Here is a 55,673-nt window from a genome sequence, read left to right on the forward strand (position 1 = left end):
CCGCCACAAAGTGTTCGGAATTACGAGGCATCAGCAAGGATTCACTGGTATTCACCCCATACCCAGCCTTCCCATCGCCTGTGGCCCCCGGGCGGAACGGAGACTCTTGGGCTTTCCCCGGAGCTTCACACCCGACTGAGCAGGACTCAGCCACGCATGTCGGGGTAGGGACAGGCCACGGATACTGGCCCGGACTACGCCTTCGACCTCAGTCGAACCTCCTTCGACGTCTTCACTCAACACAAGCGACCTCATGTCGCGGATGCGCACCGGTGACGCTCGGCTGCCGGTCGCCGCCTTGCGCCTGCTCGTCGAGCTGGAGCGCGCTGGCGCCGATGGCGTCGTGGTGCCCGGCTGTGCGGACTGCGGCGAGCGCCGCCCGCTCAACCGCCGTCGCCCGGACGGGGCGCGGATCTGCGCCAGCTGCACCAGGGTTCGCACCGCCGAACCCTGCGCTCGCTGCCAGCGCGTGCGCCCGATCGGCTCCCGCCAACCGGACGGAACAGCCCTGTGCGGGGACTGCTACGAGCGGCCACAGAAGGTCTGCACCGGCTGCGGGATGCTCCGCCCGGTCAAGAGCCTTACCACCAACGGGCCCGTATGCCAGCGCTGTTACTCCCGTGCGCCGCGCACCTGCGGCGGATGCGGGCAGGAGCGGCAGATCGTCGCCCGCGCCAAGGACGACCGACCCGACCTGTGTGCCAGCTGCTACAACGGCCCCTGCGTCCCCTGCTCGAAGTGCGGCAAGACCAGGGCATGCCGGGGCGTACGCACAGGCAACTACCTGTGCCTGTCCTGCACGCCCCGCCCGCAGGCGGAATGCGCCCGCTGCCAGCGGATGCGCGACGTGAAGACCCGCTGGCCCATCGGCCCGGTGTGCCCGACGTGCTACACGTACATCCGCGCCAACCCGACGGCTTGCCCCCGCTGCGGCCACCGCCAACCGGTGATCGCCATGGACGCGAGCGGCCAGCCGTGCTGCGGACCGTGCGCGGGAGCGGACCGCCGATACGTCTGCCCTCGCTGCGGTGGAGGGGACGCCTCTGGACGCGACGGGGCCTGTGCGCGCTGCGAACTCGGTGCCGAACTGCGCAGGCACTTCGGGACCACACCTCTGCTGGCGCCCCTGGTCGCGGACCTCGAACGATCCGAGCGCCCGGTCGCTGTCCTCCACTGGCTGCGGCAGCCGGACAGCTCCGCCGCCCTGCTCAGACAGCTACTCGCCAGCGGCCACGATCCCAGCCACGAACTACTGGACACCTTCCCCGGCCGCACCGCCGCTGTCCACCTGCGCCAACTCCTGGTCGGCAACGGGATCCTGCCAGAGCGAGACGAACGAGCCGCGGGCCGAAAGCTGGATGCTCCGCCTCTTGGCCGAGATCGAACCGCACCACCGGCAGCTCCTTCAGCCGTACACCACCTGGCTCGTCCTGCGACGCCTTCGCCAACGGTCCCGTACCCGGGGCGTGACCGACTCCAGCGTCTCTTACGCCCGCGACCAGGCCCGCTCGGCGCTCAACTTCCTGCGCTGGCTTGAAGAGCGGGGCACCACCCTCGGCCAGGCAGGCCAGCACGACGTCGACCAGTGGCTCACCCAGGGCAGTACCACCCGCCGACGCCTTCGAGATTTCCTGCGATGGACCTGGCGCTGCGGCCTCAGCCAGCAGCTGATCGTGCCGCTGCTGCCCAACGGGCAGGCCGAGCACTTCATCGACGAGGACCACCACGTCGAACTCCTCCACGTCTGCGTTCAGGACGACACCCTGCCCTCCGACGTCCGGGCCGCCGGCGCGCTGCTGCTGCTCTTCGGCGTCAAGGTGACCCGCATCGCCCGCCTCGCTCGGCAGGACCTCACCCGCACCGGCGACCAGGCATTCATCACTTTCGGAGACCACCCGACACCGCTCCCACCCGCCGTTGAGCGCCTATTGGCGGCCCAAGCCGCACGCCGGCCCCGAACTCTGTCTCACCACGGTGATCCCTCATCCGTGCCGTGGCTGTTCCCAGGAGCCCTCCCTGGCCGGCCCATCGCCGCCCACCGGCTGGGCGAGCGGCTCGCCGCACACGGCATCGATGTCCGACCGACCCGCAACACGGCGCTCCTTGCTCTCGCCGAGGACCTGCCCGCCCCGGTGATCAGCGACCTGCTGGACCTCCACATCAACACGGCTGTCTACTGGAGCAAGCGCGGCGTTCGGGACTGGAGCGACTATGTGGCAGGGCGTGGAACTGCTCCCCGTAGCGGCGGTGACGTCTGAGTGTCCTGGTGACTTCCGTCCGAAGCCTCTTCGGTCAGAACACCGTTGGACCGCGATCCTCAACGAGGACGACATCACGCCATTGCCCCAGGCGTTCGTGGGTGCCGACTACGTGGAAGGCCCGCGTGATCTCATAGAGTGGCTACAGGGGCGCATCTGGTGATGACCTGAACCAGTTGATCGATGCCTGGGTGGAGGAGCAGCTGGCTCTGTCGCCCGTATGGTCTGTGGAGAAGCGGGAGACGATCTTGGCCCTGCTGGGAGAACCGACATGCGGACCAGGAGGAGTCGGCGACGCAACCTCACGCCATCTCCCGCAGAGTGTTGAGAACCGAGTCGATCGGCGGCCGTGAGGTTCCAGGCCGTCGCCAAAAAGGCTGAGCGCCAGAGGTACGCGTCACCCGGTCGGCTACGCAGCGTGTTACTGGTGCTAATGGTTGGCGTCGAGGAAGTTGGAAGCTGCTTCCCGCTTCGGCAAGTCCAGTCAATCTCAGGGCTGCTCCAGGAATCATCCCGGTCCCCCGCCTGATCCGGTCGTACGGCCTGGCCGCGCAAGGCCCCCTGAGTCTCCGTTACTGGAAGTCGGTTCGGCCCGAGGCTGCCGGCTCGATTGACCGGGCCTGCCGACGCGCCTTTGAACTGGGTCCACCGGTACTGGTGCTACCGGCTGTTCCGTTGATCTGCGCTGCCCGGCATGAGGCGGGATTCCCAGGCCCAGGCGGTGATCTCGCTGCGGTTGCGGGCTCCAAGTTTGTTCTGGATCGCGGCGAGGTGGCCCTTCACGGTGCTGACGGAGATGAAGAGGGCGGCCGCGATCTCCTGGTTGGTGCGGCCCCGGGCGACGGCGCGGACGACGTCGGTCTCCCGGTCGGTGAGCGCGGGGTCGGGCTGGTGGGCTGGGGAGGGTTTGACGGAGGCGAGGTCGCGGAGCAGGCGCCGGGTGATCGACGGGGAGATCAGCGCGTCCCCGGTGCTGGCGGCCCGCACGGCGGCGGTGAAGAGGGTAGGGTCGCCGTCTTTGAGGACGAAGCCGAGGGCTCCGGCCTGGAGGGCGCCGTAGACGTACTCGTCGAGTCCGAATGTGGTGACGATGACCACCCGGAGCGGGTCGGCGACGCCCGGGCCGGCGAGTGCGCGCGTGACGTCGATGCCGTCGAGGCGGGGCATCCGGATGTCGATGAGGCAGACGTCGGGCCGCAGTTGGCGGGCGAGGACGACGGCCTCGGCGCCGTCGCGCGCTTCCGCGACGACGGTGATGTCGGGCTCGTCCTCCAGGATGAGGCACAGGCTGGTGCGGATCATGGCCTGGTCGTCGGCGACCAGCACCCTGATGCTCACGGGCGGTCTCCAGCTTGCAGGGGCAGGGTGGCCCGTACCGACCAGCCGGCGCCGGGCTGCGGACCGGCGCTGAGCGTACCGCCCAGTGCCTCGACGCGTTCGCGCATGCCGACCAGGCCGTAGCCGCCGCGCGGGGAGGCGCGGATCGGGGGGTGCGGCGGAGCATCGTTGCCGATCTCGACGCTGATGTCAGTGCTGTCCTGGGAGATGGTGACGGTGGCCGCGCGGGTGCCGCGGGCATGGCGGGCGATGTTGGTCAGGGATTCCTGGACGACTCGGTACACGGTGGTGGTGACGATGGGTGGCCAGGTCGGCGCTGCGGTGGGCAGCCGGAGGTCGACGGCCGGTCCGTGCGATTCGAAGCGGCGGACCAGGTCGACGAGTTGCTCCTGTCCCGCGGTGACGGCGGCGCCGTCCTCCGCGTCGCGGAGCAGGGCGACCACCCGTCGCATCGCGTCCATGGCGTCGGTGCCCGAGCGTTTGATGTCCGCCAGGGCGTCGCCGAGCTGGTCCGGCTGCTTGCGGAGCATGATCTGGGCGGCGTGGGTGTGCATCACGATGCCGGACACGTGGTGGGCGACGACGTCGTGCAACTCCCATGCCAAAGCCAGGCGTTCGTCACGTCGCACGGCCTCGACGTCGGCCCGGCGGCGCTGCTCCAGCAGCCGCAGCACGAGCCCCATGCCGAGGCCGGCCAACCAGCCCTGGACGCCCATGTGGAAGTGGGTGGCGGCCTGCGAAATGGTCACCAGCCAGCCGAGTCCGGTGACCGCGAGCCCGGCCGCGGCGACGGCGGCCGCTCGCCGGGGCGGCAGTGCCCGGACGGCGGAGCCAGCCAGCACGGTGAGCGCCAGCGACGCGGCGAGACCGGGCTGGCCCGTCAGGTACCCCGTGGCGGCGGCGAGGACGGCGGCAGCCGCGACGGACAGGCCGACCGCCGCGGCGACCAGCCGGTCGCGCTCCCGGAGCAGCGCCACGACGCACACCACCGCACCGATACCGCAGTCGAGCAACCAGCCCCGGCCACCCGGGTGGACGGCATGCCAGTAGGCCGTCGCCGCCAGCACCGCCGCGAAGGCCAGCCCGAGCAGCACGTCGATTCGCCTGGCGGCCAGTGCGGCCAGCCGTTCCATCACCCTCACGGTGCTCAGGCTACGGAACCGGCCGCGACCGCGGCACCGGCCAAAAGCACTGCTTCGATCCGCCTGATCAGTACTTTCGGCCGGTACGAGACCCGGTCGGCGCGAGCAGGCTTGGTGGCATGCAACGAGACCTCGACACACCCCGCGGCGCCGCGGGAACCGCACCAGCCGGCAGGTGGACGTGAACCGGTCCATCTGGGCCCGCCTCCGATTGGAGCTGCGGGTCATCGGCATCGCCCCGCCGGTGACGGCACTGGCGGCAACGCTGGGCGGCGCGATCCTGGTGATCGTCATGCATGCCACCGGGGCCGGCGCGGAACAGCTCAACCTCGCCGCCGGCGCGGTCCTGGCGGGCTTCGCCCCGTTCGGCACCGCCGTCGCGGCCTCCTCGATCGTGGGGCGTGATTCCGGCGCCGAGCTGGTCATGACCAGCACGGTCTACCGCCGGGTGCTGTTCCTGCGTGTCGGCCTGGTGGTGGTCCCAGCGGCCCTGGTCACGCTGTTGGACGCCGTCGTGTTCCGCGCCTTGAACGCCTGGCCCGTGGGACAGGGCACGGGCGGTTACGTCCTGGTGTGGGCCCCGCCGATGCTCTGGCTGGTCGCACTGGCGATGCTCATCGCGATCGGCCTGCGCAGCCCGGCCGCCGCAAGCGGCCTGATCGGGGGCCTGTGGCTGGCCCAGTACCTGATGACGCCCGCCATCCGGGACAACACGGTGCTGCGGGCGCAGTACATGTTCATGGGCGTCGTCGCCAAGGTCCCGGCGCACGAATGGACCGTCAACCGAATCGCCCTGCCCGCCGTCGGCGTCGTCGCCGTGATCGCGGCCGGCCTGCTACTGGGGCGTCCCGAACGATTTGTGGGGAGCGATACCGCATGACCACCGTCCTTCAGCGAACCGCCCCGCCGACGGCAGCTCGCACCTGGTGGGCGAAGACCGTCGCGGCCGCCCGCTACGAGTACCTGATGCAGGTGCGCCGCCCGGCGGTCTGGCTGGTCGTGATCGGGCTGATCGCGCTGCGCTGCGCATCGCCCTTCCCGCCGGGTTTCACCAGCACCACGGACCACAGCACGCTGGTCGCGGACTGGGCGTTCAACTTCATCATGCTGTGCCCGATCGGCGTCGGCGCCGTCCTCGCCGACCGCGTCCGGCGGGAGTCCCGGCTGGAGCTGAACGACCTCCTGACCTCGACGCCCACCGGCATCGGCCCACGCTTGTGGGGCAAGGCCATCGGCGCCGGCGCGGCGACCATCACACCGGTCGTCCTCGCCTGGGTGGGCCTGCTCGGCTACCTGACCGCCCAGCACGGGGCCGGGGTGATCCCGGTCGGCCTCGCGGCGTTCGCCGCCATCATCCTGCCCGGGTTGGTCTTCATCTCGGCCTGCTCGGTCACCATCCCGTACCTGACCGGGCCCGTGCTGTACCGGCTCGGTGTGTTCGGCTACTGGATCTAGGGCAACATGGTCGGCCCGCGCTTCGGGATCCCCACCCCCGCCGGCACGCCCTTCGAAGCCATCGGCGAGTACCCGTCCGGTGCCTGGTTCCACGGCGTCATGTTCATCGCCACGCAGCGGAAAGTGCATCCGACCGACGGCGAGACCATCCTCAGCATCGCCTTCCCGCTGCTCATGGCGCTCGCCGCCCTCGTGATTACCCAGCTCGTGCTCACCAGGAGGAGCCCGTCATGACCGCGCCCAACGTGACCATCACCGATCTGACCGTCACCTTCCGGCGCGGACAGGTCCGCGCCCTCGACGGCATCAGTCTCCGCCTGCCCACGGGCATGGTCGGTCTGCTCGGTCCCAACGGAGCCGGCAAGACCACCTTCATGCGGGTCCTGACCGGGGTGCTGCTGCCGACCTCGGGCAGCGTCGCGGTGGACGGCACCGAGCTCACGTCGCGCAGCCAGCGCCGAGAGGTCAAGGCCACCACCGGCTACCTCCCCCAGGAGCTCGGCCTGTACCCGGACTTGACGGCCAGGCAGTTCCTCGACTACATGGCGCTGCTCAAGGGCATCACCGACCGGCGCGCCCGCCGCGCCCGCGTCAAGGAGGTCCTCGAACTGGTCTCGCTCAGCGATGTCGCCAACCGGAAGGTGAAGGGCTACTCGGGCGGCATGAAGCGCCGCGTGGGCATCGCCCAGGCCATCCTGAACGACCCCCGGCTGCTGATCGTCGACGAGCCCACCGTGGGACTGGACCCCGAGGAGCGGCTGCGGTTCCGCAGCCTGCTCGCCAGGCTGGCCGGCGACCGGACGGTGCTGCTCTCCACCCACATCGTCGACGACATCGTGCAGACCTGCCCGAACGTCGTGGTGATCGAACACGGGCACGTCGCCTTCCAGGGCGCCATCGGTGCCCTCGCCACCCGTGCCGAGGGCAAGGTGTGGCACGTCACCCAGCCGGCCACCGCCCCGCCGCCCGGCCTGCCCACCGTCAACGTCACCCCCAGCATGACCGGCACCACGTACCGAGTCATCAGTTCCGGCACCCCCGCCCCGGACGCGGAGCGCGTCAGCGCCACCGTCGAGGACGGCTACATCGCTCTGATGCACGGCACCGCCCCGGAGCGGGCCCAGCACGGCCCCGGCCTCCGCGTCATCTGACCCTAGCCCGCCGATACCGAAGGACCAGAAGATGTCCCAGCAGCCACTCACCGCCGTCCTGGCCGCCGCCGACACCACCACCGGCTTCCACCCCGGCCCCGCCTACTTCGTGCTCTGGGCCCTCATCATCGGCGCCGTCATCGGCGCTCCCATCTACCTCGTCCGCCTGCTGCGCAACCGCCGCCACCGTCGTTGAACACTGCCTGAGTACACAACGATTGGCGCCACCCGTGGCGCTCGGGTGGACGGCGATCACGCACTCCGCGCTGGGAAGGCACTCCCAGGAGCACGTCAGGCGCCCAACGCCCGGTACGCGGCTCGGATGACCTCCCCAGCGATGAGGGCATGGCGACGAGAGCTGTCGGGATCCTCCTCGACCTGCATGAGGTACTCGGCTTGGCGCAGCCGCCCCGCCGGAGTCCGCCCGGAGTCCCGTCGGGCCCGTTCTGGCAGACCCTGGCCAACTCTGGTCTCTGCCAGTCGCGGGACAGCAGGGAGCGCGAGGTGCACCCGCGGAGCGGGCAGACACGCCGCTGACGCCTAAGTGCATCGATGAGCTGTCGCAGTGTGCTTCCTTGACGGGAGATCACGGAGTTGCGGATGCCGTAGGTCGGAGGGTCCGGGGCGTGCGACGATGCCGGTATGAACTGACTCGCGAACGCGACGTCGCCGTACCTGCTCCAGCACGCCTCCAATCCGGTGGATTGGTGGCCATGGGGAGAGGAGGCGATGAATGAAGCCAAGCGGCGGGACGTGCCCATCCTCTTGAGTGTGGGCTATGCGTCCTGCCACTTATGCTTCCAGTAATTCATTGGTGCCACGTGACGGCACACAAGTAGCGTCGCAGGGGTTCCCGTCCCGGACCATCCACCCGGGGCACACCTCGATGGCTTCCCGTAAGGCCGGGGCAGCGGAGATGGGCAGAGGGTCGACCTCGCGGGTTAAGGTCGGGTCAACCAAAGCCTGTTCGTATGTAGCGCAGCTGCAGCAGGGCCCGGTGCGGGTCCTCGGCCATGGTCCGATAAGTGAGGAGCCGTGCGAGGTGACTGCGGTGCCGGCCGACCCGCGCGAGGTACTCACGGTCCCCTGCGGACACAGCACCTACCGGCCTATCCAAGCGTTGGCCGTGGCGGAAGACGTCATGGCTGGCGGCTTGGTGCTGTAGGGCCACCAGTCGCGTGGCGGCGGAGGCACACCTCCATGGCGCCTTTCAAATCGTCGCCCACCAGCGGCCCGTCGGGCCGATAGCTCACAGAGTCCCGCCCGCCGCTGGCATCCCACCGGGGATGTCCTGTTCCTGGCGGGTTGGGGCGGGCCACCGGCTTAGCCCCGTTGCCTGAGAATACGACACGTCAGGAATAAGTGCTCTCCGCCGGTATAGCGCACCGAATTGCATTATGTGGAGCGTTCGACACTGGCCACGCATGGCGACGACCTGCGGCTTCCGTGGGGATCGGCTTCAGCTTGATCCCCACGGGCGCCTTCAGCCTGCTGGGGTCACCTAACGGATTCAACGATGTCGCGTTAAAAGTGATGTGAGCCGAGTGATCGGCCTGCCCAGTGCCGCGCATTTGGTACTGCAGTCGCCGTGACCGAGACCGAGCGGCAGGTCGACCCGACCGAAGAGCCCCGCTGCCTGATCCTGGCCGCGCTTGACTGCGCCCAGTCGGTGACTCCGCACCGCCACAGCAGATTGTGATCGCCCTGGCAACATCGCTCTCCAGAACGGCATCCCCCAGAAGCGCTGGCCAGGCCTCCGTCGTGAGCGGTGCTGTTGGTGTGCACGGCGCCGTGGGTTGCATCGCGCTAATAGTCGGTCAGGGTGAGCGCTGCTTCCCATGTGGTCTCGACCAGAGTGCCGTCGTTGACGTTTACACGGTCGTCAAATTCGGCCAGGACCTGTTCTTGGGTGTGTTGGAGGATCTCCTTGACGGCTCCGTGCAGTCCCGTGACCTGGCCGTCAAGTGCCTGGCGGACACGGTCGGCGATGGAGCGGAGAAGTCCGACCCGGATACCGAAATGCTCAAACCGGGCCGCGAGGACGGGTCCGCTGCCGCTGTCGGTGTCGCCCATGTCGACGGCTGCCAGGTATGGCTCGTAGTAGGCGAGGAGGAACCGGTCGAGGTTGACGGCGAGCGCCGTTGCGGTGATCTCGTCTTCCACAGGGTCGAAGGCGTCGAGGCGCAGGGATGGTGCCCTGTCGGCGGGATCCCGGGGGAAGGAGGAGACGCATCCGAACGCCACCTCCGGGGCCTCCCCGTCGATCTCCTTGATGGAGCGCTTCTGCGCGGCCAATTTTCCCGGAAGGTCCGTAGACATAGCCTGCTAACGGCCTTTGGCTTCGGCCACGACCCATCCGGTGTCCCGTCGCCCGAACAGGTCTGCCCGTTGGCGCGTGGCGGTGAAAAGCACACCGTGGCGACGCGCATACCGGTCGACGTGCATTAGGTAGCGTACTGAGAGGATGTTCTGGCTGAACACTCCCGTCAGCGCCTGGCCAAGTGTGTAGGACAGGGACACCTTCTCCGACCGGTCCATCGACCGCGCCAACTGCGTACGTACGAGACGGTTGTCGGAAGCCCGGCGAATGTAGGCCGGGATCACCGACATACGGTGTAGCCATTCCCACACTGATGCGTGACCGTACTTCGCCTGATCGCCTGGTGTGCGGCCGGTGGCGAACAGGGCGTGCGCCAGCTCACTGGCCGAGAACGTCAAGACACCAGTGCGCGCAACCTCCGATCCAAAGGCCTCCGCTTGGTATGGCACCTCGAAGTCCAGCGCTGCCGCCATGTTCATCCCCTCCGCCGCGCCTGCGGGCGGCTCGTCAGCATGATCCTGCCACGCTCCGCGACCGGCCCGCAGCGGGAAATCACCATAGATTGGCGGTAGTTGTTGGACCTGACTGATTCCTGCTGCGTTGTACGGGATGTCACACAACTGGGTCTTGGCGACATGGCGCGGGCTGAGTGACCCGCAGCGACACATCACCACCTCGTCCTGACGAGCCCGAGCGTCCGGCCAGGCAGGTCGGAGAACGTCGCCAAGGCTAGAGTCTCGGCGTTGGGTGAAATCTGGTTCTGGACTGCGGTTCAACCGATGCCGACATATAGCCCGGCGGCCAAGAGGCGGGCAGTCGCAACGCATACGCCACCCTGATCGAGGCAGCGACCCGCCCGCATGCCCGGGAACTCGACCGCCATCTGGGCATCGGAGGCAGCTGCCCGCTCAACCGGCAGCTTGGTCTCGCGCTGACTTCCTACCTTCTCGAAGGATGGGACCCACCCCAAGATCTCTGCCTGGCCGTCGAGTAGTCAGCCCTAGAAATGACAAAGATCCCATCCGATCGCGACGATCGGCGGGATCTCGTCAACCGCTCCCGCTAACTCAAGAACGGCTTTGGGCGGTCGGGGCGGGATTTAGTCGGCGAGCAACTCCAGGACGACGGTGGCGAGGGTGAGGGCGGAGTGCAGGCCGGTTACCTCGTGCACGGTGGGGGTGGACGACGGTGCTCCAGTCGCCGGTCAGGCCGGGCCAGATGGCCAGCACGACCTCCGCGCCAGGAAGTCCGAGGTGCGCAGTGACGTCTATGTGCCCGTCGGCGGTGGGTATCCAGCTCAGCAGGATCCGGCCGGGCGGTACACGGTCAGGATGGTCAGCGGCCATCCAGCGGACCCGGAAGGTCCCGGCAGGGATAGCGGACACGTCATGGACGAGAGCTCCTCGTACGTCGGCTGGCATCGGTCGGGAGGTCAGTGACGGGAGGTCGACAAGTGACGAGCGAGCGGGTGCGGCAGCAGTGATGGGGATCCTCCAGCTGATGATCGGCAGGGAACGAAGGAGACGCCCCGCGCAGGGCGGTGCGCTTGCGCGGGGCGGAGCCGGAAAGGACGAGGTTCAGGTTTTCGCGGGCTCGGTGTTGAGGAGCGCCTTGGTGAAGGCCGCGATGGCGGCGGGCGGCACGGTTGGGTCGAAGTCGGCGTGCCAGATCTCCTCGCCGTCCAAGGTGCGGCGGGCTTCGAAAGACCAGCCGCTGTCGTGGCAGCGGACCGTCAAGTGGCCTCCGGGCGCGGTGTAGACGGCAGGGAGATCGTTGTCGTCGATGGTCCAGTCGGGGCGGTGGAACAGCTCGGTGGCGATGTAGCCCGTGTCCTGGCCGTCGAGGTACCAGGGATCGCCGGTGGTGTCCGAATCAGGGGCCGGGGCCTCCGGGGCGAGACCGGTTGTCCAGTTCTCCGGGCCCCATCCGAGTTGGCGGCAGACGTCGGGGAGGAGGTGGTCCTCCTGGCCGTCGTCGGTGATGTACGCGACCGGGCCGCTGATGCCGCCGGCCTCGTGGACGCCGCCGGCGAAGTGGCTGAATGGCCAGTCGGGGTTGACGGCGAGGCGCGCCAGCAACTCGGGGTCGAGTGCTTGGAGCTGGTGAACGAGCTGGCCGACGGTGAGGGACCGGGGCATGGATGACCTCCTACGGGAAGCGGAAGCGGAGAAAAGGGAAGGCGCGGGCGCCAGGGGCAGTCAGTCCGCGAAGCGCAGCAGCTCGCGCAGGACTGCTGGGCCGGAGTCGGTCTGGGCTTCTCGGTGAGAGGCGAGGTGCCGTTTGCGCTCGGCATCGATGTAGCCCTTGGTTCGCCCGGACAGCTCCCAAGCACCGCAGTCACACGTCGACTCGAAGCGGTAGCGACCGGGGCACTCGGGGTGGAGTGGCTTGCCGGACCTCGTGTGCTTGTGGGACTCCGGGCATTCGGTGCCGTCCTGGTGAAGGGTGACCAGGGCGGCGCGAGGGCGCGGCATGGCAGTGCTCCGTTCTTGGTACGGGCATGGGTGGGGAAGCGGTCGGCCCGGGGGAGTCCGGGCCGACCGGGCGAAGAGCGGGGTGGGTCAGGCGGAGAGCCGGAAGGACTGGAGGGCAAGGGCCTCGTTCTCGGTTGCCCGGACGATCAGTCCCGCCTTGGTCCGGCGCGCGAGGTTTCTGGCGGCGACGGCATCACGGATGCCGAGGGCATTGCCGATGTGCCGCGTGCGGGCGCCAGGATTCTTGGCGAGGTGGGCGACGACGGCGGCGTCGCGTTGCAGGGACGCCTCGTAGAGGTCGGCGCTGGCGAGCAGGACGCCGCACATGGCGAGGGCGACGGCGAGAACGCGCACGATGGCAGGTTCGCCGGTGGAGGAGGCGAGGGTGGCGCTCGCCATGCCGAGGGCCGTGATACCGGCGGGGAGGAACTGGTGGAGGGGGCGCGTCATGGTGTCTTTCACGCAGTGGGCGAGCCGGGCGGTTACGGGTGCGGGCGTGGTGGTTGGAGCGGGGGCGGGTGTTAGTCGTCGTACCGGTGGGGGGTGGCGATGAGGGCGGCGAGGAAACCGGCGATGGCTTCGGAGGGGGTGTCATCGCCGAAGGTCTGGGTCCAGCCGATCCCACCGCCGGGGGCGCGCTGACGGAGACGCGCCACAAGATCCGGGGCTTGCCGTTGTCCGGGGTCTCGGGCAGAAAGCCGACGTAGACGCGGCGGTCGGGGCTGGAGCAGTGCACGTTGGCGAAGTCGTCGGAGACGACCGGCCAGCCCTGGCCGCGCAGGAAGTCGGTGACCGGGTTCCCGACTCCGCCGCCGACCAGCCAGTCGCGCTCCTTGGCGGGCACGGATTCGGGTTCGCCAAAAGTGCGGAGCACGGCGGTGGAGGGGGTGGGGAGCGGAGCGGTCGAGGTGATCGTCACGGGCGAGCGTCCCTTCGTTGACCTGCGGGTTTTCCCGACGCCCGTACGTTGACATGGTTCTAGGCAAGGTCTCCAGTCCGTTGCCGCCCGGTCGCGTCTGCCGTGGGCGAACTTGGGCGGGCCCGGGCGGGACCCGTTGGCCGGAGACCGGCTGAAGGCGTTGCCGGTGTGGCCTGCGTGGCGCGAGGGACACGGCTGGCGGAATTCTTGCGGCTTGGCCGACCCGGACCCTCGATCGTCAAGGTCGCGCAGCTGGCGCAGATCGGATCGCGCGGGGTGCGCTTCCTGCGGGCCTGACGCGGGGGGTTGCGTGCGGTCGGACCACTGTTAAGGCCAACTCCCTGCTGTCCCAGGGATATTCACTTTGCACAGCCGACAACCCGGTGTAGAACTGATGTTCTATCTGCTACGGGGCAAGGGGCTCAGCAGCAGAGGACACCGGGGGTACACACGTGATATCCAGCAGGTCCCCACGTCACCTCATAAGACGTGCACGCGTGATCGCGCTCATCACCGCAGCAACGCTTCTTCCCACGGCGGCGCTCGCCACAGCCGCCGGCAATCCCCGTCTTACGGCTCAAGGGTCGAAAGCCACCGCCTCGGAGATTCAAGGTCAAGCACCGCAGTCTCTGAACGTGGCGCACGGCGTCGCCGCCCAGGAGGCCGACTGCCAAGCAAGGGTGGACAAAGCGCGCGAGGCAGGGTCGACGCGACCCGTGGCGTGCATGACGTGGCAGGCAGCCAGTGCGCTGGCCATCCGGCCTCAGGCCGCGTTGCCGCTCCCCTCCTGGTGCGACGACCATGGAGCCGACTCGAAGTGGTGGATGATCCGCACCCAAGCGTGCATGATCACCCCGGCCAGCCTCACGGTAACCAATCCGCAGACCGGCGAGGCGGTGGGCGGCATCAACTACCTCGTCTACGCCTACACCTACACCGACACGAGCCTGCTGGACTGGGGATACCAGATCCAGCTGGGCATGGTCAGCAGCTGGGGCGCGGTCGCCGGAACCCAGGCGTCCGGCACGGGAGCCTGCAACGGGAAGTGCAAGGTGACGGACGCCAGTTTCCCGGCCCAGTCCTTCACCATGACCCATGACGCCGTCGGCAACTGGATCATGACGAGCACCATCGCGACCAGACCGAAGGGCCAGCGCGGCACCGGCACCGGACAAGCCACCTGGAACTTCACCAACCCGCAGTGGGACGGCCCGTCCACCGACATGACACTCGGAACACTCGACGTGCGCTGCGACCGCGCGCTCCCGGGGAACACCAAGCCGGGCTGCGTCATGCCGCAGTACATTCCCCAGATGGTCTACTCCAAGTCCGGCGCGTACCCGGAGCTGGCCAAACACATCGAGTACGCGCAGAACACCAAGAAGCTGCCGGGGAAGCACGGCACCACCAAATACCTGACGCGCCTCACCGACGCCGCGAAGATCAAGAAGAACCGCAACAAGGCATGCCCGTCCAGCCTGCACCGACCGGCGGGAAAGAGCTGCGACGAGTACCCGTTCGCCTCCACCTGGCAGGGAGCCTCGACCGGCAACGGCACGTACAGCAGACGCATGATCAACGCCACGCAGAACAAGAACGGCGGGGTCGCCCTGGCCAACTTCTACATCTACAACCGGATCCTGGAGAAGGATAAGTTCCTCGTGTGGATCAAGTCCTGATCCGCCGACCGCCCTCCTCATACTGGACACCTACCATGACTGACCAGGAAACCACGGCCCACGGGCCCGTCCCCGTCCACTACCACCAGTTCCACATCAGCGACCTGGAGGGCCCCGCCGGCCCCGATCTTCCCGCCGCCGGCAACGGACTGGTGGAGGTCGAGGATGGCGTGGTTCACGTCCTCACCGGCATCCACACCGGAGACGTCGAGGTGGACATCACCCTGCACGACGCCGCCCCCGCGCCGCAGCTCGACGCGTGGGACGAGGCCGTGGAGATCTCCTTGAACTCCGCGTCGGGGGAGCTCGTGCTGCACGCCATGATGGCCGACCTGGAGGAGGAGTTCCCCGCGTTGTCGTTCAACGGCCCCGGCGACTACCGGATACGGGTCCACGCACGGGGGCGGGACACAGCCGTCGACCTCGCCCCGGACGAGATAACCGAGTGGTACCTGCTCCAGGTATGGCCCGACAAGCCGTCGGCAGTGGATGTCTTGAAGGCCACGGACCAGTACGGGGCGGACCAGCGGGCATCGTGACCGGGCCGGTGAGAAACTCGGCATGACGTGTGTTCGGTGGCGGGATCTGACGCCCCGGGCCGACGGAAACCGGCCGAGCTCCTTTCATTTCCCTTGGTGTGTTCCGCCGGATCCGGCGGAACACACCAAGGGACGTTGGCTTCACCGGCATGACGTTGCCGCCGCCTGGGTGGCGCCGGAGCCCCTCCGCGCCAGTGATGATCCGCCACGACCGAGCCTCGTTTTCGTCAGGCAGCAGGCACGTCGCGCGGGTAGGGGCTGACCCCTTCTCTGGAGCGGCCGGCGCGGCCTCTCCCGACCGCTGAACACACCCAGCCACAGGGGAAACACCCCGGTGAACGTCATCGCCCAGGACCAGCGGTGGACCATGGTGCGCCACCTCGTCCACGGCACCGACCTCGACGTCGTCGACCGCGCGGCAGGACTGATCCTGCTGCTGTTCGCCCAGCCCCCAGCCGCATCATCCAGCTCACCACCGACCACGTCAGCGACGACGGCAGCAAGGTCACACTCCGCCTCGGCCGAGTCCCCGCAGAGCTGCCGCCGCCCCTGGACGACCTCGTCCGCCAACTCGTGCAACGCCGCCACGGCCACGCGGTGGCCAGGCCCGTTCACGAGCCGAAGTGGCTGTTCCCGGGCGGGCTCGTCGGTCGACCGCTCGCACCCGCACACCTGAGCCACCGGCTCAAAGCCGCTGGCCCCTGAGCAGGAGCGATGGCTCACCCCCGGTGTCCGGAGCATCGGCACGGCGAGTTTCCTCGCCGACGTGGGCCACGAGATCCCGACGGCCCTGCTGCCCTCGCTGCTGACCTCCACCCTCGGCGCCCCTGGCGCCGCCCTCGGCGCGATCGAGGGCGTCTCCGACGCGCTGGTCGGTGCCGCCCGGTTCGGTGGCGGCGTCCTGGCCGACGACCCGGCCCGCCGTCGCAAGGTCGCCGTCGGCGGTTACGCGACCACCGCCGTGCTCGGCGCGGCCACGGCCGGAGCGACCGCGGTCTGGCAGGTCGGCGTCCTGCAGGCCGCCGCCTGGACCGCCCGGGGTCTCCGCGTTCCCGCTCGCAACGCACTGCTCGCGGATATCGTCCCCGCCGCGGCCTACGGACGGGCTTACGGCTTCGAGCGGATGATGGACAACCTCGGCGCGATCTTCGGCCCGCTCCTCGCCCTGGGCCTGGTGGCCTGGCTGGGCGTGACCTGGGCGATCGGCCTGTCGGTCATCCCCGGTCTGCTGGCCGCGGTCGCGATCGTCTACGCGATCCGCCACACCCCGAAGCCGACCAGCCGCGACAAGGTCCCGCTCAAGATCCGCATCCGTCCCGTCCTGCAGGGCGACCTCGGCAAGCTCATGGCCGCCGTCGCCGCCTTCGAGATCGGTAACGTCGCCGCTACCCTGCTGATCCTGCGCGCCACCGACCTGCTCGCACCCGGGCACGGCACGAAGACCGCGACCACGATCGCCCTCGGCCTCTACACCGCCTACAACCTCGCCGCCACCCTCGCGTCGATCCTCGCCGGACGCCTCGCCGACCGGCTCGGCACCCGCGGCCCCATCCAGGTCCTGGCCGGCGGCGTCGCCGCCTTCGCCCTGGCTACGGCCTGTTCACGATCAACACCGCCGCCGTCGCGTTCCTGGCCCTCCCCTTCCTCCTGGCGGGCATCGGGATCGGCGCCGTCGAGACCGCCCAGCACTCCGCCGTCGCGGCTCTCGCTCCCAAGGACCTGCGTGGCTCCGCGTTCGGCATGCTCGCCACCGTCCAGTCCCTCGGCAACCTCGCCGCCAGCACCATCGCCGGCATCCTCTGGACCGTCATCTCCCCGACGGCCGCCTTCACCTACCTCACTGCCTGGATGTTCCTGGCCCTGCTCGGGCTCGGTCTCAGTTCCCGCCACTGACCAACCCGCGTGTGGTGCACGGCCCCGTGACGGGGCTTGCATCCGGTACCCAGGTACAGGTTTACCGTCGAAGCAGGTACCGGCATCCCGCCGCCGCCCGACGAAGTGGACCACCGCCATGACCTGGGTACCGACCGCCTGCACCCTGCCGACCGCGGAGCAGCCGCTGCGGGTCGCCGAATTCGACGCCCTGTTCACCGACGCCCTCACCAGGGTGAACACGATCTCCGCCACCCACACCCAGCTGGTGCTGGACGGGCCGGAGACGACCGAACAACGCGTCCGCGACCTTGCGGCGCGGGAGACCGGCTGCTGTTCGTTCTTCACGTTCGCCATCGATCGCGACGCCAACGGCTGGCTGCTGATGGACATCACCGTGCCCGACACCCAGTCCGAGGTCCTCAAGGCCCTGGTCGACAGGGCCACCGGCGCAGCCCACGCCCGGCCATGACGACCGGCCTGCGCAGCGGTCAGGTGGCCGAGGCCGCCGGAGTGAACCTGCAGATGGGCGTGCAACCGCTGTGCAACCGGACAACCACGATGCGTACTTGAGTACCCCCTGACCGCCTGCCGAGACTGGGCACACGGCCGGATCGCCGGTTCGGCCATGGGAGGGAGATGCCGCATGGGCAAGCACGTGGTGATCCTGGACTGCTACACCGTGGAGCCGAGCGGGCTCGGGGTGCCGCCGTACCTGTCGACGTACGTGAGCACCGCGTACGCCGCCCTGGACCGGGCCTGGCCCGAGGCCGAGGTGAAGTACGTGACGATCGACGATGTCCGGTGGGGCCTGGCCGATGGACGCCCTGGGGTGGAGCCGCCCCTGAGCGACCCGCTCACCTACTCGGCGACGGTCAACCGCGAGGATGCGGTCCGGCTGCTGCGGGACGCCGAAGCGGTGGTGGTCGTCGCAGGGGACAAGGTGCCCTCGGTGCATCTTCACGCCGTGAACGGCACCGTGGACGAGATCGCCCGCGCGCTCGCCTGCGTACGGGGTCGCAGGTACCTGCTTGGCCCGATGGCCACGTACGCGCTGGCTGAGCCGGCCACCTACGCCGGGCTGTTCGACGCGGTACACACGCACACGGCGACCTCGGGGGATCTCGCGCTGGGCAGTCGGTCGGGGGCGGCGTACGACCGGTTGCGGGCGGATCGCGGCTCGTACGCGGGGCTGGTGGAGCAGATGCGTTGGCGGCCGATCGCGGAGATCGAGCTGTACCGGGGCTGCACGCGCAAGCGGTTCTGCAGCTTCTGCAACGAGCCGGTGAAGTCGGCGTCGGTCGACTTCCGGGAGGTCGACGACGTCCTGGACGAGGTGCGGTGCCTGTACGCGGCCGGAGTGCGCAACTTCCGGCTCGGCCAGCAGACCTGCTTCTTCTCCTATCAGGGGCGTGACGAGGGAGCCATCACCACGCTGCTGAGCGGGATCCGCGAGGCGTGCCCGGAACTGGAAGTGCTGCACATCGACAACGCCGACCCGCTCGCCGTCGCCTCGCCTGCGGGCAAGCGCATCGCGAAACTGGTCGCCGACTACTGCACCGAGGGCAACTGCGCCCCGATGGGGATGGAGTCCTTCGACCCGGTCGTGATCGAGCGGAACGCCCTGACCTGCACGCCGAAGGTCCTCATGCGCGCGATGGAGCACGTGAACGAGGCCGGTGCCGAGCGCGGACCGGGCGGGCTGCCCAAACTCCTGCCGGGACTGAACCTCATCTACGGTCTGCCGGGCGAGACGCACGGCACCCACATCGCCAATCTGCTCGGCCTGCAACAGATCCTGGACGCCGGATGGCTGTGTCACCGCACCAATGTCCGGCAGGCCCGCGCCTTCCCCGGCACCCCGCTGGCAGCGCTTCAGGAAGTGGAACCGCCGCCGTCGGCCGAGCAGTTCGAGTCGTGGAAGGCCGACATCGATCACGGCTGGGACCAGCCGATGAAGCAGCGCGTCTACCCGGCGGGCCTGCACATCCCGAGCCTGCACTCGTTCTTCGTGAACACGAGCGGCACCTGGTACCGGCGGCTGGGCTCGTACTCCATCCAGATCATCGAACGTGGAACAGCCGAGCCGTTGGGCACGAAGACGGAGCTGACCGTCACTGGGCACGCCCCGCGCGTGATCTACGGGGAGCGCCGTGCCGCCGTCCAGTGACGCGCTTCGCCTGCTGGCGGAGTGGGATGCGCAAGCTGTCCGTACAGCGCACGTGGGGGTGCTGCTCCCCTGGGCCAACGTCGCGGTCGAGGCGGAGCTGCCGCGCTTCGGCCTGCGCCATGTGGTCTTTCACTACGCCCGGTTGGTGCCGGCGTCGAGGACCACGGCGGTGGACGACGCCTTCTGGCACGGCTTGCGCGAAGCCGCAGCCTCGGCGATGGATTCGCTCTCCCACATCCCACTCGATGGTGTGCTGCTGGCCTGCACGTCGGCCGGGTTCACCAGCGGCACGCCGTTGCCGACGGGCGTGGTCACCGCCTTCGACGCCCTCCGGGATTCCCTCCGCCTGGTGGGAGCCGAGCGTGTCGCCTTGGCCACTCCGTACCCGAAGGAGGTCACACGGGTGGAGGTCGACGTCCTGCGACAGGCGGGTACGGCGGTGACGGAGTGGGCTGCGCTCGATTTGGTGGACGGATATCCCGGTGTGACAGGTGATCAGGTCCGTAGGCTGGTTCAGGAGATCCCACCGGAGGGGCTGGAGGCTGCGCAGGCTCTGGTCCTGTCGTGCACCGGCTGGCACAGCCAGGCGCTGCTGGCAGAACTGCAGGCCACGCTCGGCAAGCCGGTCATCTCCTCCAACCTCGCCATGGCCCTGTACGCCGCCCGACTCGTCACCGGAGCCCGCCCATGACGGTCCTCACCCCGCTCAAGCCCACCCGGCCCCAGGTCGCACGCATCTTCCGCCTGGTCGACCGCGCTGCTGCGCTGCTTGAGGTCAGACATGAGGTCGAGGCGAATCACGACGACAACCGCTGGTGGCCCGCCTCGATCACCGATACCCGGATTCGGATGCTGGCTGCCGGGTGGTCCACCCGCGTCTCGTACCGAATGATCGACACCTATGCCCGAGTCATCGCGGCAGCGGACGCGACCGGCTTTGACGTGCTGGCGGGCGGCACCGACGCCGAACTGGCCGATCTCGTCGCCCCACTCGGGCTGACACGCACTCGCATCGACTACTTCCGCTCCCTCATCGATCTCCTCGACCGCTGGGCCAAGGACGACACTGACCCACTCGCCCCGGACGGGGATCACAGCGTCTTGATCCAGCGCTTCGCGGAAGAGGTCCACGGCGCCTCGTACAAGGTCGCCCAGTGCGCGCTGCTCTACGCCCGCGGCTATCACTGCGGCATCATCCCCGTCGACTCCGGGATGGTCACCAAACTCGGCCCTGCCCTGGGCATCAAGCTCCCCAGCGGATCCGTGGCCCACGAGCACCTGCGGCACCTGTTGGAAGGGGCGGTCCAGGCGCAGGCTGAGGACTTCCGAAGACTGATCGGCCGGCACGAGTACGCCGTCACCGTGCCGTCCGATGCTCTGCCGACGTGGTGGGCGCATCTGGTGCTGATCTACTTCAAGCGCCTGTTCCTCAACCGTCCGTCGGACCGCCTGTGCCAGCGCCGCCCTGTGTGCGCGACGGCGATCGACTGTGACCACGCCTCGCCCTGACGCGCCTCATGTGGGGGGACCATGCAGCGCCTGTCCGTGATCGGCAACCTATCCCGCGACCGCACCCACTACCCGAACGGCTACGGCGCTGAGCAAGTCGGGGGCGCAGCGCTGTACATATCGCTGGCAGCCGCGCGCGGGGGAGTCCAAGCCGCTCCTGTGTCGGTGATCGGTCTGGACCTCCCCGATTTACCAGCCGACCTCCACCAACCCGGACTTGACCTGAGCGCCCTGCTTACCGTGACCGGCGCCTCGGCAGCGTTCCAACTGGACTACGACGCGGACGACCAGCTCATCGGGATGACCGCCGCCTACGGTGTTGCCGAACATCTCACCGAGCACGCCCTGGACCACATCACCCGACACCCGTGCGACCGGTACCACGTCTGTTGCCGTCGCCCCCTGGATGTACCCCTCGTCCTCCGCTCTCTCGCGTCGTCCGGCGCGACGTTCAGTGTCGATTTCATCGTTAGCAGCGCCGAGCGCATCGTGGCCGAGGCTGCGCCCTGGCTCCCGTACGCCGAGGTTGTGTTCACCAACGAGGCGGAGTACCGGCTCCTTGAACAGGTGATCGATGTCAGCGCCCTGCGGACCGTTGTCATCACGGACGGGCCACGCCCGGCCCGGCTCCTATGCCATGGACAGCAGGTCCTCACCTTTGCGCCGCCAACTGTTACCCCCGCCGAGGTCACCGGAGCCGGCGACACGCTGACCGGCACCTTCCTCGCCCATCGCCTCAACGGTCACGACGACAGCTCGGCCCTGCGCGCCGCAGTCTCCGCCGCGTCCACGCACATCCTCGCGCCTTCGCACCGCCCCTGAAGATCCCGCCTCCAAAGGGAGCCGCACGGTGTACTACGTCGCCCATCGCCTGTTCGCCGCCCACGACCGCGCCCTGGCCGCCCGCATCGCAGATCGCCTCGCAGCCAAGGTCGGAGCCGACAACGTCTTCCTGCCGTTCTGCGACACCGACGAGGAAGACCTGGTAGCCGACGTCAAGGGTCGCCGCCTGTTCGAGCTGGACAGCGAACGCCTCCGCCGCCTGACCGCCATGGTCGCCGTTCTGCACGGCCCCAGCCTGGACGACGGGGTATGCATGGAGATCGGCTACGCCACCGCGCTCGGAACCCCCGTCGTAGTGGTGACCACCGACTTCCAGACCTACTCGCTGACCGACGAAGGTCCGCAGTGGACCTTTCCCGACCCCTTGGTGGAATGCCTGGCGAGCCGCGTCGTACGGGTTGAGCGGCTTGCGCCGATTGCCTCGGCGCATGGTGGCAGCAGGTTCGAGGCATTCGTGGAACGCAACCAGGATCAGGTCGAACTTGCGGTGGAACAAGCGACGGACGCGGCCCTGGGCCTCGTCAGTGCAGCGCCCGCCCCCATGGCGCGCGCGACACAGTCTGACGCCGTCTACGTCGAGCCGTCGCCGTACGTTCCCCGTGACCCAGCGCTCGATGACGTCATGCGCTGCACCAAACGCCCAGTGCACTGGGCTGGCCGCTTCCGCGCCGCCGATCCGTACGCCGCCGCGCGAGCCGACTGGGCGAACGCAATGGCGTCGGAGCTGCTCATCGCCGACGTCTCGGGCCCCGAAGCCCCACCGGGAGCCGCCGCGCTCATCGGGGCAGCCGCCGCTCTCGGCCGCAGCGTCCTCGCGTACCAGCCGCGACCCGCTTTGAGCCACGCGCGCGGCAGGGAACCGAACTGGCGCAATTTGATGATCCAGTACGCGGTCAGCGGCCGCCAAGGACCTCGCCGCCTGGATCAACACGTGAACGAGGCTCAAGCAGCCGCCGCCTACGAGACCGTCGTCCTCGAAGGCTGCGACGGTGCCGGGAAAACTCTCGCCGCCCACTTCACGCGGGCTCACGGCTTCACGGTCGTGCACTCCATCCGCACCCCCGACCACCTCGATCTCGCCGGCCGCTACCGCGACTTGCTCCAACAACCCGGCCGGCTCGTCCTGGACCGGTGCTTCATCAGCGAACTCGTCTACGGCCCGCTGCGCCGAGGACGCTCCCGGCTCACCTGGGTCCAGGCATTCGACCTCGCCGAAGCCGTGGCCGCCCGCAACGGTGTCTTCCTGCACCTGACGGCACCGCCGGCGGTCATCCATGCCCGCCTCGTCCAGCGCGACGGCGCAGCGGAGGACTTGGCCGAGGTGACCGCCTTGGTCGCTGCCTATCACCGGGCCTTCGAGACTCTCTCCTCATACGCCCCTGTCCTCACGATCGACACCACTGTGGAAGAACTCCCCTCGACCGGGTGACGACAATGGCGGATCTCCCGACACGCGACCCACAGCCCTCGTTAGGCTGCGGCAGCACCTGCCACACCGCGTGCTCCGGAGGAGCCTTGGACATCCGATCAGCCCAAAAGCTCGCGTGGGACAACAAACTCGACAAGGGGTTCAACACCACTGATACACCCCTTGAGTTTGGTCTCCTCAATGCCGAAGTCGGCGAAGCCTTCACCGCTTGGCGCAAGCGCCTGCCCGATTTCGGCGAAGAACTGGCCGATGTCTTCCTGTACCTCGCCGCACTTGCCGAGATGAACGGGATCGACCTGCAAGGAGAGGTCCAGCGCAAGCTGGACAAGAACATCAAGCGGGTCTACGAGCGGGACGCGCATGGAGTCCCCATCCGTGTGAGCGACGCCTGAAGCCACCCGGGACTGGGGTTGTCGGGTTGTACAGGGGTTGTTCTTCGGCCGTCCTGCCGCGAACTCGTAGTAGTCGTCGTATAACAGCGGGCATCATCAGTCCATGAGCAAGCACGACGGGGGGCTTCTCGTGGCCGACCATCCGCTCGCCTCCGCTATGGCCGAGGCGGGTTGTTCCCATTCCGTGCTCGCCCGCCGTGTGAACGAGCTTGCCGCCCACCAAGGCCTGGTGATGCGCTACGACAAGGCATCCGTGACCCGCTGGATCCAGGGCAAGCACCCCCGAGGACGGGCACCGGAGTTCATCGCCGCCGCGCTGTCCGAGCGGCTGGCCCGTCACATCAGCCCCGTGGACCTGGGCTTCGCGACGGAACCCGAACGTCCGGTCGCCGCGCAGGCACTCGCTTACCGTGAAGATGTGGCTGCCACCCTGCACACGCTCGCTGAGCTCGGTTCACTCGACATATCCCGCCGTAGTCTCCTCGGCACGGTCCCCTTCGTCGCCGGGGCAGTGGCGAACACACAGCGCCACTGGCTGCTGTGGCTCGCCGAACTGGACGACGAAGCCGTCCCGCACCTGGCTGCGGCTGCCGATCAAGGGCCGGTTGAGCCGGTCCATTTCATGATCTCTACGTTCGACGAGATGGACAACCGCTATGGCGGTTCCCATGTCCGGACCGCGATCATCCACTACCTCACCACCGAAGTGATCCCGATGCTTCAGCGGCACAGGCTCCCCGAACAGCAGCGGCGCCAGCTTTTCACCGCCGCAGCGAAGCTCGCCGCGATGGCGGGCTGGTGCTCGTACGACTCCGCCGAGTACGGGCTGGCCCAGCGTTACATGACCCAGGCCCTGCGCCTGTGCGAACAAGGCCGCGACAAGGTCCTCGGCGGCCAGATCTGTGCTGGCATGTCCCACCTCGCCACCAACCTCGGTCATCCCGCCGAAGGTGTGGCCTTCGCCCGCATGGGGTTGGCCACTGCCAAGCACGCTGGCAGCCCGCTCGGCCTGATGCGCTTGCACTTGATGGCAGCTCGCGGCCACGCCGCCGAAGGCCGGGCGAAGGAGACTGCGACCGCGCTGAGCGCCGCCGAGAGCGCCTGGGAATCGAGCCGTGGCCCCGACCACGAATCCCCCTGGGTCCGTTACCTTGATCACCACTACCTCGCGGCAGAAGCCGCCCACTGCTTCCGCGACCTTGGCAACGCCAAACAGGCCGAAGCCCTCGCGGCCGACTCCGTTTTGGCCAACGGACAACGCGCACGCCGCCAAGCCATCAGCCAGGCCGTCATGGCCACCGCACACCTGCAACAGCGCCGCCTCGACCAGGCCATCGACGCGGCTGGCACAGCCCTGAAATGGCTCGGCTCCGGCGCCGTCCACTCTGAACGCTCCGTCCAAGCCCTCCGCGACTTCCGCGCCCGCCTCGAACCACACCGCAGCGAGCCGATCGTCCGGCGCTTCGAGAAGCAGGCCCAGCCGCTGCTCGGAGCAGCCTGAACAGAGCGCGAGAGCGTCAGTAGCCTTGTGGCGTAGGTGAGTTCTGCGCGCGGTCCACCGGGATGTTCGCCCCGGAGATCCCGCTCGCCTGGTCGGACAGCAGGAATGTCACCACGGCCGCGACCTCCTCCGGCCGCACCAGCTCGCCCGACGGTACCTCCCGGGTGAAAGCTGCGTACGCCCCTGGATCCTCCTGCCGCATCCGGTCCCACCGCTTTCCCGGAATCAGCATCGAGCCCGGCGACACTGCGTTCACCCGGATGTCATCCGCTCCCAACTCCCGGGCAAGCGAAGCGGCGAGATGGATCTGAGCAGCCTTCGCTGCTCCGTACTGGGCCTGCGGACCAGGCTTCCAGCCGGAAATGGAAGCAACGATGACCGCTGAGCCACCCCCGGCCGCCCGCAGGTGCGGGGCCGACGCGGCGAGGAGCCGGGCGGCATGGCCGGCATTCAGCTCCCAGGTCCTCATCCAGTCCTGGGCGCTGGCTCCCTCCAGCCCGCGACCGCTGGCACCGCCCGCGCACGCGACCACGCCGTCCAAGCCACCGAGGCGTGCTGCGGCATCCCCGACGAAATCTTCGAGCAGTTCTGGTGCGGCCACGTCCAGGGCCCGGGTGAACACCGGTGTCCTTCCCCGCTGCTCGATACGCTCGGCGAGTTGCTGGAGCTGGCCGACTCCCCGTGCGCAGACAGCCAGCGTGCACCCCTCTGCGACCAAGCGCTTGACGATGGCCTCGCCCAGACCGCGGGAGCCCCCAGTGACCAGTACTCGACGCCCTTGCAACCTCCATCCAGAGAGCGTCTGGTCTGCACTTTCGTCCATGATCCGGCTCCTTCCATCGCCTACGCGAACAACGTACAACCCCACTGCCCGCAGACATCCCCAGTGCACCCTCCCCGTTAGCCCGGTCGCAGCGTTTGTCTGTAGGAGGCGTCCTCATGGAGTCGCTCGGCTGCTCGGCGGAGGACGCGTTCTGGTCTCTCATCGGGCGCAACGGAATCGGACGTGATGATCATGATCGGCGAGCAATTCACGGCCAGGCCGCCCGAGCCTCGTGTCCACCCGCTATCGAATGCCCAATGTCGGCTTGCACTCCGCCTGGCCCCGGAGCGCAGCGAGGTTCGCCGCGCACGGCATGCGGTCGAGAAGGCCCTCATGGCTTGGGGCCTGCGACGTGTGGTGTTCGAAGCGGTGCTGTTGTCGAGCGAGTTGGTGACGAACGCCGTGGAGCATGCCCCTCACGGCGACATCGAGCTGAGCCTCTGCCACGACGACGGAATCGTCTACATCGAAGTCGAGGATGGATCCGCCAGCCCGCCTGCCCTGCAGCGCCCCGATAACGACGCCGAACACGGACGCGGACTCGAACTCGTGGGTACCTGGCCACCGCCTGGGGTTGGCGCCTCAGCGAAACCAAATCCAAAATCATCTGGTGCACCCTCGCGGTGCCGCCTGCGGGCGGCTGACCGCCTCCATGGAACGCCGTTCCCGCCGAGGTGGCAGCCCTGGCGGGGACGGTGCGCACCCCCGTGCCCGCCGGAAGCCAACGTGCCATGGCTCCCCTACCCGGCGGGCACGGGCCTGCCGCTAGAAGCTGGTCCCGTCCCCGTGCGCCCTCGCTCGGGGACCCGCCCTCGCACCCCTGGGCGAGGGCAAGCGCCGTGGATATCCCTTTGGGATATCCACGGCTATAGCTTGCTGTGCGACGCACGCTCATCGTGCCTATCCGCTCGCGCGCGTCTTCTGTGCCGTCGTCGGGGTTGAGTGCGGGGGTGGCATCGCAGTCGTCACACCCGTTGCGCTCCTGGTCAGGCTGGTACGAGTCGGAACCATGCGGCGGGTCGAGTCGTCTTGGCGCAGGGCGGCGGGGCCGAGCGGGGGCGGGTTCCTCACGGTACGCCGTGCGGGTGGACCCGTCCCGGGGAAAGGAACCGTCCCCGCGTTGAGCTGCGCGGGGACGGTTGGGACGGGTGGATACGGGTTAACGCCCGATGTGGTCGGGCTCATTGGCCTCGGGGCAGTAGCGGGTCCAGGCGTCGGCGAAGCGGTTGCGGACGAAGCCCTTTCGCTGAGTGCCGTCGGGGAAGCGGAGGTTGGCGGAGCTGATGCCGTAGTCCTTGAGCAGGATTTGCAGGCCGCGCGGGCTGAGGCCGTTGGGGCCGTGTTCGGCCCACGGGGCCTCGGTGTCGGCGCGCAGGGCGGACAGCAGGTGCTCGGTCGGGAGCGCGTCGGGGTCGCCGTAGGCGGCGAAGACGGCCCGGATGTCGGTAAGGATGCGGGTCTTCAGCCCGCCTTCCTCGTCCTGGCCGGCCTCATGCGCGGTCATCGCCGTGCAGGCGGTGCGAGCCAGGCGTGGCCAGTCGCCTCCGGCGAGGTCGGCGACGATGACCAGGGGTTCCCAGGTGTCCGCCGCGCGGTCGTCGACCGGCATGGGCGGTTCCATGCGGGCGGCGGTGTCCAACAGCGGGGTCAACCAGGTTGCGATGCGGTCGCGCAGGGCGTGGAGGGGCGGGGTGTCCCAGCGAGAGCGGAAGGACTGGACGCGTTCGCCCGGTGCCCGGCGTCGCATCCGGATGACGACTGCCCGGTCCATGATTGTGTCGGGGAGGTCACCGATGCCGGCGAGGGCCGCCATGGCGAAGGTCAGGAACTTCGTCGGTTTGTGCTCCGGCCCGGACACTCGGGTGGTCGGCCGGTTGCGCTGGTGACCGGCGTTGAGCAGGCCGCGCATCTCCTCGTTCTTCTCCGCGACCTTCGGGCTGCCGAAGAGGGTGTCCGCCTCGTCGACCAGGAGAGTCGGCGGCTGCTCGGTGATCGACCGGAAGATCGCCGCCGGAGTGGAGTTGACCGTGATGAACGGGTCGTGGACGGTGTCATGCAGCACATCCAGCAGGCGGGACTTGCCGCACCGCTTGGCGGGACCGACCACCGCCAAGCGTGGCGCGTGCTGCCACGCGGGCTGGAGGTGGGTGGCAGCTACCCACAGAGTGGCCGCGTCCAAGGCCTCCCGGCTGGGCATGATGACGTAGCGAGCGATGGCTGACCGCAGCTCGGTCAGTAGGTCAGCGCCCTTGGTCGCCGGAGCGCTCTCCTCGGGGCCGGTGGGTCCGGTCGGCTGACCGGAATCAGTGACCGGCGCCTGGTCAGTACTTCCGGTCACCCGATCACTGACCGGGGCCACTTCTGGTGTGCCGTCCTCGGTGACCGGGACAGCGGACAGGTGGGCGCCGGGCTGACCGGGGACCGCGACGAGTGGCCAGGTCGCTTTCGTGGATGCGGGGCTCATGCCGGCAGTCGTAGGCTGCATGGTGAATCTCCTCGACCGGTGGCGCGGGGCTGGCAGGCCCAGCGCCACCGTGGTTGATCGGTTAGTTGTCGGCTGCGGGGAGTTCTCCGGACCCTCGGCGTTGTAGCGCCGGGGGTCCGTTTTGCTGCGTCGGTCAGGCGGCTCGGTCTATCGCCTGGCTGTCCAGCCATGTCTCCACCTCCACCCAGCGATAGCGCAGGTGTCGGCCGACCTTGTGCGCAGTCGGTCCCTGGCGCCGGTGGTTCCAGGCGTACAGGGTGGCCAGCGGCACGCCGAGGTAGGCGGACAACTCCTCTGCGGATGCCAGCGCGCGGCGGTCCGTGCCTCCCCCTTGCCGGGCGGTGGTGCGCTGGGCGGGTATTCGTCGTTCGGAACGCGACAGCGTCACTCCATCTTGGATCGGTCCGGCGTGGTGCTGGCACACGATAGCCACGAAGTCCGGCCGCACCAACTGGCTTCCGTGGAGCATGATGGGAAGCGTTCGAAATCGATCGATGGGCAGTGACTATGCAGATCAGAGGCATCTCGGAAGTGGGCTAGGCAACACGGGTGGGTCTGATTTTGGATGGCGCGGCACAGTACGGCACGGACGGGATTGCGGACTTGACGAAGCTGTCGAACACTGATCAACATCTGGGTCATGGCTACACGACCCGTGGAGATCGGCCCGACCGGTCTTCAGACCGCCGCGAACATCGATCGCCTGCGCACAGCCCTGGGCCTCAGCCAACGTGCGCTCGCAGAACGGCTCACCGAACTGGGCCGTCCGATGCTCACTGCTGCGATCAGCAAGATCGAGCGCAGTGAGCGACGCATGGACGTCGATGACCTCGCCGTCTTCGCCGCCGCCCTCGGCGTCGCTCCCGCGACTCTGCTGCTGCCTCCCGTGGCGGACGAGACCACCGTCCGTGTGACCGGCGGTGGCACCGTCACCGCTGCTCACGCCTGGGACTGGGCAGACGGCGTCAGACCGCTGATCCCGTTGCCGGAAGACCGAGACGACGACGGTGGCCTCGCCCACGCCCTGCGCACCCGCCCAGAGGGTCGACGCGCCGACCGCCTCGTCTCTCACGAACCCGCCAACCCGAACCCCCTCGGGCGGCTCACCAAACAGGAGCTGCTGACGCTCCTGGACAACCTCAAGGAGGCACTGCTCGATGGCTGAGGTGTACGACACCTGGCACAAGGCCCGACCCAAGGCGGACGAGGCCGAATGCGCCGAGCACAAGGGCAAGTTCCGGTCCGCCGCCCACGGCAAGGGGAAGCGCTGGCAGGTCCGTTGGCGCGACCCCAAGGGCATCCAGCGCAAGGAGAACTTCGACCGCCGGGTCGACGCCGACGCGCGCTCGGCCAAGGTCGAGACCGACCTGAATCTCGGCACTTACGTCGACCCGAGCGCGGGCAAGGTCACTCTGGAGACGTTCGCCAAGACCTGGCTGGAGTCCCAGACCGGAGACCTCGGCACCATCCAGGCCGTCGAGCTGCGCATACGTCTGCACGTTCTCCCGCACCTGGGCAGTCACCAACTCCGCGCTCTGCGACCGTCCATGCTCCAGGCGTGGGTGAGCGGGCTGGAGAAGGACAAGCTCGCCGCCAGCTACGTGAAGGTCATCTTTGCGAATCTCTCCGGCATGCTCAGCGCGGCTGTGGACGACGCCCTCATCGCCCGGAACCCCTGCCGGGCGGGCTCGATCCGCCTCCCGAAGGACAACCGCCCACGCGTGCAGCCGTGGGCGCCCAGGCGGGTGCTCTCGGTCGTCAGCGCTCTCCCCGATGCGTACGCCTGCATGGCGGTCATCGGCGCCGGTTGCGGGCTCCGCCAGGGCGAGATCTTCGGTCTCGCCGTTAAGGACATCGACTTCCTCCGGGGCGTCGTCCACGTCCGCCGCCAGATCAAGCACGTCAGCAAGCAGCTTGTCTTCGCGCTGCCGAAGGGGCAGAAGGAGCGTGACGTACCACTGCCGTCGAAGGTCGGCGAGGCCATAGCCGCGCACCTGGCGGCCCGCCCGGCCCGTACCGTAACGCTGCCCTGGGCGGTGCCCGACGGGAAGCCGGTCACCGCCGATCTGCTGTTCACATCACGCGAGAGCAAGGCGGTCAACCGCAACTACTTCAACACCTACGTCTGGAAGCCCGCCCTCGCGAAGGCGGGCGTCATCGAGACGAAGCCGGAGGGCGAGAAGTACGGCGAGGCCCGGAGCGACGGCATGCACGCCCTCCGTCACCACTACGCGAGCGTGCTGCTCGACGCGGGGGAGAGCATCAAGGCTCTCTCCGAGTACCTGGGGCACTCGGACCCCGGCTTTACGCTCCGCACGTACACACACCTCATGCCCGCCAGCGAGGAGCGTACGAAGAAGGCCGTCGACCGCGCCTTGACGGCGGCGGTCGACGGCCTTTCCTCGCGAACATCCCGGGAGAGTGCCCCCGTTGTGCCCTCGGCGGCAGCCTAGAAGGCGTTACCGCAGGTCAGCGGCGTATCGACTTAGATGTCGAAGTACAGCTCGAACTCGTGCGGGTGCGGCCGGAGCTGGATCGGGGCGATCTCGTTGACGCGCTTGTAGTCGATCCAGGTCTCGATCAGGTCCGGGGTGAAGACCCCGCCGGCGAGGAGGAACTCGTGGTCGGCCTCGAGGGCGTCGAGGACGGCCGGGAGGGAGGTGGGGACCTGGGGGACGCTCGCGTGCTCCTCCGGGGCCAGCTCGTAGAGGTCCTTGTCGACGGGCTCGGCGGGCTCGATCTTGTTCTTGATGCCGTCGAGGCCGGCCAGCAGCAGGGCGGAGAAGGCCAGGTACGGGTTGCTGGACGGGTCCGGGGCGCGGAATTCGATGCGCTTGGCCTTGGGGTTGGCACCCGTGATGGGGATACGGATGGCGGCCGAGCGGTTGCGCTGGGAGTAGACCAGGTTGACCGGGGCTTCGAAGCCGGGGACGAGGCGGTGGTAGGAGTTCACCGTGGGGTTGGTGAAGGCGAGGAGCGAGGGGGCGTGCTTGAGGATGCCGCCGATGTAGTAGCGGGCGGTGTCGGAGAGGCCCGCGTAGCCCTGCTCGTCGTAGAAGAGGGGCTCGCCGCCGGACCAGAGGGACTGGTGGCAGTGCATGCCGGAGCCGTTGTCGCCGAAGATGGGCTTGGGCATGAAGGTGGCGGTCTTGCCGTTGCGCCAGGCGACGTTCTTCACGATGTACTTGAAGAGCATGAGGTCGTCGGCGGCGGCGAGGAGGCTGTTGAACTTGTAGTTGATCTCCGCCTGGCCCGCGGTGCCGACCTCGTGGTGCTGGCGCTCGACCTGGAGGCCGGAGGCCTCAAGCTCCAGGGACATCTCGGCGCGCAGGTCGGCGAAGTGGTCGACCGGCGGGGCGGGGAAGTAGCCGCCCTTGTAGCGGACCTTGTAGCCGCGGTTGTCCTCGACCTGACCGGTGTTCCAGGCGGCGGCCTCGGAGTCGATGTGGTAGAAGGACTGGTTGGCGCTGGTCTGGAAGCGGGCGCTGTCGAACACGTAGAACTCGGCCTCGGGGCCGAAGTACGCGGTGTCGGCGATGCCGGTGGAGGCGAGGTAGGCCTCGGCCTTCTTCGCCACGTTCCGCGGGTCACGGCTGTACTGCTCGCCGGTGATCGGGTCGTGGATGAAGAAGTTGATGTTGAGGGTCTTGTCCTTGCGGAACGGGTCGACACGTGTGGTCGAGAGGTCCGCGCGCAGAGCCATGTCGGACTCGTGGATGGCCTGGAAGCCGCGGATCGACGACCCGTCGAAGGCGAGCTCCTCGGTGGGGTCGAAGGAACTGACCGGGACCGTGAAGTGCTGCATGACGCCGGGCAGATCGCAGAACCGGACGTCGATGAACTTGACGCCCTCGTCCGAGATGAACTTCTTCACGTCGTCGGCGTTGTGGAACGACATGCAACTCCTCCTTGGCCCGGTCATGCGGGGACCGGATTGCGGCTATACGTGAGACCGAAATGGGGACGCACGTTGGAGCCGACGATAGGGATCGGTGATTTCCCCATCATGACTCATTCGTTTCCTGGAGGTTAACCGGACACCCTGGAGGGTGAGGATGTCAATGTGATGCTGACGCAGGCGCTCAAGTGCGGGGGCAGTACGGTGGACGGGTGGATGACAGGGACGCAATCGGATCATGGCTCTCCGGCCCACGTGCGGCGGCCGAGCAGGCAGGCGTCGACTTCGGCTACCCGGGCGAGCGCCTGGGGTTGCCGCAGGACGGGCCGGGGTCGGTGGCGAGGGTGGGGAGGCGGGTCGCGGCGCTGTTCATCGACTGGGGGCTGTGTCTGCTGATCGCATACGGCTTGATCGCTCATCGTGATGTGTCCACGGCCAATCCCTGGACGATGGCCGTCTTCGCGGTGATGAGCGTGCTGACACTGGGCACGGTCGGCAGCACCCCGGGCAAGCGGCTGCTGGGCCTGCGCCTTGTGCGGGCGGACGGCGGACGGCTCGGGGTGGTGGCGATCGCGCTGCGGACCGTACTTCTGCTGCTGGTGATCCCGGCGGTGATCTGGGACCGCGACGGGCGCGGACTGCACGACAAGGCGGTGCACGCGGTGCAGGTCAGGATCTGAGGCGCACGGAACGCTCGCCGGAAAGCCAGAAAACGGGTGGGCCCGGAGACGGAAAACCGGCTCCGGGCCCACCCGTTTCGTATGCGGAATTGTGCGGCGTGTTACCGGCCCTTCGGCATCCGCATGCCCTTGGGCATCGGGCCCTTGGGGACCGGCATGTTCTTCATCAGGTCGCCCAGGGCGCGCAGCCGGTCGTTGACCTCGGTGACCTTGGGGCCGGGGAGCACGCGCGGCAGCTTCAGCAGGATGGTGCGGACCTTCTTGAGGGAGACCTCGCCCTCGCCGGTGCCGATGATGATGTCGGTGACCGGGACGTCGAGGACGATCCGGGCCATCCGCTTCTTTTCGGCGGCCAGCAGGCCCTTGACCCGGTTCGGATTGCCCTCGCCGACGAGGACGATGCCGCCCTTGCCGACAGCGCGGTGTACGACGTCCTGGTTACGGGTCATCGCGACGGCCGGGGTCACCGACCAGCCTTTGCCCACGTTCTCCAGGACTGCCGCCGCCGCGCCCGGCTGGCCCTCGAGCTGCCCGAAGGCGGCGGCCTCTGCGCGGCGTCCGAAGATGATCGCCATTGCGAGGAAGGCCAGCAGGAAGCCCAGGATGCCCGCGTAGATGGGGTGATTGATCAAGAAGCCGAGGGCGAGGATGACACCGAAGGTGACGATTCCCACAGCCGCTACAACGAGCCCGACCTTGGAGTCGACCCGCCTGGTCATCTTGTAGGTCTGGACGATCTGCTTGAGCCGCCCAGAGGTGTTCTCGGATGTTTCCTTCCTCGCCATGCGGCAAAGGATACGTGGCCCGGACGGCCGAAGCTCCCGCAGGGTTTCTGCAACGCCGCCAGGACAGGCCCTGAAGGGCCTAGAGGCTTTCCGGGCCGGCCTTGCCGCCGGGCGACGCGGCGGCGCCGGCCAGCGCATCGATCACATGCTGGGCCTCGCGGCGGTCCTTCGCCCGCTTACGGTCCTCCAGTACCGCCGACCAAGCGTTCCGGCGGGCGGTCTGCTCGGCGCCGCGGAAGAGAAAGGACTCCACGACGCGCAGGGCTCCGGTGATCTGCTGAACGTGTGGCGCGATCTCGGTCGGCATGTGGGCCCCCTTGGTGCGGCTCGGAACCGCATGGATGTACCTGAATCCAGAGTCACCACATTGTGTTACCAGTCCGTGACCGGCCGGTCAAACTCCCATGAAACCCGCGCGGCAGCCCCGCGACGAGCCGCCACGTCAGGGGCTTGCGGCCCCCTCCGACGTGACGGAACCCACGCTGCTCCTTGGGCTAAACGGCGGTACGGCTGCGGCGCCGCTCCATCGCCTGCTGGAAGAGCCTTCCGGCCCGGTACGAGGAGCGGACCAGCGGCCCGGACATCACCCCGGCGAAGCCGATCTCCTCGGCCTCCTCCTTCAGCTCAACGAACTCGTGCGGCTTCACCCACCGCTCGACGGGGTGGTGCCGCGGCGTCGGCCGCAGGTACTGGGTGATGGTGATCAGCTCGCAGCCGGCGTCGTGCAGGTCCTGCAGCGCCTGGCTGACCTCCTCGCGCTCCTCGCCCATGCCCAGGATGAGGTTGGACTTGGTGACCAGTCCCGCCTCCCGGGCCCGGGTGATGACCTCCAGGGAGCGCTCGTAGCGGAACGCCGGGCGGATCCGCTTGAAGATCCGCGGCACCGTCTCGACGTTGTGCGCCAGTACCTCCGGGCGGGCACCGAAGACCTCGGCGAGCTGCTCGGGGACGGCGTTGAAGTCGGGGATGAGCAGCTCGACCTTGGTCCGGCCGTCGGCCCGGCCGGCGGTCATGGCGTGGATCCGGCGGACGGTCTCCGCGTAGAGCCAGGCGCCGCCGTCCGCCAGGTCGTCACGGGCGACGCCGGTGATGGTGGCGTAGTTCAGGTCCATGGTGACCACGGACTCGCCGACCCGGCGCGGCTCGTCGCGGTCGAGTGCCTGCGGCTTGCCGGTGTCGATCTGGCAGAAGTCACATCGCCGGGTGCACTGGTCGCCGCCGATGAGGAAGGTCGCCTCGCGGTCCTCCCAGCACTCGTAGATGTTGGGGCAGCCGGCCTCCTGGCACACGGTGTGCAGGCCCTCCGCCTTCACCAGGCTCTGCATCTTCGTGTACTCGGGGCCCATCTTCGCCCGGGTCTTGATCCATTCGGGCTTGCGCTCGATGGGGGTCTGGCTGTTCCGGACCTCCAGACGCAGCATCTTGCGACCGTCGGGTGCGACAGCGGACACGTCCGGCTCCCTCTACGACTTCAATTCTTCGGTACGCACCAGCGTACGCCTGTGGATTGCGGGCCCGTACGTGCGTACGGGCCACCGGACGGCACTGTCAGACGGCACGGGCCAGCGGCTCCGCCGCCGTCAGCACGCCGTGCAGGTGCTTCTCGATGACCGGCAGGACGTCCGGTGCGGAGATGTCCCGGCCCAGCTCATTGCTGAGCGAGGTGACCCCCGCGTCGCGGATGCCGCAGGGCACGATCCGGTCGAACCAGGTGTTGTCCGGGTTGCAGTTCAGCGAGAAGCCGTGCATGGTGACGCCCTTGGCGACCCGGATGCCGATCGCTGCGAGCTTGCGGTCCTCGCGGCGCTGTCCGGCGTTGGACGGCGCGTACTCGGGGCCGTTGAGCCGGGGGTCGAACTCCTCGTCGTTGACGCGGGGGTCGAGGTCCAGGGTGAGCCCGCCGGTCGCGGGGCCGGGACCCTCAACCTGCGCTGCGTCTCGGCTGCGCCGCTCGACGGGGTCGCCGAGCACCCACACACCACTGCGGCCCTCGACGCGGGTGGTCTCCAGGCCCAACTCGGCGCAGGCGAGGATCAGGGCCTCCTCCAGCCGCCGTACGTGGGCGACCACGTCCACCGGACGCGGCAGTTTGAGGATCGGATACCCCACGAGCTGGCCGGGGCCGTGCCAGGTGATTTTGCCGCCGCGGTCCACGTCGATGACCGGGGTGCCGTCCAGGGGGCGCTCGTTGTCCGCTGTGCGCCGTCCCGCGGTGTAGACGGGCGGGTGCTCCAGCAGCAGGCAGGTGTCCGGGATCTCGTCGGCGAAGCGAGCGGCGTGCACTCGCCGCTGCTCCTGCCATGCCTCTTGGTAGTCGACGGCGTTCGCGCCGAACCCCAGGTGAACGAAGTGCAGGTCACTCACGGCGACTCCCGGTCTCACTGCTGATGCTGTGTTTGCTGCGGTTGCTGTGTTTGCTGCGGTTGCAGCCTCATTTGGCGCTCCCGCCACTGTACGTCCGGGAAGAGTCTGCGACGCAGGCGGCCGAGAGCTAGCACGGGAGATGGGATGGACGGAAGGGTTTCGGCTGCAGAAACGGTTTTAATTCACCCGTTCTGGCGAATGCGCCGCCTGGGTAGTGATCGAAGCAGTACGGACCGTTACATTCACGCCGTTCTTGAGATAGCGATATAGCCCAAAAGGCAGGGGACCGCACCGCTGATGACCGACCGATCCACGCGTCGCTCTCCCAACCGCCGTCTTGCCGCGCTGATCGCCGAAGCGGGGTTCTCCAACGCGGGGCTCGCCCGCCGGGTGGACCAGCTCGGCATCGAACATGGCTTGGACCTCCGCTATGACAAGACCTCCGTCACCCGCTGGCTGCGCGGCCACCAGCCGCGCGGCACCACCCCCGCGCTGATCGCCGAGGTGTTCACCCGGCGCCTCGGCCGGCGGCTCTCCGCCACGGACCTCGGTATGGACGCGGTCGCGCCCGTCTACGCGGGGCTGGAGTTCGCCGCCTCACCGGACGAGGCCATCGACATCGTCAGCGGGCTGTGGCGCAAGGACACCGGCAGCCAGACCGACGTACGCAGGATCGCCTTCACCCCGGCCGGGCTCGTCGTGCCCAGCCGGGACTGGCTCATCGGCGGTTCCGACGAACGCGTCGCCCACACCTCCGCCGAGGCCCTGGCGCCGCCACGGGTGCCGGCCCAGACCCGGGGGCCCGCCGCCCCGGCCCGGCCCGCCCGCCAGCGCGTCACCATGGGCGAGATCGCCGCCCTCCGCTCGGTCGGCGACCTCTTCCGCTCGCTCGACAACGCCTACGGCGGCGGCCACGCCCGCCAGGCCCTCGTCCGCTACCTCGAACACGAAGCCGAGCCCATGCTCCGCGGCACTTACGGCGAGGCCCTCGGCCGCCGCCTCTTCGGCTCCGTCGCCGACCTCACCCGGCTGGCCGGCTGGACCTCGTACGACATCGGGGCACACGGCCTCGCCCAGCGCTACTTCGTCCAGGCGCTCCGCCTCGCCCAGGCCGCCGGGGACCGCGTCTACGGCGGCTACGTCCTGGTCACCATGAGCCGCCAGGCCGTGTACCTCGGGCACGGACGCGAAGCCGTCCAGCTCGCCCGCGTCGCCCAGCAGGGCGTGGGCACCAGCGCCCCCGCCGTCGTCCAGGCCCTTCTGCACTCCGCCGAGGCACGCGGCCACGGCCTGCTCGGCGAGGTCCGGGCCTGTACCGCCGCCCTCATCCGAGCCGAACGCGCCCTGGAGGCCGCCCGCCCCGGCGACGACATCCCGCACTGGGTCCGCTTCTTCGACGAGGCCCAGCTCGCGGACGAATTCGGCCACTGCCACCGCGACCTCCAGCAGTACCGCGCCGCCGCGCAGCACGCCGAGCGCTCCCTCCAGCTGCGCGCCCTCGGCTACGCCCGCAGCCGTCTGTTCTGCCGCACCGTCCTCGCCTCCGCCCGGCTCGGGCTGGGGGAACTCGACGCGGCCTGCTCGCTCGGCGGCGAGGCGATGCAGCAGGCCGTGGAGATGCGGTCGACGCGGGCTTTGGAGTACGTACGGGAATTCGGGCGCCGGCTCGAGCAGCACCGTGACGCGACGCCCGTGCGTGCCTTCTACGAGCGGGCGGCCGTGCTTGGCGTTGTCGCGGCGGGGTGAGTGTTGCCTGCGGTGCTTTCCCCCTCCCCGCCCCTTCCCGGCTGCGTCCGATTTGCGGCTGGCGCCGCGTGGGGGGCTCCGCCCCCAGATCCGCCCCCTACGCCCTGGCGGGCGTGGGAGGGACCCCCAGTCCTCAAACGCCGGACGGGCTGGATGGTTGCCGGGTGGGCACAACCCGGCAACCGGCCCGCGCGCATAACGGGCCCCAGCCCTACGCCGCCTCCGGCGCCTCCTCGGCGCCGAGGGCCGGGCGGGCGCCGAAGTCACGCATGATGTTGTGCGCGACGCGGCGCCCCGAGAACAAGGCGCCCTGGACGGTGCTGGTGTCGCGGTGGTCGCCGCAGACGTAGAGGCCGTGCAGGACCCGGACGGGCCGGCGCAGATCGTGGGGTGCCGGCATGGCGGGAACGGCCTGGGGGTCGTGGTGGACGGAGAGCGACTCCCAGGCGGCGGTGGAGGTGCGGTAGAGCTCGGCGAGATGGGCCCGGACAGCGGTGTCCGGAACGGGCGGACCGAGGATCACGGAGGTGATGAGCCCGCGCCCGGCCGGGGCGCGGGACGGGTCGATCTGGCTGGCCGGAAAGGTGTGCGACACCGGGCCACGGCGGTCGGCGTCGAGGATCAGGGCGGCGTCGCGCAGCGGGGCGGAGGCGGGGACGGCGTGGTGGACGACGGTCACCGGGTGGAAGCCGGGCACCCGCAGGCCCGGCAACAGCTCCGCGGCGGTACGGGCCCCGGTCGCGACGACCACCGCGCGGCACGGCAGTTCGGCGCCGTCCGCCGTCACCACACCGGTCGTGGAGGCGGCCACGGCCCGCACCCCGAGCCGTACCGTGCCCGGCGGCAGGGCGGCGGCAAGCCGCTCCGGCACCGTCGCGGCGCCGCCTTCCGGCAGGCAGGTGCGGCCGAGGGCGAAGGCCCGCAGCACGAGATCCGCGCACCGACTGGAAGTGGTCAGCCCCGGGTCGCAGAGCAGCGCCGCCAGCAGTGGCCGCAGAAAACCGTCAACCGTGCGGGGCGCGAAGGCGGCCAGCGCCTCCGACGCCGTTGTCTCGGGGCGGGCCAGCAGCCGTTCCGTCGGCGTATCGGCGAGCCGCCCCAGCGCCGCGCGCAGCCGCGCCTTGTCCAGCGGCGACCCGATCGGCGCCCGCGCCGCGGAGAACGCCCCCCGCGGCGCTCCCACCTTGTACCCGCGCCCCGCGGCCCGCACCAGTGCGCCCGGCGCGAACCGGCACAGTCGCAGGCCGCCCAGCCCGGGGGTCCGGCGCAGCTCGGGATACGCGGTATTGAGAAGCTGGGGGCCGCGGTCCAGCCGGAAGCCGTCCACCTTGTCGGTGGCCATCCGGCCGCCCACATGGTCGTCCGCTTCGACGACGGTGACTCTCAGCCCCGCGTCGGCCAGGTGGCGTGCGGCGGCCAGTCCGGCAAGTCCGGCTCCGATCACCACAACGTCTGTGGAGTGTGTGGCGCATGTAGAACGTGCTGCTGCTGGTGAGAGCACGATGCCCCTCCCCGGGGTCGACATGGTTCCCCGCGCGTCAGCTGGCGCTTGCGGGGTCATTCCCCCAACGGGCACGTCTGATACCGCCGCGGCGGCTATTGGCCGACACTCAGTGCGGCACGGATCGCCCCGTCGATCTCCGGGAAGGCGTACGAGAACCCCGAGTCGAGCAGCCGCCGGGGCACCACGCGCTGGCTGCCGAGCACATCCTGCGAGAATTCGCCGAGCGCCAGGCGCAGCGCGGGCGCGGGAACGGACGCGAGCGTCGGCCGGTGCAGTATGCGGCCCATCGCGGCGGTGACATCGCGGTTCGTCAGCGGCTCGGGGGCGGTCAGATTCACCGGACCGGAGAGCTCCGGGGTGTCGATGATATGGCGCAGGGCGGCGATCTCGTCATGCAGCGCGATGAAGCTCCAGTACTGCCGCCCATCGCCGAGCCGGCCGCCCAGACCCGCTTTGAACAGCGGGAACAGCCGCCCCCACGCGCCGCCCTCCCGCGCTACGACCAGCCCTGTGCGGGCGAAGACCGTCCGGATCCCGGCCTCCTCGGCGGGCGCCGCCGCGTCCTCCCACTCCTGGCAGAGACCGGCGAGGAACCCGTCGCCGGGCGGCGTTCTCTCGTCCACCCGCCGGTCGCCGGTGTCGCCGTAGATGCCGATGGCGCTGCCGCAGACCAGGACCCCCGGCGGCGTGTCGAGGCAGGCCGCGGCCTCGGCGATCGCGGCCGTCCCCAGCACCCGGCTGTCCCGGAGGGTCTTCTTGTACGCCGCCGTCCAGCGATGGTCCCCGATGCCCGCCCCCGCCAAGTGCACGACCGCATCTACGCCGAAGAGGCCGGCGGTGTCCACATAGCCGCGCTCCGGTTCCCAGCGCACTTCGTCCGGCGTGGCCGGTCCCCGTCGTACCAGACGTACGACCTCGTGCTTGTCGGCGAGCAGCGAGCGGCTCAGGGCGGAGCCGATGAGGCCGGTGGAGCCGGTGATTGCGATGCGCATAAAGCCATCCTGCCGCCGGATGCGTAGTGGCAGAGTAACGATCACGTCAGACACGCGAATCAGACCCGGGCAGCTGTCCGACGACGCGGCCCTCATCGCCCTCGATCATGCGACCTGGTCGCATCTGCACGCCGTTCAGCCCCGCCCGGCGCCCGGTGCGCGCTTCTTCGACTTCACCCACACCCCGGACGCGTACCTCGTCGCCGAGAACGACGGCCGGCTGGCCGGATACATACGCCTCGCCCCGCCGAGCCCGCTCGCCTGCAACGCCCACGTCCGCCAGATCCAGGGACTCGCCGTCCACATCTGGGCGCGCCGGTGCGGCGTGGCCCGTGCGCTTCTCGACGCGGCGCTGGACGAGGCCCGCCGCCAGGGCGCCACCCGCGTCACCCTGCGGGTCCTCGGGCACAACGCCCCGGCCCGGCGGCTCTACGAATCGCTGGGCTTCGCGGTGGAGGGCGTGCTGCCCGGTGAGTTCCTGCTCGACGGGGAGTGCGTGGACGATGTGCTGATGGGGCGCAGCCTGTAGCGAGCGTCCCCCTGCGGTGCGTGATGCGCGGTGCCGGTCGATGGCTGAGGGGCGGTTCAGCCGAAGCGCTGCCACAGCTTGGGGAAACGTTCGGCGACGGTCTCGGCGTTCTCGAAGTCGACAAAGGGACCGTCCGGCTCCGGTGGCGAGTCGGGGAGGCCGAGATCCGGCAGCTGGATCCCGGTCAGCCGCTCGTACGCCTCGTCCGCCGCGTAACCGAGATCCTCGGCGTCCCCGTCCGTCTCCGCGTTGAAGTCCGGGACGAGGGCCGTCAGCTCATCGGGATCGTGGAGGGCACCCTCGAACACATGCCGGCCGCGGCCGATCAGCCAGCAGCGGAAGAAATCGAACGCGTCGTCACTGGCGCCCCCGAGCATGATGTCGGCGGCGGCCCAGACGTCCCACCGGTAGGCGCGGTTGAACCGGGTCTCGAAATGCCGCGCGAAATCGGCGACCGAGTCCGGATCGAGCTGGGTCAGCCGGTCCACGAGCAGGTCCGCGTGCTCCTCCGGATCGCCGCCGGCCGCTTCGCGCGTGCTGTCGACGATCTCCCAGAACTCCGTCTCGTCCATCACGGCTCCAGCATCGGGCTTGCCGCCCCCGCCCGCACGCGGGGCGGCCCAGATGCGCCCGTGTCGTTACGTGCCTGACGCACGGGACACGACGGCGCCCTGGGGCGGGCGCGCGTGTCCGGTGTGCGCCGGGCAGGAGCGCCGTGCAACTACTGACCGGGACGGGCCCGTCGTGCTGTATACCAGCGACACCGACGACATGGACCGCTTCTGCGCCGAGCCCGCGCGTCCCAAGGAGGAGCGGGTCCGTATCATCCGGGTCTGACCGGCATCGGCACCGCTCAGCCTCCGGCGGGGAGGGGCGTACCGGCTAAGAGGCCGCGCGAATAGGTGGGGCGGCGTCGCGTGCCGAGCTGTGACATCAGCCGACTCCGTCGGCGGGGTCGCAGACGGCGGCCAGCTGCGGCAGCAGGGCGGGGGTGGGCGGCTCCTGCCACCAGCCGGGGGCGTCGAGGTGGAAGCGCTGGGCGGCGGTGGCGGGGTCGTCACTGAGCTCGGGGAGGAGGGCGGCCGAGACTTTCAGCCGGGCCGCGGGTCCGGCGTCGGCGAGGCCCATGGCGCGCAGGTCATCCGGCACACCGGAGAGGAAAAGGGCCTCGGCCTCGTCCCGTCCGAGGCCGGTGAGACGGGTGCGGTAGCCGCCGATGAGCCGGTAGCCGCCGACACGGCCGTGCTCGGCGTAGACGGGGATACCGGCCTCGGACAACGCCAGGACGTCGCGGCCGACGGTGCGCTCGGAGACCTCGAGGGTCTCCGCGAGCTCGGCAGCGGTCATCGAGCCGCGGGACTGGAGCAGTAGGAGGAGATGGATGAGCCGGGCCGCACGCATGAGGTCATGGTGTCAGGCCGCGGTGTCACCGCCCCAGTCGATGCCGTTCTCGTGGAGCCAGCGGTACTCCTCGGGGGCGAGCCCGGCAGCGTATACCGGGGGCTGTGGCACGGGTGGTACGGGGGCGGGCTGTGATTCGGGCCGGCCGCCGGTGTGGGCGACGGTCTCGTCGCCGCGCACCAGCACGATCACGTCGTAGCGCGGCGGCCACTGCAGCAGGATCCGGCGCTCGCAGAGCGGGCAGAGCCACTCCTCGGTGCCGAGGGGCGTCATCGTGACCAGCCGCATCTCATGGGTCTGATGGGTCTCACTCATCACTTACTCCGTTCAGGAGGGTGGGGGAGGGGCCGGGCCGGCACGTGACGACGGCGTCGCCCGCCCGGCCCCTCCGGTCCGTCCCAGGTGCCGCCCGCGACTCCGTCAGCCGCTGAGGGCGCAACCCGCCAGGGCGTTGAGACCGGTGGGAGCGGTCGCGCCCTGGCGGGAGAATGCGAGGTTGATCCGGTCGACAGTCGAGGAGGGCTTGTCCTTGAGCGGCCCGCGGATCGCGTTGTTGACGAAGTTGGGGCCGCCCTGGCCGACAGTGCCGGCCAGCCGGTTGTTCGCCTCGGTGATCTGGGTGTCCAGCAGGGCGAGATTGCGGGTGACCTCGGCCTGGGACTGGGCCGGAACCGCAGGCAGGGCGCCGTTCACGGAAGGGCAGCTGACCGTGGGGGCGGCGGCCTTGGCGGTGGACTGGCCGGCGTAGGCGGCCCCGAGCACCACAACATCCGACAGCACAGTGCCGCCTACCGCGCCCACGATCATGACACGTCGGCGGTGGAAGGCCGGAAGGGCACGCGACATTCTGAACTCCTCATTGCACAACGCACTTGCGCGGACTCTGTTCTTCCGTCACACCCATCGGCCCCTCAAAACGGGCGTGCGGAAGGTATCGCGCCCTCAAGTACGGCAGGCGCTCTCAGGGTGTTCAAAGCAGTCCGTGACAATTCTGAGATTTTTCGGCGGAGAAGCACGAGACGGCCGCGCCCCCATCCGGAACTCCGGGCGGGGGCGCGGCCGTCTCGTGCTGCGAATGCCTTACAGACCGAGGTCGCCCTCGAACTCGCCTGCCTCCAGGCGGGCCTTGATGGTGCTCAGGAAGCGGGCGGCGTCGGCGCCGTCCACGATGCGGTGGTCGTAGGACAGCGCCAGGTAGACGATGTCCCGGATGCCGATGACCGTGCCCTCCGGCGTCTCGATGACCGCCGGGCGCTTCACGGTGGCCCCGACACCCAGCATGCCGACCTGCGGCTGGTTGAGGATCGGGGTGTCGAAGAGCGCGCCGCGCGAACCGGTGTTGGTCACCGTGAAGGTGCCGCCCGCCAGCTCGTCCGGCTTGAGGCCGCCGTCGCGGGTGCGGGCGGCGAGGTCGGCGGTCTTCTTCGCGATACCGGCGATGTTGAGGTCGCCGGCGTCATGGATGACCGGGACGAAGAGACCCTTCTCGGTGTCCACGGCGATGCCGATGTTCTCGACGTCGTGGTACGTGATGCTGTCGTCGGGGTTCACCCGGGCGTTGACGATCGGGTGGACCTTGAGCGCCTCGGTCGCGGCCTTGATGAAGAACGGCAGCGGGGAGAGCTTGACGCCCTCGCGCTGCAGGAAGCCGGCCTTGGCCGTCTCACGCAGCTTGAGGACGCGGGTGACATCCACCTCGACGACCGTGGTGAGCTGCGCCGAGACCTTCAGCGACTCGACCATGTGCTTGGCGATGGCCTTACGGACCCGGGTCATCGGGACCGTCTGACCGCGCAGCGGCGACGGAACCACCGGGGCGGCGGCGGCCTTCGGGGCGGCGGCGGCCTTGGCTGCCTTGGCGGCCTCGGCGGCGGCCTTGGCGGCGGTGATGACGTCCTGCTTACGGATCCGGCCACCGACCCCGGTGCCGTTGACCGTGGCCAGGTTGACGCCGTTCTCGGCGGCGAGCTTACGGACCAGCGGGGTCACATAAGCACCGTCGTCACTCGTGGCGGCCGGAGCCGGAGCCGTGGCGGCCGGAGCCGGTGCGGCCACGGGCGCCGGGGCGGGAGCCACCGGAGCCGGAGCCGGTGCCGGCGCGGGAGCGGGAGCGGCCACCGGCGCGGGCGCCGGGGCAGCGGCCGGGGCGGGAGCAGGAGCCGGCGCGGCGGCAGCGGGGGCCGGAGCGGCCGGGGCCGGGGGAGCGGCGGGGGCGGCACCGGCGGCGGCGATGATGGCGAGCTTGGCGCCGACCTCGGCGGTCTCGTCCTCGGCGATGAGGATCTCCAGCAGGATGCCGGAGGCAGGGGCGGGGATCTCGGTATCGACCTTGTCCGTCGACACCTCCAGCAGCGGCTCGTCGGCGTCCACGCTCTCGCCGACCGACTTCAGCCAGCGGGTGACGGTGCCCTCGGTCACCGACTCGCCCAGCGCGGGCAGCAGCACCGGGGTGCCCTGGGCGCCACCGGTCGGGGCTGCGGCAGTCACAGCGGCCGGAGCCGGGGCGGGGGCGGGGGCCGCGGCGACCGGGGCCGGAGCGGCCTGGGGGGCCGGTGCCGGGGCGGCGACCGGCTCGGCGGCCGGGGCCGGGGCGGCAGCGGGCGCGCCGTGGCCGTCGTCGATGATCGCCAGCTCGGCGCCGACCTCGACCGTCTCGTCCTCGGCGACCTTGATGGAGGCCAGGATCCCGGAGACCGGCGCGGGGATCTCGGTGTCGACCTTGTCGGTCGAGACCTCGAGCAGCGGCTCGTCGGCCTCGACGTGCTCACCTTCGGCCTTGAGCCAGCGGGTGACGGTGCCCTCGGACACGCTCTCGCCGAGCGCCGGCAGGGTTACGGAAACCGCCATGGTTGCGGTAGCTCCTAACGATCTGTGCGGATGGGGTGAGTGTCCGGTGACTAGTCGTGCGAGTGCAGCGGCTTGCCGGCCAGTGCGAGGTGGGCCTCGCCCAGGGCCTCGCTCTGCGTCGGGTGCGCGTGGATGAGCTGCGCGACCTCCGCCGGCAGCGCCTCCCAGTTGTAGATGAGCTGAGCCTCGCCGACCTGCTCACCCATCCGGTCACCGACCAGATGGACGCCGACCACGGCGCCGTCCCGGACCTGGACGAGCTTGATCTCGCCCGCGGTCTTCAGGATCTTGCTCTTGCCATTGCCGGCCAGGTTGTACTTCAGGGTGACGACCTTGTCGGCACCGTACAGCTCCTTGGCCTTCGCCTCGGTGATGCCTACGGAGGCGACCTCGGGGTGGCAGTAAGTGACGCGCGGCACACCGTCGTAGTCGATCGGCACGATCTTCAGGCCGGCCAGCCGCTCCGCTACCAGGATGCCCTCGGCGAAGCCGACGTGCGCGAGCTGGAGGGTCGGGATGAGGTCACCGACGGCCGAGATGGTGGGCACATTGGTCTGCAGGTACTCGTCGACCAGGACATAGCCGCGGTCGAGGGCGACCCCGGCCTCCTCGTAGCCCAGGCCCTGCGAGACCGGACCGCGGCCCACGGCGACGAGCAGCAGCTCCGCCTCGAAGGTCTTGCCGTTCTCCAGGGAGACCCGCACTCCGTCGGCGGTGTACTCCACGCCGGAGAAGCGGGAGCCGAGGGAGAAGTTGATGCCGCGCTTGCGGAAGGCGCGCTCCAGCAGCTTGGAGCTGTTCTCGTCCTCCACCGGGACGAGATGCGGCAGCGCCTCGACGATCGTCACATCGGTGCCGAAGGACTTCCATGCGGAGGCGAACTCCACGCCGATCACACCGCCGCCCAGCACGACCGCGGACTTGGGCACGCGGTCCAGCACCAGGGCGTGGTCCGAGGAGATCACCCGGTCGCCGTCGATGGCCAGCCCCGGCAGCGACTTCGGCACCGAGCCGGTCGCCAGCAGGATGTGCCGGCCGGTGTAACGCTGGCCGTTGACATCCACGCTGGTCGGGGAGGAAAGCCGGCCCTCGCCGGCCACGTAAGTGACCTTGCGGGAGGCGACAAGCCCCTGCAGGCCCTTGTACAGCCCCGCGACCACCTCGTCCTTGTACTTGTGGACGCCCGCGATGTCGATGCCCTCAAAAGTGGCCTTCACACCGAACTGGGCGCTCTCGCGCGCCTGGTCCGCGATCTCACCGGCGTGCAGCAGAGCCTTTGTGGGGATGCAGCCGTTGTGCAGGCAAGTGCCGCCCAGCTTGTTCTTCTCGATCAGGGCGACGTCCAGACCGAGCTGCGCCGCCCGCAGGGCGGCGGCGTAACCGCCGCTACCGCCGCCGAGGATCACTAGGTCGAAAACGGTGCTGGCGTCGTTCGCCACGTCACGTCCTCCATGCATGGGTACGCCGGAGCCGGTCTGCCGTGACCGGGCGGCGGCTTAAAAGTTCGGCCGCTTCGTTTTTTAAACAGGGCCCTATCGTGCCGAGACAACATCCTCGCACTTGTTGCCAGTGGACGAGGCACCGGGCCGTGCTGTGAGACGTAAGAGACGTGCCCGGTATTCCCTACTCACCGGTAAGGCCCCGGGCGCCTGGCCCGGGGCCTTACCTACTCACCGGTAAGGCCCCGGGCGCCTGGCCCGGGGCCTTACGGGAACACTCACAAGAACGTGACCGGGCTTACACCAGGCCGCCCTCCGCCGTCTTCTCCGCCAGCCGTACGAGGGTGCGCACCGCCGAGCCCGTACCACCCTTCGGGGTGTAGCCGTACGGCGCGCCCTCGTGGAAGGCCGGGCCCGCGATGTCGAGGTGGGCCCAGGTGATGCCCTCGCCGACGAACTCCTTCAGGAAGAGCCCGGCCACCAGGCCGCCGCCCATCCGCTCGCCCATGTTCGCGATGTCGGCGGTCGGCGAGTCCATGCCCTTGCGCAGCTCCGCCGGCAGCGGCATCGGCCAGGACTGCTCGCCGGCCTCCGTCGCGGTCTCGTGGATGGCGGTACGGAAGGCGTCGTCGTTCGCCATGATCCCGAAGGTGCGGTTGCCGAGCGCCAGCACCATGGCGCCGGTCAGAGTCGCCACGTCGATGATCGCGTCCGGCTTCTCCTCACTGGCGCGGGTCAGCGCGTCGGCGAGGACGAGACGGCCCTCGGCATCGGTGTTCAGCACCTCGACGGTCTTGCCGCTGTACATCTTCAGCACATCGCCGGGCCGGGTCGCCCGGCCCCCCGGCATGTTCTCGGCGAGCGCCAGCCAGCCGGTCACATTGACCGGCAGAGCCAGCTTGGCCGACGCCACCACGGCCGCGAAGACCGCTGCCGCGCCGCTCATGTCGCACTTCATCGTCTCGTTGTGGCCGGCCGGCTTCAGCGAGATGCCGCCCGAGTCGTAGGTGATGCCCTTCCCGACGAACGCGAGGCTCTTCTTCGCCTTCGGGTTCAGATACGACACCTTCACCAGCCGCGGCGGGTTGGCCGAACCCTGGCCGACGCCCAGGATGCCGCCGTAGCCGCCCTTGGCCAGTGCCTTCTCGTCCAGCACCTCGACCTTCAGGCCGTACTCCTCGGCCGCCGCCTGCACCTGGGCCGCGAACGACTTCGGGTGCAGGTCGTTGGGCGGCATGTTGATCAGGTCACGCGCCCGGTTGACCTCGGCCGCCACGGCCGTCGCCCGCTCCGCCGCCGCCTTGTACGCCTTGTCGCGCGGCTTCGCCCCGGTCAGCGCCACCTCGGCCAGCGGCGCCTTGCCGCTCCCGTTCTCCTGGTAGACGGTGAACGCGTACGCGCCCAACAGCGCGCCCTCCGCGATCGCCTGCGCTGCGGCCACGTCCGCGACCGGCAGTGCGAACGCGGCCTTCTTCGTCCCGCTCAGGGCCCGCGCCGCCGCTCCCGCCGCCCTGCGCAGCGCCTCCGCGCCGAAGCCCTCACCGTCGGCGGGCGTGTCCCCGAGGCCAACCGCCAGTACCAGGGGGGCCTTCACGCCCTCCGGCGACAGCACCTTCGTCACCTCGCCGTCCCCTCCCGAGGCGCCGAGTGTTTCCAGGGTCGCGGCCAGTTTGCCGCCGAACGCCTCGTCAACCGCCTCCGCGCCCGGCGCCACTTCGAGGCCCTTGGCGCCCTTGGCAACGCCGATCACGATGGCATCCGCGCGTAGTGCGGCGGCGGAGGAAGTGCTGAGAGTCAGTGCAGTCACGGTGATGGGGGTCCTGTTCGGTCGGTCGGTGGGTCGAGGTCCGGGTGCGCCTTGGTGGTTTTCGGCCGATGGGTGGGCCGGCCGCGCCCGCCGCCATCGTATGTGGCGGCATTTGCCCCTGTGGGACCTGGTCCACACCTAACGCTGCGCCGGGCGGGAGCGGGATCGCGGCCCTGGGGGCCAGGCCGGTTCCCCCGCGCCGGAGGCGCGGGGGAATCCCGCGTGCCCGTTGCCCGGCGACGTACCGCCACCAAGGGCCCCGCACGCCGGGCGGTCACGCCACCGCACCGGGACTGACCGGCGCCGCGACAGAGCCGTGGGCATCCCGGTGTCCAAGGGCCGGCCCCGCCTCGCCCCCGAGCCACCCACCAGCGCGGCAGCTTGCGGCACCGAGCATCGGGCGGGCAGCCGAAGACACCTCCGACCCGAGCGGGAGCCGTGGCGGTATCGTTCGCCCGGTGACCGGCCTGAATATTGATGACTTCGGCTCCCTCGTGGAGCGTCCGGACGCCGGCGTACGCCGGGACTCCCACGACCGCTGGCAGCGGGTGGTCCGCCCCGCCGGAGCGCTCGGCAAGCTCGGCGAGCTTGCCGACTGGCTGGCCTCGGTCCAGGGGCAGGTCCCCGCACGCCCGGTCTCCCGGCCCAAGGCACTGCTGTTCGCGGCCGACCACGGCGTGGCGGCGCTCAATGTGAGCGCCCGCCCCGCCGGGACCGCCGTGGACCTGGTCCGCAGGGTCCTGGAGGGCGGCTCGGCGGTGAATGTGCTGGCCCGCCAGTACGGGGCGCAGATCCGGGTGGTGGATGTCGGGCTGGCGGTGGACCCGGAGGACCTGGCGAAGAACCCGCTGCCGCCGGAGGTCACGGCGCACCATGTGCGCGACGGTTCCGGCCGGATCGACATCGAGGACGCGCTCACCGCCGAAGAGGCCGAGCAGGCATTCCGTACCGGGATGACGATCGCGGACGAGGAGGCCGACTCCGGCACCGACCTCGTGCTGCTGGGCGACCTGAGCGTCGGCGGCACGACCGCCGCGGGCGTGCTGATCGCGGCGCTGTGCGGCACGGACGCTTCCGTGGTGACGGGTCGGGGCTCCGGCATCGACGACCTCGCCTGGATGCGCAAGTGCTCGGCGATCCGCGACGCGCTGCGCCGTGCGCGCCCGGTGCTGGGCGACCAGTTGCAGCTGCTGGCCGCCACCGGCGGAGCCGATCTCGCCGCGCTGACCGGCTTCCTGCTGCAGGCGGGCGTACGCAAACTCCCGGTCGTCCTCGACGGCGTTGTGACCGCGGCGGCGGCCCTGGTCGCCCAGCGTGTCGCCTTCCGGGCCCCGGACTGGTGGCAGGCAGGCCAGGCGGGCGGCGAGCCGGGCCAGGCGAAAGCGCTGGACCGGCTCTCTCTGGACCCGCTGCTCGACCAGGGCGTGACCCTGGGCGAGGGCACGGGCGCGCTGCTGGCGCTGCCGTTGCTCCAGGCGGCGGCGGCACTCTCCGCAGAGCTGCCGGAGCAGCCGGAGGCGACGGAGGTTACCGAGCAGCCGGAGGCACCGGAGCAGCCGGAAATCCCGTAGCGCCCCCGGCTGCGTCGGCCCCTGTCGCGGCGCCCGGCACGCCCCGGCGCGCAGGGTCCGCGGCATCCCGGCAAGGGGGCATCCGCCGTAAGATCCACTTATGGGAATGGTCCGCACGGCAGTGGCTGCGAATTTCGCCGTCTGGTATCTCCGCCTGGTCGGTTTCCTCAACCTCCTCGGCGCTGTGTGGTTGTCCTTCGGCAACAGCATCCGGCGCCACAACGCCAACGATTTCTTCACCCCGTACCTGCTCACCGCAGGATTCACCTCGGGCCTGTTCGCGCTGTTCCTCGCCATCACCATGCGACGCAGAAAGCGCGCGGCCTGGATCCTGAACCTGGTGGTGTGCGGACTGTTCCTGCTGGTCTTCGCGGCGGCGATGGTGCCCGCCGACACCCGCAGCCACCCGCAGAACTGGATCGCCTTCTTACTGACCGCCGGGTTCTTCACGGCGCTGCTGGCCGGCCGCCGCGAGTTCCGTGCCAAGGGCGACCGCGCCAACCCGAAGCTCGCCGCGGCGGTTGCCGTCGGGGGCGTGGCCTTCGGCGGACTGCTCGCCGCGGCGCTGGTCACGGTCACCAACACCAGCAAGGGCTCGACGTTCGGCGAGCGCTTCGCCTATGCGCTGCTGCGGGTGGTGTCACTGGCCGGCAGCGACAACGACTTCATCGGGATCACGCCCCCCGGGTGGGTGAACGTCACCATCAACGTCATGAGCGCGCTGCTGTTCCTGCTGGTCCTGTACGCGGCCTTCCGCTCACCGCGCGGCCGTGCGCTGCTTCCGCAGGACGAGGCGAGGCTGCGCGAGCTCCTCGGCCGCTACGGCGACCGCGACTCACTCGGCTACTTCGCGCTGCGCCGCGACAAGAGCGTGGTCTGGTCCCCGTCGGGGAAGTCCGCCGTCGCCTATCGCGTCGTGGGGGGTGTGTCGATCGCCTCCGGCGACCCCATCGGCGATCTCGAGGCGTGGCCCGGGGCGATCGAGGCCTGGCTGGCGGAGACCCGTGAACACGCCTGGATCCCGGCCGTGATGGGCGCGAGCGAGGAGGGCGGCACGGTCTACGCGCGGCACGGCCTGGACGCGCTGGAGCTCGGCGACGAGGCGATCGTCGACACCGGCGAATTCACCCTCGAGGGCCGCGCGATGCGCACCGTCCGGCAGGCATGCAACCGGGTCAAGCGGGCCGGGTACACCATCCGGATCCGCCGCCACGAGGACATCTCCGAGGCGGAGATGGAGGAGCTGATCGGGCGCGCCGACCAGTGGCGCTACGGCGTGACCGAACGCGGCTTCTCCATGGCGCTCGGTAGGCTCGGCGATCCGGCGGACGGGCGGTGCATGATGGTGGAGTGCTACGACGCTGAGGGCGCGCCCCGCGCACTGCTCAGCTTTGTGCCATGGGGCCCGGAAGGTCTCTCCCTGGACCTGATGCGCCGTGACCGGGACTCGGACAACGGCCTGATCGAGTACATGATCATCAATCTGATCGAACGCGCCGACCAGATCGGGATCACGCAGGTCTCGCTGAACTTCGCGGCCTTCCGCTCGGTCTTCGAGCGCGGCTCACGGCTCGGCGCGGGCCCGGTGCTGCGCCTGTGGCGCTCGCTGCTCACCTTCTTCTCCCGCTGGTGGCAGCTGGAATCCCTCTACCGCGCCAACGCCAAGTACCGGCCCATCTGGGAACCTCGGTACCTCCTCTTCGCCAAGAACAGCGAACTGCCCCGCGTCGGCCTCGCCAGTGCCCGTGCGGAGGGCTTCCTGGTCGCGCCCCGGCTGTCCTCGCTGTTGCGCCGCCGGTGAGCGGCTTCAGCAAGCGCGTCGGGGATTTTCTCCGCGCCGAGTGGGGCGGGGTGATCCTGGACGTGTGGGACGGCCTGGGCCTGGCCGACCAGAAGCCGCGCGTGACACCCAAGGCGATACTCCAATTCATCCACACCATCCCGCTGACGCTCACCGCCCTCGCGCTCACCGCCGGCTTCCAGGCGGTGCAACAGCAGTCCTGGGGCGCGGGGTTCGTGTCCGACATCGGAGTCGTCCGGTCGACGCTGCCCTTCTGGCAGGCGCTGCTGCGTACACCGCTGTCGCTCTTCGTACCCGCGCTCGACCTGCCGGTGTGGGGCGCGCTCCTCCAACTGGTGGTCGTCTTCGGCATCGCCGAGGTAACGGTCGGCCGGCTGCGCACGCTCGCGGTGGCGTATGCGGCGACGCTGGCGGGCACTTCGTACGCGCGCTACGCGCTCGCCGTCGGCCCGCACGGGTTCCTGAGCCTGCCCACGGACGTCGTCACCGGCCGGGACACCGGTCCGTCTGCGGCGGTGGCCGCTGTGGCGATGTATGTGGCGCTGCGCTACCGGGCCTGGCTCACGGCGTCGGCGGTGGCCGTCTTCGTCGTGGGGGAGGCCGTCCTCTTTCCCAATCTCGCCGGGTACGAGCACTGCGCGGGGCTCGCGGCGGCGCTGATCATGTGCTGGGCCGAGCGTCGGGCCGAAGCCCGTCACCGGTCGGGCGCGCCGCCCAGCAGGTCCTGAAGGCGGCGCCGCGGCTCCGCCCAGCGGGCGTCATGCCGTGCCGCCCGCCGGGCCGCGCGCCGTCTGGTGCGCGGCCGGCGGCGGTAGAGCCGCTCCGCCCAGATGGAGCCGGGCCGGGCCAGCCGGACGGCCCCGAACAGCGCCACGAACGGCACCAGGACGCCCAGCACCGCCAGCCGCGCCTTGCCCTTCATGAGGGCGATCAGCGAGAACAGCAGGTTGATCACCACGGTCAAGGTCGCCGAGACGCGGTCCTGCAGCTCGGCGCTGTCCAGTGAGTTCACCCCGAACGGGAGGAAGCCGAGCAGCAGCATCCCGCCGAGCGACGCGGTGAGCACCACCGCCTCCACGCTCTTCCGGCCGCGCTCGCTCCAGTACACGTCGTGCAGGTAGAGCACCAGCGCGAACTCGTCCAGCACCAGCCCCGCACCGATCCCGAAGAGCACCGCCGAGATCCCGGCCGCCCAGCCGGAAGTCCCGCTGGACACCGCGCCGAAGCCGCCGACGACCATGAGCACGATGCCCGGCACGACATGATGGATGTGCGTCCCGCCCGCGCCGATGTTCCGGAACGGCCCGCGCCCGGCCCGGATCAGCCGGGTGATCGTCCGGGTGACCAGGAACGACACCACGAACGACGCCAGCGCCAGCAGCAGCGGAAGCTTCCCCGGCTCGATGATGTTGCGGTACCACCAGTGCCCCATAGCGGGTAATCTACGGTCATAGGCCGCCCGGTACCCTGCACGCCATGATCACAGCGCTGCGCTTCTCCTTCGGCACTCTCACCGCCCTCCCGGTGCGGGTCACCCGCTGGGACCGCACCGCGGCGCGTGGCGGCATGCTCGCGGCGCCGCTCGTCGGGCTGGTCGTCGGCCTGCTCGCGGCCGGGCTCGGCGCACTCATACTCGTCCTCGACGGCAGCGCGCTGCTGGCCGCCGTCGCCACCGTCGCCGTCCCCGCCGCCCTCACCCGCGGCCTCCATCTCGACGGCCTCGCCGACACCGCCGACGGCCTCGGCAGCGGCAAGCCCGCCGAGGACGCGCTGCGCATCATGAAGCAGTCCGACATCGGACCCTTCGGTGTCCTCACCCTGCTCTTCGCCCTGCTGGCCCAGATCGCCGCCCTCTCCCAGCTCTACGCCACCGGCTGGGCGCACGGCGCCGTCGCCGCGACCGTCGCCGCTGTCGTGGCCCGTACGGCCATGACCCTCGCCTGCCGCCACGGCGTCCCGGCCGCTCGCCCCGACGGCCTCGGCGCCGCCGTCGCGGGGGTGCTCGGCCTGCGTACCGCCTGGGCTGCCGCCGCCGTGACCGTCCTGGCCTGCGCCGCCGCGGGCCTCCATGCCGCCCTCGCCGCCGTGGCCGCCCTCGTCTGCGCCGAGCTGCTGCTCCGCCGCTGCCGCGCCCGTTTCGGCGGCGTCACCGGCGATGTCTTCGGTGCCCTGAGCGAGTTGGCCGCCACGGCGGCGCTGGTGGTCCTGGCACTCGGATGAGGGCGGGGCAGGGCGGAAAAAAATACGGCCCGTGATCCGTCCCTCGAACTCTCCGGGCGCGTCGCCGACGGCACCGTGATCGCCGAGGGGCGGGGGCCGGCTCGGATCGCCGCGGCGCTCTCCCATGTCGAGGCGGGCCGCCAGGCGGCCGGCACCGCCCGGCCCCATGAAACCGTCGTCTTCACCCGCCTCCACATCGATGCCGACCCGGGCCGGGTACGCGCCGCCACGGCACCTGTCATTGCCGCATACACCGCCTGGCTCGGCATCCCGGCCGAGGAGGTGTTCCTGGCGGCCGGGTCGGCTACGGCTGCCGCGGGCCGTGTGCGGGAGCTTCAGCGGGGTGGGGCCGACACCGTGGTCCTGCGGCCGGTGGGCGAGGATCCGGTGGGCCAGGTCCGCACGGTCCTCGCGGCGCTCGGCCGCTAGGCGGTGCCCCGGCGCCTGCGGCGCACCGAAGCACTGGCCTGGAGGGACCTTCCGGAGACCGCCATCCGCAAGATCCTCGGCGGCAATGTCCTCGACCTGTTCCGCAAGGAGCTGGGCCGCCCCGCGTGAGAGTTCTCACCGCTGCGGGAGCAGGTCTCCGGGCCGGGACGGCAATCGGTGCAGGTGGCGGCCAGCGGCGGTCATGTCGTGGAGGAGCCGGTAGCCGGAGGGGGCGGTGAGGACGCCGGCGGTGACGGCGGTGCGGACGATGTCCATCGTCTGGCGGGCGGTGATGCCCCGGCGGACGGCGTACTCGAAGGCGTCGCGGTCGTCGGTGACCCAGCAGGATCCGTGGAACTCGTCCCACTGTTCGATGATGTGGCAGGTCTGGGCCTCGCCGAGGTGTTGCAGCGGACGGGAGTGGTCACCGCCGAAGACGGCGCGCCGGATCGATTCGACGCGCCGTACATCGGCGGGGCGGGAGATCTCGACGGGCTCGCCGAGCCAGCCGCCGGGGGCGACGCGCCGGAGGTCCGGCAGATAGCGGGCCGACCGGTGGGCCTCCAGCGCGACGGCCTCGGTCCACCGGCCCCGGCTGTCCAGGGCCTTCTCCAGGACGTCGAGCCGGTGTACGGCGGCGAAATTGCACAGCACTGTGTTGTCCGGAAACCACCAGGCGCTCACGGGGTGAAAACAGGCTCCCCCGTGATGGCGTCACTGGGCTCCGGGAGGGCTGTCGGATCCAGCAGGGACCGCAGTTCGTCCACGCCGGAGCCGAGCAGCGCTGCCAGCGGGCGCAGGGTGGACCTGCCCGCCCTGTAGGCCGCGAAGAGGCCGCTGACCAGGCGTACGGGGGGCACTTCGGCGCCTGAGGCGGCGGACTGGGCGACGTAGGCGTCCATCGCGCCGGCCACTTCGTGGCAGCCGGCGGTGGTGTGCCGGCGCAGCCGGTCGCGGGCCGCGCCGTCGATGAGGCCGAGGGCGTACAGGCGTGCGGCCATGGCGCTGGGGGAGACCCGGTGGCGGACGACGAGGGCGGCGAAGGAGGGTGTGTCGAGCTGCGCGGGGAGGCCGGGCGGCAGGTCTGCCCGTAGGCCGTCCTCGGGCATGAGGAGGGCGGCGGCGAAGGCGTTGGCACGGATCTCGGTGGGCTCCGCCGCCAGCCCGGGGGCCATGGCGGCCTCTACGAGGAGGTCCTGCGCGTCGGAGGCCAGGACATGGCCGAGTTCGTGGACGAGGGTGAACCGCTGGCGCGTCCAGACCGGATGAGTGCCGAGAATGACGAGGCGGCAGGAATCCGTCTGCCAGGTGAGTCCCTCCAGCCCGGCCGGCAGCCGGGTGACCGCGACATCGACCCCGAA

At 69.8% G+C, this 55,673-nt stretch carries 56 protein-coding genes and 2 pseudogenes (1 of these 58 running past the window's edge); 30 read left to right on the top strand and 28 right to left on the bottom strand.

The window, feature by feature from the left end; all coding sequences use genetic code 11:
• Window positions 1–1,370: 1,370 nt before the first annotated feature.
• A complete protein-coding gene (locus FCI23_RS26815) occupies window positions 1,371–2,258 on the top strand; it encodes a hypothetical protein (RefSeq protein WP_136726509.1) in 888 nt (295 codons plus the stop codon).
• A 660-nt stretch (window positions 2,259–2,918) separates the two neighbouring features.
• Here the strand turns inward: FCI23_RS26815 and FCI23_RS26820 are convergent.
• Both FCI23_RS26820 and FCI23_RS26825 read right to left on the bottom strand, forming a co-directional pair.
• Window positions 2,919–3,560 (bottom strand): response regulator, encoded by a 642-nt coding sequence (locus FCI23_RS26820; protein WP_246144062.1) that lies wholly within the window; start codon window positions 3,558–3,560, stop codon window positions 2,919–2,921.
• A 32-nt stretch (window positions 3,561–3,592) separates the two neighbouring features.
• Window positions 3,593–4,729, bottom strand: coding sequence for a sensor histidine kinase (locus FCI23_RS26825; RefSeq protein ID WP_136726619.1), 1,137 nt, complete (start codon window positions 4,727–4,729; stop codon window positions 3,593–3,595).
• Between the two features lie 190 nt (window positions 4,730–4,919).
• Here FCI23_RS26825 and FCI23_RS26830 point away from each other — a divergent pair, with 190 nt between their 5' ends.
• From FCI23_RS26830 to FCI23_RS26850, 6 genes and pseudogenes are all read left to right on the top strand, one after another.
• On the top strand, window positions 4,920–5,618 hold the full coding sequence (locus FCI23_RS26830; protein WP_136726511.1) for a hypothetical protein: 699 nt from the start codon (window positions 4,920–4,922) through the stop codon (window positions 5,616–5,618).
• Complete coding sequence (locus FCI23_RS26835) at window positions 5,615–6,193, top strand: hypothetical protein (RefSeq protein WP_136726512.1); 579 nt, start codon at window positions 5,615–5,617, stop codon at window positions 6,191–6,193. The genes FCI23_RS26830 and FCI23_RS26835 overlap by 4 nt, the downstream gene beginning before the upstream one ends.
• 6 nt (window positions 6,194–6,199) lie before the next feature.
• On the top strand, window positions 6,200–6,427 hold the full coding sequence (locus FCI23_RS26840; protein ID WP_136726513.1) for a hypothetical protein: 228 nt from the start codon (window positions 6,200–6,202) through the stop codon (window positions 6,425–6,427).
• Window positions 6,424–7,344 (top strand): ABC transporter ATP-binding protein, encoded by a 921-nt coding sequence (locus tag FCI23_RS26845; RefSeq protein WP_136726514.1) that lies wholly within the window; start codon window positions 6,424–6,426, stop codon window positions 7,342–7,344. Before FCI23_RS26840 ends, FCI23_RS26845 begins: the two co-directional genes overlap by 4 nt.
• A 31-nt stretch (window positions 7,345–7,375) precedes the next feature.
• The gene (locus FCI23_RS56685) at window positions 7,376–7,540 is read left to right on the top strand and encodes a hypothetical protein (RefSeq protein ID WP_169316953.1); all 165 of its coding nucleotides are present in this window, start codon (window positions 7,376–7,378) and stop codon (window positions 7,538–7,540) included.
• A gap of 455 nt (window positions 7,541–7,995) precedes the next feature.
• Window positions 7,996–8,142: pseudogene (locus FCI23_RS26850) on the top strand (DUF255 domain-containing protein); the annotation flags it as partial.
• 1,008 nt (window positions 8,143–9,150) lie between these two features.
• Here FCI23_RS26850 and FCI23_RS26855 read toward each other — a convergent pair.
• The 6 genes from FCI23_RS26855 to FCI23_RS60130 form a co-directional block, all read right to left on the bottom strand.
• The gene (locus FCI23_RS26855; RefSeq protein WP_136726515.1) at window positions 9,151–9,663 is read right to left on the bottom strand and encodes a hypothetical protein; all 513 of its coding nucleotides are present in this window, start codon (window positions 9,661–9,663) and stop codon (window positions 9,151–9,153) included.
• 6 nt (window positions 9,664–9,669) lie between these two features.
• Complete coding sequence (locus FCI23_RS26860) at window positions 9,670–10,137, bottom strand: hypothetical protein (RefSeq protein ID WP_136726516.1); 468 nt, start codon at window positions 10,135–10,137, stop codon at window positions 9,670–9,672.
• Between the two features lie 1,104 nt (window positions 10,138–11,241).
• Window positions 11,242–11,802 carry a DUF317 domain-containing protein gene (locus FCI23_RS26870; protein WP_136726517.1) on the bottom strand — a complete coding sequence of 187 codons (561 nt, stop codon included), beginning with the start codon at window positions 11,800–11,802 and terminating at the stop codon, window positions 11,242–11,244.
• A gap of 60 nt (window positions 11,803–11,862) precedes the next feature.
• Window positions 11,863–12,138: a hypothetical protein gene (locus tag FCI23_RS26875; protein WP_136726518.1), complete on the bottom strand. Its 276-nt coding sequence runs from the start codon at window positions 12,136–12,138 to the stop codon at window positions 11,863–11,865.
• A gap of 87 nt (window positions 12,139–12,225) precedes the next feature.
• Window positions 12,226–12,588 (bottom strand): hypothetical protein, encoded by a 363-nt coding sequence (locus FCI23_RS26880; RefSeq protein ID WP_136726519.1) that lies wholly within the window; start codon window positions 12,586–12,588, stop codon window positions 12,226–12,228.
• A 71-nt stretch (window positions 12,589–12,659) separates the two neighbouring features.
• Window positions 12,660–12,794: a DUF317 domain-containing protein gene (locus FCI23_RS60130; protein ID WP_246144039.1), complete on the bottom strand. Its 135-nt coding sequence runs from the start codon at window positions 12,792–12,794 to the stop codon at window positions 12,660–12,662.
• 988 nt (window positions 12,795–13,782) lie between these two features.
• On the opposite strand from FCI23_RS60130, the gene FCI23_RS26890 reads away from it, so the two are divergent.
• The 11 genes from FCI23_RS26890 (at window position 13,783) to FCI23_RS26950 (ending at window position 24,991) form a co-directional block, all read left to right on the top strand.
• The gene (locus FCI23_RS26890) at window positions 13,783–14,736 is read left to right on the top strand and encodes a NucA/NucB deoxyribonuclease domain-containing protein (RefSeq protein WP_136726520.1); all 954 of its coding nucleotides are present in this window, start codon (window positions 13,783–13,785) and stop codon (window positions 14,734–14,736) included.
• Between the two features lie 35 nt (window positions 14,737–14,771).
• A complete protein-coding gene (locus FCI23_RS26895) occupies window positions 14,772–15,275 on the top strand; it encodes a hypothetical protein (RefSeq protein WP_136726521.1) in 504 nt (167 codons plus the stop codon).
• Between the two features lie 334 nt (window positions 15,276–15,609).
• Window positions 15,610–15,951 (top strand): hypothetical protein, encoded by a 342-nt coding sequence (locus FCI23_RS26900; protein WP_136726522.1) that lies wholly within the window; start codon window positions 15,610–15,612, stop codon window positions 15,949–15,951.
• Window positions 15,952–16,041: 90 nt separating this feature from the next.
• Complete coding sequence (locus tag FCI23_RS26905; protein WP_246144041.1) at window positions 16,042–17,619, top strand: MFS transporter; 1,578 nt, start codon at window positions 16,042–16,044, stop codon at window positions 17,617–17,619.
• 174 nt (window positions 17,620–17,793) lie between these two features.
• Window positions 17,794–19,317 carry a radical SAM protein gene (locus FCI23_RS26915; RefSeq protein WP_136726524.1) on the top strand — a complete coding sequence of 508 codons (1,524 nt, stop codon included), beginning with the start codon at window positions 17,794–17,796 and terminating at the stop codon, window positions 19,315–19,317.
• Window positions 19,301–20,008, top strand: a complete 708-nt coding sequence (locus tag FCI23_RS26920) for a maleate cis-trans isomerase family protein (RefSeq protein WP_136726525.1) — start codon at window positions 19,301–19,303, stop codon at window positions 20,006–20,008. The genes FCI23_RS26915 and FCI23_RS26920 overlap by 17 nt, the downstream gene beginning before the upstream one ends.
• Window positions 20,005–20,826 carry a hypothetical protein gene (locus FCI23_RS26925; protein WP_136726526.1) on the top strand — a complete coding sequence of 274 codons (822 nt, stop codon included), beginning with the start codon at window positions 20,005–20,007 and terminating at the stop codon, window positions 20,824–20,826. Before FCI23_RS26920 ends, FCI23_RS26925 begins: the two co-directional genes overlap by 4 nt.
• A 21-nt stretch (window positions 20,827–20,847) precedes the next feature.
• Window positions 20,848–21,648 carry a carbohydrate kinase family protein gene (locus FCI23_RS26930; protein ID WP_136726527.1) on the top strand — a complete coding sequence of 267 codons (801 nt, stop codon included), beginning with the start codon at window positions 20,848–20,850 and terminating at the stop codon, window positions 21,646–21,648.
• Between the two features lie 28 nt (window positions 21,649–21,676).
• Window positions 21,677–23,098: a nucleoside 2-deoxyribosyltransferase gene (locus tag FCI23_RS60135; RefSeq protein ID WP_246144043.1), complete on the top strand. Its 1,422-nt coding sequence runs from the start codon at window positions 21,677–21,679 to the stop codon at window positions 23,096–23,098.
• 86 nt (window positions 23,099–23,184) lie between these two features.
• Entirely contained in the window at window positions 23,185–23,490 is a 306-nt protein-coding gene (locus FCI23_RS26945) for a MazG-like family protein (RefSeq protein ID WP_136726528.1), read from the top strand.
• Between the two features lie 103 nt (window positions 23,491–23,593).
• Window positions 23,594–24,991, top strand: a complete 1,398-nt coding sequence (locus FCI23_RS26950) for a hypothetical protein (RefSeq protein ID WP_136726529.1) — start codon at window positions 23,594–23,596, stop codon at window positions 24,989–24,991.
• A gap of 16 nt (window positions 24,992–25,007) precedes the next feature.
• Here FCI23_RS26950 and FCI23_RS26955 read toward each other — a convergent pair whose 3' ends face one another.
• The gene (locus FCI23_RS26955; RefSeq protein ID WP_136726530.1) at window positions 25,008–25,814 is read right to left on the bottom strand and encodes an SDR family NAD(P)-dependent oxidoreductase; all 807 of its coding nucleotides are present in this window, start codon (window positions 25,812–25,814) and stop codon (window positions 25,008–25,010) included.
• Between the two features lie 192 nt (window positions 25,815–26,006).
• Between FCI23_RS26955 and FCI23_RS26960 the strand changes: the two genes are divergently transcribed.
• Window positions 26,007–26,756, top strand: a complete 750-nt coding sequence (locus FCI23_RS26960; RefSeq protein ID WP_265737773.1) for an ATP-binding protein — start codon at window positions 26,007–26,009, stop codon at window positions 26,754–26,756.
• A 217-nt stretch (window positions 26,757–26,973) separates the two neighbouring features.
• On the opposite strand, the gene FCI23_RS26965 is transcribed toward FCI23_RS26960, so the two are convergent.
• Entirely contained in the window at window positions 26,974–28,299 is a 1,326-nt protein-coding gene (locus FCI23_RS26965; RefSeq protein WP_136726531.1) for a DUF3631 domain-containing protein, read from the bottom strand.
• Window positions 28,300–28,432: 133 nt separating this feature from the next.
• A complete protein-coding gene (locus FCI23_RS26970) occupies window positions 28,433–28,768 on the bottom strand; it encodes a helix-turn-helix transcriptional regulator (RefSeq protein ID WP_136726532.1) in 336 nt (111 codons plus the stop codon).
• A gap of 171 nt (window positions 28,769–28,939) precedes the next feature.
• On the opposite strand from FCI23_RS26970, the gene FCI23_RS58375 reads away from it, so the two are divergent.
• Together FCI23_RS58375 and FCI23_RS26980 are read left to right on the top strand one after the other, a co-directional pair.
• Window positions 28,940–29,464, top strand: coding sequence for a helix-turn-helix domain-containing protein (locus tag FCI23_RS58375; protein WP_211265488.1), 525 nt, complete (start codon window positions 28,940–28,942; stop codon window positions 29,462–29,464).
• Window positions 29,457–30,752: a tyrosine-type recombinase/integrase gene (locus FCI23_RS26980; protein ID WP_136726533.1), complete on the top strand. Its 1,296-nt coding sequence runs from the start codon at window positions 29,457–29,459 to the stop codon at window positions 30,750–30,752. The genes FCI23_RS58375 and FCI23_RS26980 overlap by 8 nt, the downstream gene beginning before the upstream one ends.
• A 32-nt stretch (window positions 30,753–30,784) precedes the next feature.
• Here FCI23_RS26980 and glnA read toward each other — a convergent pair whose 3' ends face one another.
• Entirely contained in the window at window positions 30,785–32,197 is a 1,413-nt protein-coding gene (gene glnA / locus FCI23_RS26985) for a type I glutamate--ammonia ligase (protein ID WP_136726534.1), read from the bottom strand.
• A gap of 212 nt (window positions 32,198–32,409) precedes the next feature.
• Between glnA and FCI23_RS26990 the strand changes: the two genes are divergently transcribed.
• Window positions 32,410–32,877 carry an RDD family protein gene (locus FCI23_RS26990; RefSeq protein ID WP_136726535.1) on the top strand — a complete coding sequence of 156 codons (468 nt, stop codon included), beginning with the start codon at window positions 32,410–32,412 and terminating at the stop codon, window positions 32,875–32,877.
• A 101-nt stretch (window positions 32,878–32,978) separates the two neighbouring features.
• On the opposite strand, the gene FCI23_RS26995 is transcribed toward FCI23_RS26990, so the two are convergent.
• The 4 genes from FCI23_RS26995 to lipB form a co-directional block, all read right to left on the bottom strand.
• Window positions 32,979–33,662, bottom strand: a complete 684-nt coding sequence (locus FCI23_RS26995; RefSeq protein ID WP_136726536.1) for a DUF4191 domain-containing protein — start codon at window positions 33,660–33,662, stop codon at window positions 32,979–32,981.
• A 79-nt stretch (window positions 33,663–33,741) separates the two neighbouring features.
• Window positions 33,742–33,969: an SCO2195 family GlnR-regulated protein gene (locus FCI23_RS27000; RefSeq protein WP_136726537.1), complete on the bottom strand. Its 228-nt coding sequence runs from the start codon at window positions 33,967–33,969 to the stop codon at window positions 33,742–33,744.
• A 187-nt stretch (window positions 33,970–34,156) separates the two neighbouring features.
• Window positions 34,157–35,113 (bottom strand): lipoyl synthase, encoded by a 957-nt coding sequence (lipA, locus tag FCI23_RS27005; protein ID WP_136726538.1) that lies wholly within the window; start codon window positions 35,111–35,113, stop codon window positions 34,157–34,159.
• A gap of 97 nt (window positions 35,114–35,210) precedes the next feature.
• Complete coding sequence (gene lipB / locus FCI23_RS27010) at window positions 35,211–36,026, bottom strand: lipoyl(octanoyl) transferase LipB (protein ID WP_136726539.1); 816 nt, start codon at window positions 36,024–36,026, stop codon at window positions 35,211–35,213.
• Window positions 36,027–36,323: 297 nt separating this feature from the next.
• Between lipB and FCI23_RS27015 the strand changes: the two genes are divergently transcribed.
• Window positions 36,324–37,772, top strand: coding sequence for a regulator (locus FCI23_RS27015; RefSeq protein WP_136726540.1), 1,449 nt, complete (start codon window positions 36,324–36,326; stop codon window positions 37,770–37,772).
• A 211-nt stretch (window positions 37,773–37,983) separates the two neighbouring features.
• On the opposite strand, the gene FCI23_RS27020 is transcribed toward FCI23_RS27015, so the two are convergent.
• Both FCI23_RS27020 and FCI23_RS27025 read right to left on the bottom strand, forming a co-directional pair.
• On the bottom strand, window positions 37,984–39,297 hold the full coding sequence (locus tag FCI23_RS27020) for an NAD(P)/FAD-dependent oxidoreductase (RefSeq protein ID WP_136726541.1): 1,314 nt from the start codon (window positions 39,295–39,297) through the stop codon (window positions 37,984–37,986).
• Between the two features lie 71 nt (window positions 39,298–39,368).
• Window positions 39,369–40,268, bottom strand: a complete 900-nt coding sequence (locus tag FCI23_RS27025; RefSeq protein WP_136726542.1) for a TIGR01777 family oxidoreductase — start codon at window positions 40,266–40,268, stop codon at window positions 39,369–39,371.
• A 19-nt stretch (window positions 40,269–40,287) separates the two neighbouring features.
• Here FCI23_RS27025 and FCI23_RS27030 point away from each other — a divergent pair, with 19 nt between their 5' ends.
• On the top strand, window positions 40,288–40,797 hold the full coding sequence (locus tag FCI23_RS27030; protein ID WP_136726543.1) for a GNAT family N-acetyltransferase: 510 nt from the start codon (window positions 40,288–40,290) through the stop codon (window positions 40,795–40,797).
• A 56-nt stretch (window positions 40,798–40,853) separates the two neighbouring features.
• Here FCI23_RS27030 and FCI23_RS27035 read toward each other — a convergent pair whose 3' ends face one another.
• The 7 genes and pseudogenes from FCI23_RS27035 to FCI23_RS27065 form a co-directional block, all read right to left on the bottom strand.
• The gene (locus FCI23_RS27035) at window positions 40,854–41,369 is read right to left on the bottom strand and encodes a DUF4240 domain-containing protein (protein WP_136726544.1); all 516 of its coding nucleotides are present in this window, start codon (window positions 41,367–41,369) and stop codon (window positions 40,854–40,856) included.
• A 394-nt stretch (window positions 41,370–41,763) separates the two neighbouring features.
• Window positions 41,764–42,198 (bottom strand): annotated as a pseudogene (locus tag FCI23_RS27040) (helix-turn-helix transcriptional regulator); the annotation flags it as partial.
• Between the two features lie 12 nt (window positions 42,199–42,210).
• Window positions 42,211–42,513, bottom strand: a complete 303-nt coding sequence (locus FCI23_RS27045; RefSeq protein WP_136726545.1) for a hypothetical protein — start codon at window positions 42,511–42,513, stop codon at window positions 42,211–42,213.
• A gap of 105 nt (window positions 42,514–42,618) precedes the next feature.
• A complete protein-coding gene (locus FCI23_RS27050; protein WP_136726546.1) occupies window positions 42,619–43,044 on the bottom strand; it encodes a hypothetical protein in 426 nt (141 codons plus the stop codon).
• Between the two features lie 234 nt (window positions 43,045–43,278).
• Window positions 43,279–45,045, bottom strand: coding sequence for a 2-oxoglutarate dehydrogenase, E2 component, dihydrolipoamide succinyltransferase (gene sucB / locus FCI23_RS27055; RefSeq protein ID WP_136726547.1), 1,767 nt, complete (start codon window positions 45,043–45,045; stop codon window positions 43,279–43,281).
• Window positions 45,046–45,095: 50 nt separating this feature from the next.
• On the bottom strand, window positions 45,096–46,484 hold the full coding sequence (gene lpdA, locus FCI23_RS27060) for a dihydrolipoyl dehydrogenase (RefSeq protein ID WP_136726548.1): 1,389 nt from the start codon (window positions 46,482–46,484) through the stop codon (window positions 45,096–45,098).
• Window positions 46,485–46,782: 298 nt separating this feature from the next.
• On the bottom strand, window positions 46,783–48,291 hold the full coding sequence (locus FCI23_RS27065; protein ID WP_136726549.1) for a leucyl aminopeptidase: 1,509 nt from the start codon (window positions 48,289–48,291) through the stop codon (window positions 46,783–46,785).
• Window positions 48,292–48,749: 458 nt separating this feature from the next.
• On the opposite strand from FCI23_RS27065, the gene cobT reads away from it, so the two are divergent.
• From cobT to FCI23_RS56690, 3 genes are all read left to right on the top strand, one after another.
• Window positions 48,750–49,862: a nicotinate-nucleotide--dimethylbenzimidazole phosphoribosyltransferase gene (gene cobT, locus FCI23_RS27070; RefSeq protein WP_136726550.1), complete on the top strand. Its 1,113-nt coding sequence runs from the start codon at window positions 48,750–48,752 to the stop codon at window positions 49,860–49,862.
• 100 nt (window positions 49,863–49,962) lie between these two features.
• Window positions 49,963–51,663, top strand: coding sequence for a phosphatidylglycerol lysyltransferase domain-containing protein (locus FCI23_RS27075; RefSeq protein ID WP_136726551.1), 1,701 nt, complete (start codon window positions 49,963–49,965; stop codon window positions 51,661–51,663).
• Entirely contained in the window at window positions 51,660–52,391 is a 732-nt protein-coding gene (locus tag FCI23_RS56690) for a hypothetical protein (RefSeq protein WP_169316954.1), read from the top strand. Before FCI23_RS27075 ends, FCI23_RS56690 begins: the two co-directional genes overlap by 4 nt.
• Here the strand turns inward: FCI23_RS56690 and FCI23_RS27085 are convergent.
• Complete coding sequence (locus FCI23_RS27085) at window positions 52,358–53,095, bottom strand: hypothetical protein (RefSeq protein WP_136726552.1); 738 nt, start codon at window positions 53,093–53,095, stop codon at window positions 52,358–52,360. The genes FCI23_RS56690 and FCI23_RS27085 overlap by 34 nt on opposite strands.
• A gap of 44 nt (window positions 53,096–53,139) precedes the next feature.
• On the opposite strand from FCI23_RS27085, the gene cobS reads away from it, so the two are divergent.
• From cobS to FCI23_RS62460, 3 genes are all read left to right on the top strand, one after another.
• Window positions 53,140–53,883 (top strand): adenosylcobinamide-GDP ribazoletransferase, encoded by a 744-nt coding sequence (cobS, locus tag FCI23_RS27090; RefSeq protein ID WP_136726553.1) that lies wholly within the window; start codon window positions 53,140–53,142, stop codon window positions 53,881–53,883.
• Window positions 53,884–53,958: 75 nt separating this feature from the next.
• Window positions 53,959–54,312, top strand: coding sequence for a hypothetical protein (locus FCI23_RS56695; RefSeq protein ID WP_169316955.1), 354 nt, complete (start codon window positions 53,959–53,961; stop codon window positions 54,310–54,312).
• A 3-nt stretch (window positions 54,313–54,315) separates the two neighbouring features.
• Entirely contained in the window at window positions 54,316–54,441 is a 126-nt protein-coding gene (locus FCI23_RS62460) for a hypothetical protein (RefSeq protein WP_265737772.1), read from the top strand.
• A 6-nt stretch (window positions 54,442–54,447) separates the two neighbouring features.
• Here FCI23_RS62460 and FCI23_RS27095 read toward each other — a convergent pair whose 3' ends face one another.
• On the bottom strand, window positions 54,448–54,996 hold the full coding sequence (locus FCI23_RS27095) for a hypothetical protein (RefSeq protein WP_136726554.1): 549 nt from the start codon (window positions 54,994–54,996) through the stop codon (window positions 54,448–54,450).
• A protein-coding gene (locus FCI23_RS27100; RefSeq protein WP_136726555.1) for an ImmA/IrrE family metallo-endopeptidase crosses the window boundary here: on the bottom strand, window positions 54,993–55,673 show its 3' portion. 507 nt of this gene lie beyond the right edge of the window; only the last 681 of its 1,188 coding nucleotides appear in the window; its start codon lies beyond the right edge, outside the window; the stop codon is at window positions 54,993–54,995. Before FCI23_RS27100 ends, FCI23_RS27095 begins: the two co-directional genes overlap by 4 nt.

The organism is Actinacidiphila oryziradicis, assembly GCF_005047355.1.
Lineage (GTDB): Bacteria > Actinomycetota > Actinomycetes > Streptomycetales > Streptomycetaceae > Actinacidiphila > Actinacidiphila oryziradicis.

Bases quoted from the DNA above. Each gene is read 5' to 3' on its own strand.
- FCI23_RS26930 (WP_136726527.1), top strand. From the start codon at position 20,848: ATGCAGCGCCTGTCCGTGATCGGCAACCTATCCCGCGACCGCACCCAC.
- FCI23_RS27035 (WP_136726544.1), bottom strand. From the start codon at position 41,369: ATGGACGAGACGGAGTTCTGGGAGATCGTCGACAGCACGCGCGAAGCG.
- FCI23_RS26875 (WP_136726518.1), bottom strand. From the start codon at position 12,138: ATGCCGCGCCCTCGCGCCGCCCTGGTCACCCTTCACCAGGACGGCACC.
- FCI23_RS26950 (WP_136726529.1), top strand. From the start codon at position 23,594: ATGAGCAAGCACGACGGGGGGCTTCTCGTGGCCGACCATCCGCTCGCC.
- FCI23_RS26895 (WP_136726521.1), top strand. From the start codon at position 14,772: ATGACTGACCAGGAAACCACGGCCCACGGGCCCGTCCCCGTCCACTAC.
- FCI23_RS26955 (WP_136726530.1), bottom strand. From the start codon at position 25,814: ATGGACGAAAGTGCAGACCAGACGCTCTCTGGATGGAGGTTGCAAGGG.
- FCI23_RS27015 (WP_136726540.1), top strand. From the start codon at position 36,324: ATGACCGACCGATCCACGCGTCGCTCTCCCAACCGCCGTCTTGCCGCG.
- FCI23_RS26925 (WP_136726526.1), top strand. From the start codon at position 20,005: ATGACGGTCCTCACCCCGCTCAAGCCCACCCGGCCCCAGGTCGCACGC.
- FCI23_RS26880 (WP_136726519.1), bottom strand. From the start codon at position 12,588: ATGACGCGCCCCCTCCACCAGTTCCTCCCCGCCGGTATCACGGCCCTC.
- FCI23_RS27030 (WP_136726543.1), top strand. From the start codon at position 40,288: ATGCGTAGTGGCAGAGTAACGATCACGTCAGACACGCGAATCAGACCC.
- FCI23_RS26840 (WP_136726513.1), top strand. From the start codon at position 6,200: ATGGTCGGCCCGCGCTTCGGGATCCCCACCCCCGCCGGCACGCCCTTC.
- FCI23_RS26980 (WP_136726533.1), top strand. From the start codon at position 29,457: ATGGCTGAGGTGTACGACACCTGGCACAAGGCCCGACCCAAGGCGGAC.
- FCI23_RS56685 (WP_169316953.1), top strand. From the start codon at position 7,376: ATGTCCCAGCAGCCACTCACCGCCGTCCTGGCCGCCGCCGACACCACC.
- FCI23_RS27020 (WP_136726541.1), bottom strand. From the start codon at position 39,297: ATGTCGACCCCGGGGAGGGGCATCGTGCTCTCACCAGCAGCAGCACGT.
- FCI23_RS27075 (WP_136726551.1), top strand. From the start codon at position 49,963: ATGGGAATGGTCCGCACGGCAGTGGCTGCGAATTTCGCCGTCTGGTAT.
- FCI23_RS26915 (WP_136726524.1), top strand. From the start codon at position 17,794: ATGGGCAAGCACGTGGTGATCCTGGACTGCTACACCGTGGAGCCGAGC.
- FCI23_RS26960 (WP_265737773.1), top strand. From the start codon at position 26,007: ATGATCGGCGAGCAATTCACGGCCAGGCCGCCCGAGCCTCGTGTCCAC.
- FCI23_RS27045 (WP_136726545.1), bottom strand. From the start codon at position 42,513: ATGAGTGAGACCCATCAGACCCATGAGATGCGGCTGGTCACGATGACG.
- cobS (WP_136726553.1), top strand. From the start codon at position 53,140: ATGATCACAGCGCTGCGCTTCTCCTTCGGCACTCTCACCGCCCTCCCG.
- FCI23_RS26965 (WP_136726531.1), bottom strand. From the start codon at position 28,299: ATGCAGCCTACGACTGCCGGCATGAGCCCCGCATCCACGAAAGCGACC.
- FCI23_RS27085 (WP_136726552.1), bottom strand. From the start codon at position 53,095: ATGGGGCACTGGTGGTACCGCAACATCATCGAGCCGGGGAAGCTTCCG.
- FCI23_RS26995 (WP_136726536.1), bottom strand. From the start codon at position 33,662: ATGGCGAGGAAGGAAACATCCGAGAACACCTCTGGGCGGCTCAAGCAG.
- sucB (WP_136726547.1), bottom strand. From the start codon at position 45,045: ATGGCGGTTTCCGTAACCCTGCCGGCGCTCGGCGAGAGCGTGTCCGAG.
- FCI23_RS58375 (WP_211265488.1), top strand. From the start codon at position 28,940: ATGGCTACACGACCCGTGGAGATCGGCCCGACCGGTCTTCAGACCGCC.
- FCI23_RS26970 (WP_136726532.1), bottom strand. From the start codon at position 28,768: ATGCTCCACGGAAGCCAGTTGGTGCGGCCGGACTTCGTGGCTATCGTG.
- FCI23_RS26860 (WP_136726516.1), bottom strand. From the start codon at position 10,137: ATGGCGGCAGCGCTGGACTTCGAGGTGCCATACCAAGCGGAGGCCTTT.
- glnA (WP_136726534.1), bottom strand. From the start codon at position 32,197: ATGTCGTTCCACAACGCCGACGACGTGAAGAAGTTCATCTCGGACGAG.
- FCI23_RS26835 (WP_136726512.1), top strand. From the start codon at position 5,615: ATGACCACCGTCCTTCAGCGAACCGCCCCGCCGACGGCAGCTCGCACC.
- FCI23_RS26855 (WP_136726515.1), bottom strand. From the start codon at position 9,663: ATGTCTACGGACCTTCCGGGAAAATTGGCCGCGCAGAAGCGCTCCATC.
- FCI23_RS26845 (WP_136726514.1), top strand. From the start codon at position 6,424: ATGACCGCGCCCAACGTGACCATCACCGATCTGACCGTCACCTTCCGG.
- FCI23_RS27000 (WP_136726537.1), bottom strand. From the start codon at position 33,969: ATGCCGACCGAGATCGCGCCACACGTTCAGCAGATCACCGGAGCCCTG.
- FCI23_RS27050 (WP_136726546.1), bottom strand. From the start codon at position 43,044: ATGTCGCGTGCCCTTCCGGCCTTCCACCGCCGACGTGTCATGATCGTG.
- FCI23_RS26820 (WP_246144062.1), bottom strand. From the start codon at position 3,560: ATGATCCGCACCAGCCTGTGCCTCATCCTGGAGGACGAGCCCGACATC.
- FCI23_RS27025 (WP_136726542.1), bottom strand. From the start codon at position 40,268: ATGCGCATCGCAATCACCGGCTCCACCGGCCTCATCGGCTCCGCCCTG.
- FCI23_RS26825 (WP_136726619.1), bottom strand. From the start codon at position 4,729: ATGGAACGGCTGGCCGCACTGGCCGCCAGGCGAATCGACGTGCTGCTC.
- FCI23_RS26890 (WP_136726520.1), top strand. From the start codon at position 13,783: ATGACGTGGCAGGCAGCCAGTGCGCTGGCCATCCGGCCTCAGGCCGCG.
- FCI23_RS26870 (WP_136726517.1), bottom strand. From the start codon at position 11,802: ATGCCCCGGTCCCTCACCGTCGGCCAGCTCGTTCACCAGCTCCAAGCA.